This window comes from Paraburkholderia ultramafica (genome assembly GCF_902859915.1).
Classification (GTDB): domain Bacteria; phylum Pseudomonadota; class Gammaproteobacteria; order Burkholderiales; family Burkholderiaceae; genus Paraburkholderia; species Paraburkholderia ultramafica.
The window spans coordinates 57,047-106,586 of the sequence record NZ_CADIKK010000028.1 but is presented as its reverse complement, the minus strand read 5'-3'; the positions used below and the strand labels follow the sequence as shown (position 1 = coordinate 106,586).

45 protein-coding genes and 4 pseudogenes (1 of these 49 only partly in view) are annotated in these 49,540 nt (G+C 60.7%); 26 read left to right on the top strand and 23 right to left on the bottom strand.

Annotated elements, in window-relative coordinates:
• Positions 1-110: 110 nt before the first annotated feature.
• The 5 genes and pseudogenes from HV744_RS26185 to HV744_RS26165 all read right to left on the bottom strand — a co-directional run.
• Positions 111-341, bottom strand: a pseudogene (locus HV744_RS26185) (DUF4158 domain-containing protein); the annotation flags it as partial.
• A gap of 198 nt (positions 342-539) precedes the next feature.
• Complete coding sequence (locus tag HV744_RS26180) at positions 540-1,412, bottom strand: DMT family transporter (protein WP_175152276.1); 873 nt, start codon at positions 1,410-1,412, stop codon at positions 540-542.
• A 19-nt stretch (positions 1,413-1,431) separates the two neighbouring features.
• Positions 1,432-1,935: a methylated-DNA--[protein]-cysteine S-methyltransferase gene (locus HV744_RS26175; RefSeq protein ID WP_175152275.1), complete on the bottom strand. Its 504-nt coding sequence runs from the start codon at positions 1,933-1,935 to the stop codon at positions 1,432-1,434.
• A complete protein-coding gene (locus HV744_RS26170) occupies positions 1,932-3,374 on the bottom strand; it encodes a DNA-3-methyladenine glycosylase 2 family protein (RefSeq protein ID WP_175152274.1) in 1,443 nt (480 codons plus the stop codon). The genes HV744_RS26175 and HV744_RS26170 overlap by 4 nt, the downstream gene beginning before the upstream one ends.
• Positions 3,375-3,635: 261 nt before the next feature.
• Positions 3,636-4,754, bottom strand: a complete 1,119-nt coding sequence (locus HV744_RS26165) for a J domain-containing protein (protein WP_175152273.1) — start codon at positions 4,752-4,754, stop codon at positions 3,636-3,638.
• A 230-nt stretch (positions 4,755-4,984) separates the two neighbouring features.
• On the opposite strand from HV744_RS26165, the gene HV744_RS26160 reads away from it, so the two are divergent.
• Positions 4,985-6,664 carry a phage integrase family protein gene (locus HV744_RS26160; RefSeq protein ID WP_175152272.1) on the top strand — a complete coding sequence of 560 codons (1,680 nt, stop codon included), beginning with the start codon at positions 4,985-4,987 and terminating at the stop codon, positions 6,662-6,664.
• Positions 6,661-9,642 (top strand): Tn3 family transposase, encoded by a 2,982-nt coding sequence (locus HV744_RS26155; RefSeq protein ID WP_175152271.1) that lies wholly within the window; start codon positions 6,661-6,663, stop codon positions 9,640-9,642. Before HV744_RS26160 ends, HV744_RS26155 begins: the two co-directional genes overlap by 4 nt.
• Positions 9,643-9,702: 60 nt before the next feature.
• On the opposite strand, the gene HV744_RS26150 is transcribed toward HV744_RS26155, so the two are convergent.
• Positions 9,703-9,996, bottom strand: coding sequence for a cupredoxin domain-containing protein (locus tag HV744_RS26150; protein WP_425497838.1), 294 nt, complete (start codon positions 9,994-9,996; stop codon positions 9,703-9,705).
• An 89-nt stretch (positions 9,997-10,085) separates the two neighbouring features.
• On the bottom strand, positions 10,086-11,030 hold the full coding sequence (locus HV744_RS26145) for a metallophosphoesterase family protein (RefSeq protein ID WP_175152269.1): 945 nt from the start codon (positions 11,028-11,030) through the stop codon (positions 10,086-10,088).
• A gap of 965 nt (positions 11,031-11,995) precedes the next feature.
• Here HV744_RS26145 and HV744_RS26140 point away from each other — a divergent pair.
• Positions 11,996-12,574 (top strand): annotated as a pseudogene (locus HV744_RS26140) (Tn3 family transposase); the annotation flags it as partial.
• A 5-nt stretch (positions 12,575-12,579) separates the two neighbouring features.
• Positions 12,580-13,224: pseudogene (locus HV744_RS26135) on the top strand (ISNCY family transposase); the annotation flags it as partial.
• Positions 13,225-13,468: 244 nt separating this feature from the next.
• On the opposite strand, the gene HV744_RS26130 reads toward HV744_RS26135, so the two are convergent.
• The 7 genes from HV744_RS26130 to HV744_RS26100 all read right to left on the bottom strand — a co-directional run bounded on the left by HV744_RS26130 (position 13,469) and on the right by HV744_RS26100 (position 19,350).
• Positions 13,469-14,278: a c-type cytochrome gene (locus tag HV744_RS26130; protein WP_175152267.1), complete on the bottom strand. Its 810-nt coding sequence runs from the start codon at positions 14,276-14,278 to the stop codon at positions 13,469-13,471.
• Positions 14,278-15,900 (bottom strand): b(o/a)3-type cytochrome-c oxidase subunit 1, encoded by a 1,623-nt coding sequence (locus tag HV744_RS26125; protein ID WP_175152266.1) that lies wholly within the window; start codon positions 15,898-15,900, stop codon positions 14,278-14,280. Before HV744_RS26125 ends, HV744_RS26130 begins: the two co-directional genes overlap by 1 nt.
• Positions 15,887-16,459 (bottom strand): cupredoxin domain-containing protein, encoded by a 573-nt coding sequence (locus tag HV744_RS26120; protein WP_175152265.1) that lies wholly within the window; start codon positions 16,457-16,459, stop codon positions 15,887-15,889. The genes HV744_RS26125 and HV744_RS26120 overlap by 14 nt, the downstream gene beginning before the upstream one ends.
• Positions 16,460-16,461: 2 nt before the next feature.
• The gene (locus tag HV744_RS26115) at positions 16,462-16,644 is read right to left on the bottom strand and encodes a hypothetical protein (RefSeq protein WP_175152264.1); all 183 of its coding nucleotides are present in this window, start codon (positions 16,642-16,644) and stop codon (positions 16,462-16,464) included.
• A gap of 42 nt (positions 16,645-16,686) precedes the next feature.
• Positions 16,687-17,964, bottom strand: a complete 1,278-nt coding sequence (locus tag HV744_RS26110) for a c-type cytochrome (protein ID WP_425497835.1) — start codon at positions 17,962-17,964, stop codon at positions 16,687-16,689.
• A gap of 47 nt (positions 17,965-18,011) precedes the next feature.
• Positions 18,012-18,734 carry a c-type cytochrome gene (locus HV744_RS26105; RefSeq protein WP_175152262.1) on the bottom strand — a complete coding sequence of 241 codons (723 nt, stop codon included), beginning with the start codon at positions 18,732-18,734 and terminating at the stop codon, positions 18,012-18,014.
• Between the two features lie 418 nt (positions 18,735-19,152).
• Complete coding sequence (locus HV744_RS26100) at positions 19,153-19,350, bottom strand: hypothetical protein (protein ID WP_175152261.1); 198 nt, start codon at positions 19,348-19,350, stop codon at positions 19,153-19,155.
• A gap of 329 nt (positions 19,351-19,679) precedes the next feature.
• Here HV744_RS26100 and HV744_RS26095 point away from each other — a divergent pair, with 329 nt between their 5' ends.
• The 10 genes from HV744_RS26095 to HV744_RS26050 all read left to right on the top strand — a co-directional run bounded on the left by HV744_RS26095 (position 19,680) and on the right by HV744_RS26050 (position 27,566).
• Positions 19,680-20,936: a hypothetical protein gene (locus HV744_RS26095; protein WP_175152260.1), complete on the top strand. Its 1,257-nt coding sequence runs from the start codon at positions 19,680-19,682 to the stop codon at positions 20,934-20,936.
• An 18-nt stretch (positions 20,937-20,954) separates the two neighbouring features.
• Complete coding sequence (locus HV744_RS26090; RefSeq protein WP_175152259.1) at positions 20,955-21,233, top strand: heme ABC exporter ATP-binding protein CcmA; 279 nt, start codon at positions 20,955-20,957, stop codon at positions 21,231-21,233.
• A gap of 14 nt (positions 21,234-21,247) precedes the next feature.
• Positions 21,248-21,916: a heme exporter protein CcmB gene (ccmB, locus tag HV744_RS26085; protein ID WP_175152258.1), complete on the top strand. Its 669-nt coding sequence runs from the start codon at positions 21,248-21,250 to the stop codon at positions 21,914-21,916.
• Between the two features lie 25 nt (positions 21,917-21,941).
• A complete protein-coding gene (gene ccmC, locus HV744_RS26080) occupies positions 21,942-22,706 on the top strand; it encodes a heme ABC transporter permease CcmC (protein WP_175152257.1) in 765 nt (254 codons plus the stop codon).
• Positions 22,703-22,879, top strand: coding sequence for a heme exporter protein CcmD (gene ccmD, locus HV744_RS26075; protein WP_175152256.1), 177 nt, complete (start codon positions 22,703-22,705; stop codon positions 22,877-22,879). Before ccmC ends, ccmD begins: the two co-directional genes overlap by 4 nt.
• Positions 22,876-23,340 carry a cytochrome c maturation protein CcmE gene (gene ccmE / locus HV744_RS26070; RefSeq protein ID WP_175152255.1) on the top strand — a complete coding sequence of 155 codons (465 nt, stop codon included), beginning with the start codon at positions 22,876-22,878 and terminating at the stop codon, positions 23,338-23,340. Before ccmD ends, ccmE begins: the two co-directional genes overlap by 4 nt.
• Complete coding sequence (locus tag HV744_RS26065; RefSeq protein WP_175152254.1) at positions 23,337-25,310, top strand: heme lyase CcmF/NrfE family subunit; 1,974 nt, start codon at positions 23,337-23,339, stop codon at positions 25,308-25,310. Before ccmE ends, HV744_RS26065 begins: the two co-directional genes overlap by 4 nt.
• Positions 25,307-25,861, top strand: coding sequence for a DsbE family thiol:disulfide interchange protein (locus HV744_RS26060; protein WP_175152253.1), 555 nt, complete (start codon positions 25,307-25,309; stop codon positions 25,859-25,861). Before HV744_RS26065 ends, HV744_RS26060 begins: the two co-directional genes overlap by 4 nt.
• Positions 25,862-25,941: 80 nt before the next feature.
• Positions 25,942-26,391: a cytochrome c-type biogenesis protein gene (locus HV744_RS26055; RefSeq protein ID WP_175152252.1), complete on the top strand. Its 450-nt coding sequence runs from the start codon at positions 25,942-25,944 to the stop codon at positions 26,389-26,391.
• Positions 26,388-27,566 (top strand): tetratricopeptide repeat protein, encoded by a 1,179-nt coding sequence (locus HV744_RS26050; RefSeq protein WP_175152251.1) that lies wholly within the window; start codon positions 26,388-26,390, stop codon positions 27,564-27,566. Before HV744_RS26055 ends, HV744_RS26050 begins: the two co-directional genes overlap by 4 nt.
• Positions 27,567-27,639: 73 nt before the next feature.
• Here the strand turns inward: HV744_RS26050 and ccmA are convergent, their stop codons facing one another.
• Both ccmA and HV744_RS37645 read right to left on the bottom strand, forming a co-directional pair.
• The gene (ccmA, locus tag HV744_RS26045; protein ID WP_175152250.1) at positions 27,640-28,338 is read right to left on the bottom strand and encodes a cytochrome c biogenesis heme-transporting ATPase CcmA; all 699 of its coding nucleotides are present in this window, start codon (positions 28,336-28,338) and stop codon (positions 27,640-27,642) included.
• 69 nt (positions 28,339-28,407) lie between these two features.
• Positions 28,408-28,501, bottom strand: a pseudogene (locus HV744_RS37645) (chromate resistance protein ChrB domain-containing protein); the annotation flags it as partial.
• A 388-nt stretch (positions 28,502-28,889) separates the two neighbouring features.
• On the opposite strand from HV744_RS37645, the gene HV744_RS26035 reads away from it, so the two are divergent.
• Together HV744_RS26035 and HV744_RS26030 are read left to right on the top strand one after the other, a co-directional pair.
• A complete protein-coding gene (locus HV744_RS26035; RefSeq protein ID WP_175152248.1) occupies positions 28,890-29,465 on the top strand; it encodes a recombinase family protein in 576 nt (191 codons plus the stop codon).
• A 154-nt stretch (positions 29,466-29,619) separates the two neighbouring features.
• Positions 29,620-30,465 carry an IclR family transcriptional regulator gene (locus HV744_RS26030; RefSeq protein WP_175152247.1) on the top strand — a complete coding sequence of 282 codons (846 nt, stop codon included), beginning with the start codon at positions 29,620-29,622 and terminating at the stop codon, positions 30,463-30,465.
• Positions 30,466-30,518: 53 nt separating this feature from the next.
• On the opposite strand, the gene HV744_RS26025 is transcribed toward HV744_RS26030, so the two are convergent.
• Positions 30,519-31,475: a LysR family transcriptional regulator gene (locus HV744_RS26025; RefSeq protein WP_175152246.1), complete on the bottom strand. Its 957-nt coding sequence runs from the start codon at positions 31,473-31,475 to the stop codon at positions 30,519-30,521.
• A gap of 160 nt (positions 31,476-31,635) precedes the next feature.
• On the opposite strand from HV744_RS26025, the gene hmgA reads away from it, so the two are divergent.
• From hmgA to maiA, 3 genes are read left to right on the top strand one after another with little or no spacing between them, the layout of a single operon-like run.
• Positions 31,636-32,952, top strand: coding sequence for a homogentisate 1,2-dioxygenase (hmgA, locus tag HV744_RS26020; RefSeq protein WP_175152245.1), 1,317 nt, complete (start codon positions 31,636-31,638; stop codon positions 32,950-32,952).
• Positions 32,949-34,217 carry a fumarylacetoacetase gene (fahA, locus tag HV744_RS26015; protein ID WP_175152244.1) on the top strand — a complete coding sequence of 423 codons (1,269 nt, stop codon included), beginning with the start codon at positions 32,949-32,951 and terminating at the stop codon, positions 34,215-34,217. Before hmgA ends, fahA begins: the two co-directional genes overlap by 4 nt.
• A 13-nt stretch (positions 34,218-34,230) precedes the next feature.
• Positions 34,231-34,917 carry a maleylacetoacetate isomerase gene (gene maiA, locus HV744_RS26010; RefSeq protein WP_175152243.1) on the top strand — a complete coding sequence of 229 codons (687 nt, stop codon included), beginning with the start codon at positions 34,231-34,233 and terminating at the stop codon, positions 34,915-34,917.
• Between the two features lie 152 nt (positions 34,918-35,069).
• On the opposite strand, the gene HV744_RS26005 is transcribed toward maiA, so the two are convergent.
• The 4 genes from HV744_RS26005 to HV744_RS25990 form a co-directional block, all read right to left on the bottom strand.
• Positions 35,070-35,948, bottom strand: coding sequence for a SphA family protein (locus HV744_RS26005; RefSeq protein ID WP_246279198.1), 879 nt, complete (start codon positions 35,946-35,948; stop codon positions 35,070-35,072).
• A 133-nt stretch (positions 35,949-36,081) separates the two neighbouring features.
• Positions 36,082-36,396 carry an alpha/beta fold hydrolase gene (locus tag HV744_RS26000; RefSeq protein ID WP_175152241.1) on the bottom strand — a complete coding sequence of 105 codons (315 nt, stop codon included), beginning with the start codon at positions 36,394-36,396 and terminating at the stop codon, positions 36,082-36,084.
• A gap of 172 nt (positions 36,397-36,568) precedes the next feature.
• Entirely contained in the window at positions 36,569-37,522 is a 954-nt protein-coding gene (locus HV744_RS25995) for a PDR/VanB family oxidoreductase (protein ID WP_175152240.1), read from the bottom strand.
• A 68-nt stretch (positions 37,523-37,590) separates the two neighbouring features.
• Positions 37,591-38,658, bottom strand: coding sequence for an aromatic ring-hydroxylating oxygenase subunit alpha (locus HV744_RS25990; protein ID WP_175152239.1), 1,068 nt, complete (start codon positions 38,656-38,658; stop codon positions 37,591-37,593).
• Positions 38,659-39,034: 376 nt separating this feature from the next.
• Here HV744_RS25990 and HV744_RS25985 point away from each other — a divergent pair, with 376 nt between their 5' ends.
• The 4 genes from HV744_RS25985 to HV744_RS25970 are packed head-to-tail and all read left to right on the top strand — an operon-like array spanning position 39,035 to position 41,875.
• Positions 39,035-39,226, top strand: coding sequence for a hypothetical protein (locus HV744_RS25985; RefSeq protein WP_175152238.1), 192 nt, complete (start codon positions 39,035-39,037; stop codon positions 39,224-39,226).
• A gap of 36 nt (positions 39,227-39,262) precedes the next feature.
• Positions 39,263-40,369 carry an S-(hydroxymethyl)glutathione dehydrogenase/class III alcohol dehydrogenase gene (locus tag HV744_RS25980; RefSeq protein ID WP_175152237.1) on the top strand — a complete coding sequence of 369 codons (1,107 nt, stop codon included), beginning with the start codon at positions 39,263-39,265 and terminating at the stop codon, positions 40,367-40,369.
• A 16-nt stretch (positions 40,370-40,385) separates the two neighbouring features.
• Positions 40,386-41,228, top strand: a complete 843-nt coding sequence (gene fghA / locus HV744_RS25975) for an S-formylglutathione hydrolase (RefSeq protein WP_175152236.1) — start codon at positions 40,386-40,388, stop codon at positions 41,226-41,228.
• A 50-nt stretch (positions 41,229-41,278) separates the two neighbouring features.
• A complete protein-coding gene (locus HV744_RS25970; protein ID WP_175152235.1) occupies positions 41,279-41,875 on the top strand; it encodes a glutathione S-transferase family protein in 597 nt (198 codons plus the stop codon).
• 17 nt (positions 41,876-41,892) lie between these two features.
• Here the strand turns inward: HV744_RS25970 and HV744_RS25965 are convergent, their stop codons facing one another.
• Positions 41,893-42,924 carry a GlxA family transcriptional regulator gene (locus HV744_RS25965; RefSeq protein WP_175152234.1) on the bottom strand — a complete coding sequence of 344 codons (1,032 nt, stop codon included), beginning with the start codon at positions 42,922-42,924 and terminating at the stop codon, positions 41,893-41,895.
• A 1,035-nt stretch (positions 42,925-43,959) separates the two neighbouring features.
• Between HV744_RS25965 and HV744_RS25960 the strand changes: the two genes are divergently transcribed.
• Both HV744_RS25960 and HV744_RS25955 read left to right on the top strand, forming a co-directional pair.
• Positions 43,960-46,746 (top strand): winged helix-turn-helix domain-containing protein, encoded by a 2,787-nt coding sequence (locus tag HV744_RS25960; protein WP_175152233.1) that lies wholly within the window; start codon positions 43,960-43,962, stop codon positions 46,744-46,746.
• Between the two features lie 77 nt (positions 46,747-46,823).
• Positions 46,824-47,609: an IclR family transcriptional regulator gene (locus HV744_RS25955; RefSeq protein WP_246279196.1), complete on the top strand. Its 786-nt coding sequence runs from the start codon at positions 46,824-46,826 to the stop codon at positions 47,607-47,609.
• 46 nt (positions 47,610-47,655) lie between these two features.
• On the opposite strand, the gene HV744_RS25950 is transcribed toward HV744_RS25955, so the two are convergent.
• The gene (locus HV744_RS25950) at positions 47,656-48,549 is read right to left on the bottom strand and encodes a LysR family transcriptional regulator (protein ID WP_175152231.1); all 894 of its coding nucleotides are present in this window, start codon (positions 48,547-48,549) and stop codon (positions 47,656-47,658) included.
• A 112-nt stretch (positions 48,550-48,661) separates the two neighbouring features.
• On the opposite strand from HV744_RS25950, the gene mdlC reads away from it, so the two are divergent.
• A protein-coding gene (mdlC, locus tag HV744_RS25945) for a benzoylformate decarboxylase (protein WP_175152230.1) crosses the window boundary here: on the top strand, positions 48,662-49,540 show its 5' portion. 699 nt of this gene lie beyond the right edge of the window; only the first 879 of its 1,578 coding nucleotides appear in the window; the start codon lies at positions 48,662-48,664; its stop codon lies beyond the right edge, outside the window.

The window sequence follows — 49,540 nt, the reverse complement described above, 5'->3', positions numbered from 1 at the left end:
GATATATCCGGACCCGTTACCGGGTAACGCAAAATGCCCAAAGGAGATAGCATGTGCCGCTTCACATCGCTTAGTCCAGAAAAACCTGAACGGTCCAGGCGAGGCGCTTACTGTAATAGCGACGACGGCACGACAGCATCGGCCGCCAAGCCTTGTCCCGGGTAGCGAAGCAAGCAGAGCTGGATGGCGAAACCCAGGCGATTCAGATTGCCGCGTCGCTGCCCGATCAACGATTGATCGGAATCGCTGAAGGTGTAATACCTGATCAATCCGTCTTCGGTGTCCGGCAGGGCAAGTAAGCTATCGCGTTCCGTGACGGACAGGATAGAGCGGCGCGGCATGAGAGCCCCCCGTAAGCGAGACTGCGATGTAGCGTCACTGAGAGTCTCCGCATCTCGAAAACGACGCGACGCGTTAGAAAGTTCTCTTCACCCGCACAGGCAATGTGCTGTACACCGACAAGGAACGGGATCGGGATCCAGCAGTTCTCCACTTCATTGCGGCAGTCATGTCATGCACGGCAGCGACCGAATGTTTGCTTAAGCCCTTTGGAATAGTCGCCATGATATTTTCCCACTCGTGATCGCCGTGCCGAGCAGCACAATCGCACCTCCTGCAAACATCATCGGCGTAATCCTTTCGCCCAAGAAGGAAGCGCCCCAAATTATCCCGAACACGGGAATCAGAAAAGTTACTGACGCAGCATACGCAGCCCCTACGTTTTCCACGAGGCGGAAAAATAGTACATACGCAAAGCCAGTGCAGACAATTCCCAGTGCCGCGACACATCCCCATGTCGACACCGAGATCGAGCGCGCTGGCCACAGCCATAATGCCAGCGGCACCAGCACAATTGAGGCGAAGAACTGGCTCCCGAAAGCGACCACGAACGGTTGCACACCGGCTAAGTAACGCTTGGAGTAGTTCACAGCGAACCCGTAGAACAGCGTGGCGACGAGCGCGGCCCCTATTGCCAACGGCACGCCCGATATACCCGCAACGAGGGTATCGCGTACCAAGACGATAACGCCCAGAAAGCCGATCAGCAGGCCGAAAATCTGCTGCCTTCCCATCGACACTTGAAATCCGATGCTGGCAATCAGCGCAGCCCACAATGGGGTTGTCGCATTCAGGATCGAATCCATTCCGGCGTTCACTGATAAGGTCGAATAGGCCAAAAGGCAAAACGGAATTGCCGAATTGGTGAGGCCGACGACCAAGAGATGACCGACCTTGGCTCTGAATTGGCCGCGTGCCACAGCCGATCGCATAAACGGTAGCAGTACGAGCGCCGCAATGCCGACGCGCAGGGCGATTAGCGGAATTGGGCCGAGTTCCGGTGTGGCGACGCGCATAAATAGAAACGACGCGCCCCATACTGCGGCCAGAGTGATCAGTTCAATGACGTTCATAAGAGTCAACTTTGTTTTGTCAGTGAGATGTAACGTGGGGGAAGCCACGACGCTCCATTACGAGCAGTGCCTGTTTGCGTTCGATGCCGCCTGCATAGCCCGCTAGATCGCCGGTCGATGAGATAACGCGGTGGCAGGGCACGATGATCGATATCGGGTTTTTGCCACTGGCGCTTCCGATAGCGCGAGCCGCACCGCTCGCTAGACCTATCCGCTGCGCTATAGCCCCATAGGAAGCGATCGTCCCATAGGGAATCGCCGATAATTCTTGCCAGACGAGCCGCTGGAAAGCCGTTCCTCGGAGATAGAATGGCACCGTGAATACCCGGCGTTCACCAGAAAAAAACTCGGCCAACTGCTCTCTAGCCTGTTGAATGACTGTGGGCAAACGTTGGTGAACAGTGACAATGGAAAGGGTTGGAAAATGCTTCTGACCAACGAAGAACAAGCCAGTTAGAAAATCATCTTCAGCACGCAAAACGATTTCGCCGAGTGGACTTGAAACGCGATAGCAGGGGATCATTTGCGACTCCCTTCAGATTGCCTCCAGACGTGGAGCGTCGCGTATGCGCGCCAAGGTTCCCAACGGGCAACGTGCTGTTTGAGCTTGGATGAATCGGGTTGGGCGAGTTGCCGTTTCAAAACTGCATCACCATCCGGAAAAGCGTTGGGCCATGCAAGCGCCCGCATCGCGATGTATTGAACGGTCCATTCCCCGACGCCGCGAATCTTATGCAACATCGAAAGCGTCTCCTCAAGCGGCGCCATAGGCTCTAGAACGATGCGCCCTGCTGCTACTTCCTGGGCGATGGAAATGATTGCTTCCGCTCGAATGCCCGTCATTCCAACGCTGACTAGCGCCGACGCCGGCAATTGGGCCAACGTAGCTGCGGACGGAAATGTTGTGGCAAGGCCATCAGGTGCTTCGGCGATCGCAGTTCCATAACGAGCTGCGATTCGCGACAGAATCGCCCGCGCGTGCACAACCGAAATCTGCTGTCCGACGACCGCCCGCACGGCAATTTCGAACCCGTCGAATGTGCCGGGAACGCGCATGCCCGGCAGTTCAGCGGCAAGCTCACCGAGTTGCGCATCAATAAGGTCCGGCCTGGCACCTAGATCAAACAGCCGGCTTATCCTGCCGAGGACCTGTCCAATGACAGGCGCAAGGGTCATCGGAACAGTCACCTCAACCGAATGTCGCTCCGGGACGTTCCTCACGCTGACCCAGGCGGCGATCCGGCCTTTGCTGTGTTCAATCTCTACCGTGCGGTTGTACACCTCATCGGCCAGATGTTCGACACCGGAAATTCGGCGCTGCGATAGGAAATCCAGCACCCCAGACCACGAGAATGGTGGGCGATATCCCAGTAAGAATGACAAGTTTTCACTGACCGAGACACTAGCTCCTTTCCTCAATCGAAGGGGGCTAAATCCATACCGCTTTAAAAATAGATCGTTAAACCGTCTGACGCTTCCGAATCCGGCGGTGAATGCAACGGTAGCGAGAGGAAGCGCTGTATCGGTTAACAACCGCTTTGCCAAAAGGAGGCGTTGCGTTTGGGCGAACTCAACCATGGATACGCCATATTCGGCGGCGAAGATGCGTCGTAGATGCCGTTCAGTGACGCCGACTCGGTTCGCCAGGTCTTCGAGGGTCGCTTCGTTTAAAAACCCGTCGCTAATGAGCGATGCGGTTGCCTTTGCCAGTCGGCTGGAAACATCCAGCAAGCCGTTTCCCGGAGCCAGTTCAGGTCGGCATCGCATACAGGGGCGAAAGCCCGCTTTTTCGGCCGCCGCGGTCGTTGGGAAGAACGAACAGTTCTGCGGCTTAGGCGGTCGCACAGGACAGACAACCCGACAGTAAATACCCGTGGACGATACCGCCACGAAAAACCAGCCGTCGAAGCGGCGATCCCGCGAAAGCAAAGTCTGATAGCACGTGTCGGGATCGAGGTTCATGCCTCGAACTTTAAACGAACTGCCGTCTGGATTCTGGCCAAATTCGGACATGAGTATTGGGCATCTGCTGTTCGCAGTGTCGTTCGCGAGCACCGTCGTCTCCGGCTTGCGTGTCGCATAACTTGTAAAACCTGCGACACTCGGCCGCAGCATTACTGAGGTGCGGCCGGGATTCGGCAAAAATCCGCCACATCTCGGATTAAGCTATTGATCGTAATAAGAAAAACGGATTATCAGATTGGGCTGGCAGGACCTATCTAGCTAGAATGGCATGGAGTCAAAGTCGGTTCGAGCCGACACGAGCTTGACGTTTTTTAACGCGCGCTTCAGATTCTTGATGTCTTCGAACGCGACAAGATCTTGTTCAAGGGTTCGAATGTGGAGTCGCAGCTCTTTGAGATCAACGGCGAGATTTCGCAGGACGGTGTCTGGAGAGACAGGTTCGAAAGGATCGATTCCATATGCGTAGCGAAAGGCTGACTCGACGTGGACGATTTCCTGATCCAGTTCGCGCACCTGTTCCTTCAGGATCCTGTTGTAGTGCTTGAGCCGGTCTTCGCTGATGCTGTTGATCGAATGCTGATCGATATGTTCCAGTTCGAGTTGCAACTCCAGCAGTTGCAGTAGGTTGTGCTTGTTATAGGCCTCATTGACGCGTTGCATCAGTCTGGTTTTCCGGTCGCGTTCCTGCGGGTCAGCTTCGCGATCGGGGTGCAGAGCACTGGCCAGTTTGCGGTAGACCTCGCGGATAGAAAGGCTGATCTGCGCCTGCTCTTCATGCGCACGAGCTTCTGCGGCACGCTGTTTGGGTGACTTTTTCCGGGTAGCTCGCGCTTCTCGCGCCGCAGCTTCGGTTGCCGCTTCCGCCTGCTTTTGTTCGATGTGCGCCTGGGTACGTTGCAGCAAGTCTTCGGGAGAGCTCATGTCCAGGTCATCGCCGAGATCAACACCGAGCATGGCCTCCAGCACCGATTTCATGCCGTCGAGTTCTGCAGCGGTTTCGCTGTCGTAGTCGGTCGGGCTGTACTTGTTGTAAATGGCCTTCAAGTCCTCGTCGTCATTGATCAGATCGCCCGCCAGAGCGGTGATCATGGCGGCCATCTTGCGACGCTCTGTTTTGGTCAGGTCCTTCTGTCCGTAGGCCCGATCCAGGCAATGCACCATCCGGATCTGCAGCGCGGTCGAGGTTTGCTCAAGCGGCAAGAGATCGTTGACATACCGCTGCTGGAAGGTGGGCGTAACGGCTTCCCAGGCGCGAAGCTGCTTGCGGCGCTTTTCGATCTGCCCGATCAGCGAATTGAACGTCTTTTGCCCTTTCGACAAGGCGGGTTTGTCGTGATCGGGTGCAATGCTGACGGACCGCAAGTTTGTCCTGGCCATGGGTCGAGTTTCTGCTGAAGGTGTGGGAAGGTAACGGCTGCCCGCATTTTACCCGATGGGTTCGACATGTGGATCGAGCTGACGGTCGGCACACCAACGAATTTTCACGCGTCTATATCGCTAACCCTTATTATCGATAGGGCTACATTTCTGGATAAAACTCCCATGTCGGGAAACGCGCCACACCTGACCTGCAGCTCCATTGCCATCACGTTGCCTATAATCTCCGGATGCCGAACGTTCCGTCGCCACCATCTTTTCCTGACACCGCGTCCCTGTCTGCGCTGCGAGCGTGGTACGCGGGCGTTGGCTCGCGGGAGGCCGTTGAGCGCTATTGTCCGCAGGCGCTCGAAGGCGGCCAGTCGGCGCGCGGCGTGATCGGACGAATTCGTCGACAGCTCGCCGGTTTCGCCCTCAGCCGGCATCGCGCCGATCTGGCCCGGCTGTTCCAGTGCGCGGTGGGCGAACGGTCCCGTCACCGCAAGGCCGCGACCCGGGCGCTGGATATCCTGCCAACGCTTGCGATCCCGCAACCGCAGGTGAGCGATGCGGTCGATGTCTGGCTGCCGGCCCGTGTTGTCCCCGTGCTGCAACAGCATGGCATCCGGACACTGGCTGATCTGACTGTGCGCATCCCTCGTCGCCGGCGCTGGTGGCGCACGATTCCCGGGCTCGGCGTGCGCAGCGCACGGCACATCGAAACCTTCTTTGCCGCCCACCCAGTGCTCACCGAACGCGCCCGCGCGCTGATCGTGGTGGCGACGCCGGGGCCCGTGGTGCCGTGGGAAAACATCCACGTGCCACATGACGTCGACGGCTCGCGTGGCGCCTTCCGCGCACCGAAGCCGATGTGCGCGCTCGAGGCCGATAACGACTATCAGGCGATCAGCGCCTGGCTCGACCGGCACGAAGCCGCCGAAACTCAGCGTGCCTATCGCCGGGAAGCCGAGCGCCTGCTGCTGTGGGCGATTGCCGAGCGCGGCCGCGCGCTGTCTTCGCTCACGAGCGAGGATGCGACCGCTTATCGTGCCTTCCTGCGCCATCCCACACCCCGCGCCCGGTGGGTCGCGCCGGCGCGTCCGCGATCGTCGTCCGAATGGCGGCCGTTCACGGGCGCGCTGTCGCCAGACTCCATCGCCTATGCGCTGTCAGTTCTGAGTGCAATGTTTCGCTGGCTGATCGAGCAGCGCTACGTGCTCGCAAATCCGTTTGGCGGCCTCAGGGTGCGCGGCGCGCAGCGCAATGGGGAGCTGGACATCTCGCGCGCCTTTACGGCGGGAGAGTGGGAGCTGATCCGCACGATTGCCGATGGCCTGGAATGGTCGCATGGCTGGGCGGTTCCCGCCGCACAGCGTCTGCGCTTTCTGCTCGATTTCGGTTACGCGACCGGCCTGCGCGCAGGCGAACTGGTCAGCGTTACACTCGGCGGTATCATGACCGGCACGCGCGGTGAGCGGTGGCTTCACCTCACCGGTAAGGGGGCGAAGGCTGGCAAGGTGGTCCTGCCGCCGCTCGCACGATTTGCGTTGGACCAGTACCTGATGCAGCGCGGCCTGCCCGTGAGCCGCGCCCGCTGGGCACCGGATACGCCGCTGCTCGGCCATCTCGACGAACCCGGCGGCATCACCACGCCGCGTCTGAGGGAGGTGCTGCGCCGGTTCTTCCAGACCGCCGCCGACGCAATTCGGGCCGACCATCCGGCACTCGCCGACAAGCTGCAGCGCGCGACGCCACACTGGCTGCGCCACACGCACGCAACAAATGCTCTCGCACAGGGCGCCACGCTGACGACTGTGCGCGACAACCTGCGTCACGCGTCGATCACGACGACCTCGATCTATCTGGACGACGACGAAGTTCAGCGTACCCGGCAGATCGAGCAGATCTTTGCGCGGCGGCAGCCAACGTGACGACTGTCCACGAGACCATCTATCCGGTGCTGCCGGCTGAGCCGGGCGCGGCGGAGCTGAAAGCGGCATTCACGCCGAGCGCCGCGGAAATCCGCTTCGTGCGCCGGCAATCCCGGCAGGAAGCCTCCGCCGTATTGATCATGGTGCAGTTGAAGCTGCTGCAGCGTCTCGGTTACTTCCCGATGCTCGTGGAGGTACCGCCCGCCATTGTCGATCACATCCGGACGTCGATGCGCGCCCGCGCCCTGTCCCGGACGGCGATCGCACGGTATGACGTGTCGGGCACCCGCATCCGTCACCAGAAACTGCTGCCCGGCTGGCTTGACATCCGGGCGTTCGAAGCGAGTGAGGCGGCGTCGCTTGCTGAACTGGCGTCGGCGGAAGCCCGGACAAAGATCGAACTGCCCGATATTATCAACGTGCTGATCGAGGAACTGGTCCGGCGCCGGTACGAGTTGCCGCCGCTGGCGACGCTGCAGCGCATCGCCACGCAGGCGCGCAACGATCACAACGAGGCGATCTATGGGGCCATCACCGGCGCACTCGATGCAGCACTCGTCGAACGCATCGACGCGCTTCTCGTCGTCAAGGCCGGCAAGTCCGGTTGGGATGATCTGAAACAGGAGCCGAAGCGACCCGCCGCGCGGGCGATCGCCAGCTTCCTCAAACATATCAACGGGATCAGGAAACTGGCGGAAGGCTTGCCGGCGCCACCCTCTATCCTGTCTGTTAGCAAGCGGGCCCAACTGGTCACCGAAGCGCGGGCGCTCGACGTCGCGGAACTGCGTTCGCTCAAGACCGCGAAGCGTCATACGCTCGCGGTGCTGTTCATCCAGGCGCAGTTGCAGAAGGCGCTTGATGATGTTGCCGAGATCTTCATCAAGGTGGTGCGCAAGTTGGAGTCCTACGCAAAGGTCCGGCTGCAAAAATACCAGCTTGAACACGCCGGTATGCTGGAGGGACTGGTCGGGCAGTTCCGGGACGTCCTGCAGATTCTCCAGGATGAGGGTGTACCGGAGCCTAAGCGGTTACCGAAAATCCGCGAGTCGCTCGGCGACCCAGCCGAAGCGCTCGCGCAATGCAACGAGCACATCGCTTATGCCGGGCAGTTCGATCTGCCGTTTATGCTCGTGCCGTACCGCACCCAGCGCTCGCTGCTGCTCCAGTGTCTGGACGTGCTGCCGCTGCAATCGAGCTCGCAGGACCGCGCGGTGCTGGTTGCGCTCGCGTGGCTGCAAGGTTTCCGCAACGCGCACCGCGAATACCTGCTGCTGACCGACAACGACTTCGCGAACCTGCCGCTGGACTGGTTGCCGGAGAAGTGGGAGCGCGCGGTGTTCCCGCACGGACGGGACAGCCGGATGCTGCACCGCCGGTTCTTCGAACTGGGTGTCTTCAGCCAGATCATGCGGGAACTCAATTCCGGCGACCTCTATGTGGAGGGCAGCGACCGCTTCGACGATTATCGGGTGCATCAGGTCACCGACGAGGAATTCCGGCGTGAACTGCCGCGCTACTGCGAGATCGTGGGCTTGCCCACCGACGGCAAGAGCTTCGCGAAGGATCTGCGAGACAGGCTGAACGCGGCGCTCGACGAGGCCGATGCGAACTTCCCGGCAAACGACAGCATCGAGTTCGTCAATGAGGAACTCGTCATCCACAAGCCGGGCAAGGAGCCCGAGCCGCCGAACCGCACGCTGATCGATCAGGCCATCACGGCATCGATGCCACAGCTCAGCATCCTGGATCTCCTCACCGAAACCGAGCAGTGGCTCGACCTGCATAAACTGTTTGGACCGCTATCCGGGTTTGACGCGAAGATCGACGATCCGCGCAAGCGTTTCATCACGACGCTGTTCTGCTACGGTTGCAACCTGGGGCCGAGCCAGACGGCGCGCTCGGTGAAAGGGCTCACTCGCAAACAGGTCGCCTGGCTGAACCTGAAACACGTCACGGAGGAGCGGCTCGACAAGGCGAACGTGACGGTGATCAACGCGTACAACCAGTTCGCGTTGCCGAAATACTGGGGCAGCGGCAAGCGCGCGTCGGCCGACGGCACCAAGTGGAGCCTGTACGAGCAGAACCTGCTGTCCGAGTATCACGTTCGCTATGGGGGATACGGCGGGATCGGCTACTATCACGTATCCGACATGTACATCGCGCTGTTCAGTCACTTCATCCCGTGCGGTGTCCACGAAGCCGTCTACATCCTCGATGGGCTGATCCTGAACGGCGCAGACGTCAAGCCCGATACGATCCATGGCGATACGCAGGCGCAAAGCGGTCCGGTCTTCGGTCTGTCGTACGTGGTGGGCATCAACCTGATGCCGCGCATGCGCAACATCAAGGATCTCGTGCTGTACAAGGCTGACCGGCGGCGCAAATACAAGCACATCGACAGCTTGTGCCGTCAGGCGATTGACTGGGCGATGATCGAACGTCACTATGCCGACATGATGCGCGTTGCGGTGTCGATCAAAGCGGGCAGGATGACGCCGTCGACAATCCTGCGCCGCCTCGGCTCGGAGAGCACGAAAAACAAGCTCTACTTCGCGTTTCGGGAACTGGGCCGCGTGATCCGTACGCTGTTCCTGCTGAATTATCTCAATGAGCCGGAGCTGCGTCGCACGATTCACGCGGCAACCAACAAGAGCGAGCAGTTCAACGACTTCGCGCAGTGGCTGATGTTTGGTGGCGAAGGCGTGATTGCCGAAAACGTCCGGCACGAGCAGCGCAAGGTGATCAAGTACAACCACCTCGTCGCAAACATGGTGATCCTGTACAACGTCCAGTGGATGTCGCGCAAACTGAAGGAACTGCAGGCGAAAGGGCATCCGGTTGACGCCGAAGTACTCAAGGTGCTGTCGCCGTACCGACGGGAACACATCAACCGGTTTGGGGACTATCTGCTGGATCTCCTACGCCCCGTTCCGCCGCTCGATCCGACCATCGATTTTGCATTCAAATCAGCTGCTTAGACTGAGATGTGGCGGATTTTTAACGAATCCCGGTCAAGCCTCTTACTCACCTGAACGCGCTTACTGGACCGTGATGGTCGCCTTCATATATGGATGGATGCCGCAGAACACCTTGTACACCCCCGGCTTGTCGAACCTGAACTGATACGTATCGTTCTGGTCGAGCGCGGCGGAGTGGAATATGCCGGCATCGTTGACGACGATGTGCGGCTCGCCGTCCATATTCTTCCAGGTTACGGTCGTGCCCGCCTTGACCGTGAGGGCCATCGGCGAAAACATGAAATTCTTGATGATGACAACCTCGTTGGGCGCCTGCGCCTGCGCGGCAGGTAACCCGCCGACCATTGCCGCCATGAGCATCCCGCCCCCGGAGAGGACAAACGCGCGACGAAAGAGACTGCATGCCATGGTTTGGCTCCTTGTGCAGTGAGCGAAAGTCGAAGTCAGGCGAGGGTCGTGTCGGAGAGCTTCGCCGCGAGGGGGTGGCGCAAGATCCTGATGCTGGTGACGCCCAGCATCTTCGGCAACTGATCTCTCGGCACCGTCAGCGGCATGGGTCCAGGGCCATTGCCGGCCGTCGGTATCGGATAGGCGGTCGAGCGCGCGCTATGGAACGTGATATTGCCTTCCACCTTGGATACGATCTGATGAATATGACCATTGATGACGGTGACCGAGCCGAACCGCTTCAGATAGTCCATGGCCTGGCCCGCATCGCCGGTGCCCCAACCCCACGGTGCGTAAAGCGTCCACATCGGCATGTGGGTAAACACGACGATAGGCGTGCTGGCCGAGCGCCCTTTCAAATCTTTTTCCAGCCACGCAAGCTGGTCTTCGCCCAGGCTGCCCAGCGCGTTTGGTGTGAAATGCAGCACATTGACGAGCGCGATGAAGTGCACGCCGCTATGGTCGAAGCTGTAATAGCCCCGGTTGTCGGACTGCTGGCCGAAGCGTTTGAAGTACTCGCCCTGCGGCCCGTCCGTCACGTCATGCTCGCCGGGCACGGTGTGTAACTCGGTGATGCTCAGCCCGGACAGCAACTGGCTTGCGAGATCGAACTCCTCCGGCCTGGAAAGATGGGTGATATCGCCAGTGTGAATTGCGAGCGCCGGCTTCACCGGCATGGCATTGACGTAGTCAATCGTCTGCTTGAGCGTACCCGCGACGTCGGGGTTGGCTTCCTTGTTGAAGCCAATATGCGAGTCGCTGATTTGCAGGAACAGCGGCACGCCTGATATCGCGGACTTGTCCTCGGTGCTGGCAGCAAGGGCCAGGTCCATGGGCGTGAAGACGCCTCCGGCCAGGACATACAGGGTGCCCGCACCACCGAAGGCGAGGCATTTCAGGGCGCTGCGGCGCGACGGCTGGGAAGGAAGATCTGACGACATGGTGCCTCCTCGTCTGGGATCAGGATGAAAACCGCCGGTTTGCCCGGTGCGCCTCCAGCGCTGGTTTCAAGAGCAATACCACTGAAGCGTCCGTTTTATTCCCAATCGGAAATCGCCCGGCTGGGCGGTCGCGATCGCAGACTGCAACGCCATCGCTTGATGGTTCGCGAAAATTCAGCCGCAGCGCCCCTGGCGGCGACGATCCTCGTCGCATGGTCTGGCGCGAAATACGTGTCGTTGACCGGGATCGACTCGCCGGCATTTCAGGAGCGCCGTCCGTGGGCATTATGCGCGCCGGTGCGCGAACCGCAAATCTTCGGTGAGTCACCGTATCCAGCCGGCCATACGACGGCTCGAGGCTGCCTGTTTCATACGCTACGCACTGTGCTCCGCAACCGACCAGCTACTATCGATGCTCGGCGACTGGGTCCGCAAGGCGATCCGGACGGCAAATGATCGGGTGGCGGCCTCGCGCCCAGACCTGAAGGCGCAGTTGCGGGATTTCGCTACGGCAGTCAAGACGCTCGCAGGCAACAAGGACCTGACGCGCGATGCGCTCGTCAAACAAGTGTGCGAACTGGCGGATGCCGCGCTCGAACAGGATGTACCCAGCCGCACGAGCCTCATGCGCACACAACTCGTCTCGAAGCGCCGCGTGGTGCCGGGCATTGCTCGCAAAGCTGCTGGACCTGCCTTTCCAAGCGCAAGCAGCGCATCCGGTCATGGATGCGCTCGTATTGCTGCACAAACTCTACGAGGACAAGGCAGTCGAGCTGCCGCCGGACCCAGAGATCCCGCTTGGCCGTGCCTGGCAACGCATGATCGCCAGCGAGAACCGCAGCGATGCGCTGATCGCTTTCGAATGGGCAACGCTCTTTGCGTTGCGCGTGGCATTGCGCAATGGATCGGTCTATGTCGAACACAGCTTCTCGTTCTGCAGCCTCGGCATGCTGCTGATACCCGTTGAGGATTGGCAACGCCAGCGCAATCATTTCTACGGCCAACTGGGTTTGCCGCAGGATCCGAAGGTTTTCCTCGAGCCCGTCATCAGGCATCTCGATGAAGGCCTTGAGCGTTTGCGTGAAGCCGTCGAACGCGGTGAGGTCCGCGTCGACAGCGCCGTTCATCTCGATTTCCTGAAAGCGGAGCCAGAACACAAGGCCGTCGAGGACCTGCGTCGGGCCCCGTTCGCGTCACGCCCCGACGGACAGTTGCCCGAGATCATCCTGCAGGTCGACAGTGAGGTTCGCTTCAGTTGGCTCCTGCTCGAACGCGAGCCGCGCTCGCGCAGTGAATTGCTGATGGTCTACGCCGCCATCCTTGCGCATGGCACTTCGATGTCTGCCGCCGACATCGCACGCATGGTGCCCGAGCTGGCGGCCGAGGCGATCCGACCGATGATGCGCCGCATTGCCGATGAACGGCTGCTGCGCCAGGCAGCCGATACCGTGCTGCAGTTCATGCACCGGCATCCGACCACCCAGTACTGGGGACGGGCCGATCTCCCCTCCTCGGACATGATGTTGCTTGAGACAGCGATCACGGCAAGCTGATCACGGCAAGCGTGCGCGAACTCGAACGGGTCAAGGTCATCGAGGCGGTGGTTGAAGGCCGCCTGCGGTGTTTTCAGGCGACTGAGCGGCTGCAGCTCAGCGAGCGGCAGATCAGCCGGCTGTGCCGGCGCTATGAGGCCGCAGGCCCGGCAGGCCTCGTATCGGGCCGGCGTGGGCTGCCGAGCAACCGGGAACTGCCAGTCGATCTGTGGGCACGGGCCATGGCACTGGTGCGCGAACGCTACGCCGATTTCGGGCCGACGCTGGCGTGCGAGAAGCTCGCTGAATGCCACGGCATCTGGCTGGCAAAAGAGACAGTACGACGATGGATGCGCGATGCGGGCCTGTGGATTCCGCGCGCCCAGCGCCCGCCGAAGGTGTACCAGCCGCGTGCGCGGCGTGCGTGCCTGGATGAGCTGATCCAGATCGAAGGCAGCGACCACCGCCGGTTCGAGGACCGTGCGCCGGCCTGCACACTGCTGGTGTACGTCGATGACGCGACGAGCTGGCTGATGCATCTGCACTTCACGGCAACCGAATCGACCTTCAGCTACTTTGAGGCCATACGCGCGTACCTGGAGCGTTACGGCAAGCGGGTGGCGCTGTACAGCGACCGCGCCAGCGTGTTCCGCAGCGTCAGGGCAAAAGGCCAGCGCTACAAAAGCACAGTTAGCGTTCTTTGCCAGCCCGCGATAGCGTACCTTGGTGAATCCCCACAGGTGCTGGGGACGCAGTCTCGCGTCAGGCGCTGGCCGGCTTCCAGCACAATGCCGTGATTTTTCCAGTTGACGCACTGTTCACATCATTGCCCGGACAACCGCTGGAATACGGCACCTATTGTCGGTCTTGAGGAATCAGCATCGCCAGTTATCCTATGGACCGCTTCTACGGCCGCACCGCGTAGTACTTTGCCACGCCGCTAATCTCTTCCGGTGTCATGTTGCGCGCGACATTGCGCATCTGCTCGTTGATATCGTTGTGACGATCGCCATTGGCGAACGCGCGCAGTTGCGCCGCCATGTACACCGACGACTGGCCGCCGAGCCACGGCGCGGAACCCTTGCGGTCGCGCTCGCCGTGACATGCCGCGCACGGCGCGATATTACGCATCGGCGAGCCCTCGTTGACGAGCTTGCGGATACTCGCGTCTTTGACCGTGCCTCGTTCGACGGCAGGCGGGCGCGGCAGCGTCGAGAAGTAGTTCGCGAGATCGTGCAGATCGCGGTCATTCAGATTGTGGATGATCGGCGGCATGATCGAGTTCGCGCGCTGGCCGCTCTGGTAGTCGCGCAACTGCTTGTAGATCACGTCCGCGTACTGCCCGGCGAGCACGGGCGCCGTGACCTGAATCAGGCTTTCGACGCCGTGGCACATCGAGCAGTTCTGCGCGAGCGTCGCGCCGCGTCCGACCGAAAGGGCGTCGGGACGCTCGCGTCCCAATGGCGGCGGAGGTGGTATAACGATCACATCGCTGGGCGCGGGCCCCGCGATGTTCTCGCTTTGCGTGTACCACGACGACGGCACGCCCGCCGCGCTGCAGATGGTTGCCCACAGTCCGCGTTGCGTGAAGTCGGGATGCCTCGACGGCAGCCAGACGAAGCCGATCAGAATCGACACGATCGCCATCACGATAACGCCGCCGACGCTCGACGTGAACCACCGGTTCCTCAAGCTGAATACGCGTTCGTCGCTCATCACCTTGCTCCCACTGCGACGGCCGGCACCGATGTCTGCTGCAAGCCGAGCAGTTGTGCGATCGGCACGCCGTAGTTCACGACCGTCAGGCCGATCATCAGCGCGACCCACAGGCCGAAGCCGTTCAGCGCGACAGGCACGCGGTCGACGGGATGCACGGGCGCGCTGAAGCGGAACGGCTTCGGCTGCTCGATCACGCCGAACTGCGCTTTCGCGAGGATGTAGAGAAAGAGCAGCCCGGAGATCACCAAAATCAGCCCGCCGACTGCCGATACGGCTACCCAGAACGCTTGCGGCGCAATCGCGGGATCGCTATAGTCGTAGTAGGCCATCCGGCGCGGCGCGCCGAGCAGGCCGACGTAATGCCACGGCAGCGTGACGACCATCATGCCGAGGAACCACAGCCACAGTTGCCAGCGGATCAGCCTCAGCGAGCCGATCGCACGGCCCGTCAGTTGCGGCCACAGTTCATACGCAATCGCGAAGTACATGATGACGATCGCGCCGCCGAAGATCAGGTGAAAGTGCCCGGTGATCCACTGCGTGTTGTGGATGGTCTCGTTCAGCTGATAGCTCATGTTGATGAGCCCTCCCGCACCGCCCAGGCCGAGCATGATGAACGAGAACGCGATCACGAGCATCATCGGGTTGTCCCACGGCAGCGCCTTCAGCCAGCCGAATGCGCCCTCCCCGCCGCGCAGCCTGCCGGCGATTTCGACCGACGCGCAGATCGTGAACACGGTGAGCAGTGTCGGCACCGACACCATGCCGGTGAAGACGGCTTGCACGAACTTGAAGCCCGAGCCGACCTGCGGATCGACGAACAGATGATGAATGCCGATCGGCATCGCGAACACGAGGAACAGGATGAACGCGACGCGCGCCATCGAATCGCTGTAGAGCCTGCCGCCGATCGCGCGCGGCACCAGCGTGTAGTACGCGATATACGACGGAATCAGCCAGAAGTAGACGATCGCGTGCAGCGTCCACGAGAACAGCACGCGCGCGAGGCCGGCGTCGATCGTGGATTTCAGGCCGAGCGCGACGGGCAGGATCTGAAGGAGGATTTCGAGCGCCGCGCCCACGGCCGTCCATGCCCACAGATACGCGCCCGCCACGTTTGCATACATTGCGAGTGGCACCGGCTTGCCGGGATTCGCGCGCTTCCAGATATGCAGATTGATGCCCATCAGCGCGACCCAGATCCACGAGCCGACCACCACCAGCACGACGCCGAGGTAATAGAACGGGCTGCCGATCATCGGCGGATAGAACGTGAACAGCACCGACGCCTGGCCCGCCGCGACGGGCACCATCGCCATCACCGCGCCGATCGCCAGCATGATGAACCCGGCCCACGCCCACTTCAGGCCGACCAGTGCCTGTTGCAGCGCGAGTTCGACGATCGCGTAGCCGAAGCCCATCGCGACCAGGGTGGGCAGCACGTAGGCCATCACCGTGCCGTGCGCCGTCACTGAGCGGTAGTACAGCTCAGGATCGCCGATCCACGGATGCAGCGGACTGCGCACGAGCATTTGCCATGCGCCCAGCAGCAGCGCAATTCCGAACGCGATGAACGCGAGCCAGAAGTGCGCGAGAACGAGTCGCTTAGCGTGAAACACAGCTGAGCCTCCGGTTTTGTTTCACCTGTTCGAAGAAAGCAGCCTTGTCGATGACCTTCACGTGCGCCCACATCGTTTGATGGCCGAACCCGCAGAACTCGTGGCAGGGCATCAGGTGCTCAGTGGGCCTGTCGAAGGAGGATGAGAACGTCGCGACGTAGCCGGGCACCACCATCGTGTTGATGTTCGTATCGGTGATGAGCAGGCCGTGCACGACATCGGCGCTCGTCGTACGGAAGGTGATCGGAGTGTCGGCGGGCACGAGCAGGCATTGCGGCGTGAACGAGTACTGCTGCGCGATGAAGCGCACGACGACGGACCCGTCGGGCTCGACGGCGCTGCCCAGATTGTTTTCGACGAATTCACCCGACATCTGCAGGCGTGTCGGGTCGATGGTCTCGACGCGCGACGGCGGCATCATCGCCCAGTGCAGGCCCGAGTACACAATGACCACGAGCATAAACAGGATGATCGCGCTGACGAAGTAGGCCCAGTGCTTTTCGGATCGCACGGAGACGGCGTGACCGCCGTCCGGGGAGTAGGGAGGTTGGCTCGACATGATCAGTGAATGACGCCGCGCGGCAGAAACACGAGAAAGTAGAAGCCGATCCAGATCGCCAGCACGACCACGGCGGCGACGCCCGCGACCGCGATCGCACCATCCGGTCCTTGGGCGACGATGCGTTCGACTTCTTCGTCGGAAGCGTTGCCGTCGTGGTCGACGGAGTGAACGTTAGGGTCCATCTGACATATCTCCGAGGACAGGGTCTGCGCGAGCGATGTCCGCTAGTGCAGCGGGGCCTTGCGCAGTTCGTTGACCTGCCGGGCCGTCACAGGCTGGCCGTGGTTGCCCCACGCCGTGCGGATATACGTGACGACAGCGGCCGCGTCGGCGTCGTTCAGGTTCTGCGCGAACGGAGGCATGCCATAGGGCTCCGTGTTGCGCCGCGTGCAGGGCGGGAAGCCGCCATTCAGCACGATGCGGATCGCGTTGACCGCCGAGTCCATTTCGATCGACTGGTTGCCGGCGAGCGGCGGATAGTGCTGCAACTTTCCTTCGCCACGCTCGCCGTGGCACGTCGCGCAGCGCGTCACATAGATATGCTGACCATTCTCGAAGATCGCCGGTTCGACCGTCGCCGGCGGGCCGCTCTTGCGGCCGGGGTCGTTGTCGGGCAGCGTCTTCAGGTAGACCGCCATCGCCTTCACGTCGTCGTCGGTCATGTATTGCAGGCTGTGATACGTGACTTCAGCCATCGGGCCGTACACCGCGCCGCGATCGGAATTGCCCGCCTGCAGCAGATCGACGATGTCCTTGATGCTCCAGTCGCCGAGGCCGCCGTCCTTGTCTGACGTGAGCGACGGTGCGTACCAGTTCTGCACCGGAATCAGGCCGCCAGCGAACTGGTCACTCTTCCACGAACCGCCGATCAGGTTGATCTTTGTATGGCACAGCGTGCAGTGGCCGAGCCCTTCGACCAGATACGCGCCGCGGTTCCATTCGACCGAGCGCGCCGGGTTCGGCTGGAACTCGCCTTCGCGGAAGTATAGCGAGCGCCAGCCGAGCAGCAGTTGCCGCTGGTTGAACGGAAAGCGGAGTTCATGCTTGCGGTTGGGCCGATGGACAGGCGGCAGCGACTTCAGATACGCGAAGATCGCGTCCGAGTCTTCGCGCGTGACCTTCGTGTATTGCGCGATCGGCATGGCGGGGTAGATCAGCTTGCCGTCGGGGTTCTTGCCCGTGCGCATCATCTTGAAGAAGTCGTCGGCCGTCCATTTGCCGATGCCGTACTCGTTGTCGGGGCTGATGTTCGGCGTATAGAGCGTGCCGAACGGCGTTTCCATCGCGAGGCCGCCGCCGAAGGTCTTGCCGCGCGGCGCGGTGTGACACGCGATGCAGTCGCCCGCGCGCGCAAGGTATTCGCCGCGCACGACGAGCGCGGGACGCGTATAGGCGCCTGTTGCCGTGGCCGTTTCGGCGGCATGCGCCGAAGCTGCGAGCGGCGCTTGCAGCACCCAGGCGGCAAGCGCGAATGACGCGCCTGCCACAACCGGTATCGTCATGCGAACGGCGCGTCGCATGTGATTCACGGAGCGAAAGGAGAGGGTCTTCATTCCGGTTGGATCCCACATGCCAATGGCAGCATGCCGGGCAGCCGCCACTCGGGACGCGTATCGGCGGGAGGCGGCTGGCGCGCGAGCCAGCTCGAAACGGCCGTGATGTCCTTGTCGTTCAGCTTGACGGCAATCGAATGCATGTAGTCCGGCGCAAGCGCGTCACGCGTGCCCGAGCGCCACGTGCCCATCTGTCGGACGATGTAGCTCGCATGCAGGCCGAGCAGTCCTGGGATGCCCGGCTCTTGTCCCGTCAGATGCGCGCCGTGACATGCGGCGCAGGCGGGGATGCCGCGCTTGGAGTCGCCGTGCATGACGAGCTGCTTGCCGTAGTCGAGCGTAGCCTGCGGCAGCGGATTGGTGTCTTGGTTGGGATACGGTGGCTGCAGGTCGGCGAAGTACTTGCTGATCTTGCACAGATACTCGTCGGACAGGAACGCGAGCAGATAGCGCATCGGCGGATACGTGCGGCCGCCGTCGCGGAATGCCGTCAGCTGGTTGAACAGATAGTCAGCGGGCTTGCCGGCGATACGCGGGAAGTAATCGTTGTCGCGCCCCTGGCCCTGCGTGCCATGACAGCCCGTGCATGCATGCATTTTCTCGTCCATCGCGGAAGGCGCAGGCGTATCGTTCGAAGCCGCGCAGGTCGGCCGCGCACACAGGGTGCATAGGGCGCAAATCAGCAACAGGATCGAAGATCCGACGGTTCTGCGATGCACGACTGGCCTCGTAGGGATAGGGTTTCTAAATGTCGTTTGTCACACCCTTGGAAGAGTCGTGTGGCGCTCTTCTTTCGATACTGCCTATCTGCTGCGGCCGACTCAGCGGCCGGGGACCTGCTGATTGCTGCTGCTTCTGGACATGCGATGCGTGCGGCCCGGTTTGGTCAAGTTAGCGAAAGCATGCAGTATAGGGGCGGGTTTTACCTGGTTTTACCGGACTGCCATGCTCGCGGCAGCGAACGCGCGCGCCTCGCCCTGCCAAGGCCTCGATAAACATAGGACATGGATGACGTTGGCGTTGCACTTATCATAGGAGGCAAATTGCGTGCTTTCAACGTAGGGCAGAATCAGATGCAGCAATTACCCTGTCAACGAAGTACCTAAGCGGATGCTGCAACCCGCTTCACGTCAGAAGTCAAACGCTGTAGTACGCGCCGTCAGCGATCACCCGAGCTAGCGGCACATCGCCGGGCACGACGACATTCATGCCCTCGCTATCGGACACCCCGAAGTCGGTTACTGTGATGCCGTGCACATTCATGTCGGCATCGACAGGTGCACCTTGCGCCAGGGCGTGAGGGCTGCTTTTTTGCCGTATTTCTTCTCGTGCCATTCACTGGCCCGATCGAAGCTCATGCCGGTACTGTCGTACTATGATTGTCACCGTCTCACCCCGGGCCAGGCGCCCCGCCAGCCTCTGGCAGCGCTGCCGGATGCATCGGGCAACCGAAGCGCTCGCAGGCCGGCACCACGCCAGTTATTCCGCCTCCGTCCTTAGCTGCGTCTGCGATAAGGAAACTCACACCCATCTGAACAAAGCTGCGCTGCGCAGGTGGTGATAGGGGAACCGACATTGACGCCGGTCATCCGTAGATGTAGCTTGATATAGGTGAATGTCTGTCTGTCGTAACCGTGGTCGGAAAACGCAAGTCGAGGGCCATCATGTTTGGCAGAACTGTTCGCGTAGTCGCCGTGGCCACCGCGTTGGTGATCGGCGCAGGCGTAGTGTCGAGTGCCGACACGACGCAGGGACGCGCCATGTCCGGCAGCAACAAGCTGGGGTTCCCCGAAGGCACGGCCACCCCCTCCGAGACGTGCGGGGCGTGCCACAAAGCGATATACCGTGAGTCTTCCGAAGGCGCTGGATCGGATTTGTCCTGGCCAGCAATGAAGTTGCTGCCGACCTCGCAGGCGCTCCTGAATCTTCCTGCGAATGCCTCGCAGTCCGCCACGGCGCATGCCGTCGCAGGCATTGATCCGTGGCCGATCGAAGCGAGGCGTCATGAAGAAAACGGGAAGATTTGCAACGTCTGCCACTATCCGGCAGCGTTCAATTATCCGGACAAGATGAGCGCGACAATCGAGAAGCCTGTACCGCGCCAGGCTAATCAGGACCGCGGTCTCACCTGCGCTTCATGCCACCTTACCCCGGACGGCAAGATTCGCGGGCCGTACGGGATGGTCGCGCCGCATGAGACCGTCGCCGATCCGGACATCCGGACCTCGGTTGCGTGCGCCTACTGCCACTCCGAAGGCAAGCGCATTCCGGGCAAACAGACACAGACGTTCCTCGAATGGCGCGAGGACTTCATCAAGGCTGGTCTCGGCACGCAGCAATGCCAGGACTGCCACATGCCGCGGACTGTGCGTAAGCTCGCCGAAGATTTCGACCTGCCCCCGCGGATCGTCGCGCGGCACATCTGGACCGGCGGTCATTCCTTTCAGCGCGTTTCGAGCGCTCTGAACCTGGACATAGTGCAGACGAAGGACGCCAAAGCAGAGCTTGCGTTTCACGTGACCAACGTCGGTGCGGGGCACTCGGTGCCCACGGGATCGAACCGCCGGGCCGTGTATCTGAAGGCAGAGGTGATCGACGCGCGAGGCGCGGTCGTCGCGTCCAACGAGTGGATGTTCGCGCCCTGGATGCTTGGGCGACCGGACGACCGGGCATTCCTCGAAGAGGACAGGAAGGGTCCGCATCCGGTCGCGACGATGCAGGCCGACGCGCAAGGACCGCACGAAACCATCATCCGCGCCGGAGAAGAGCGCATTCTCAACTGGAGTCCGAAGCTCGCAGGTGGCCGCTACACTGTGCGCGCCACGCTCATATACGACCTGAATCGCTACAACGATCGAGCGTTCAAGGACGATCAGCGACCGATTGCAGAGACGACCATACCGATCGAGGTAGCATCCTGAATCGCCGGTGGAGGTACGATGCGCGCGGCTGTCAAAAGAAGAAATCCTCGAATACGTCGCGGCGCGTCCCCGCGGCGCGCGCCTGGGGACCGGGAAAAATCCCACACGCCTCTACCCGATGCGTCGCTATGGATCCTCGACGAACCCTTCGATGCGATCGATGTCGACGGCCTCGAACGCGTGAACGGGCTGATCCGCGAGCACGTGCAGCGCGGCGGCGTGCTGCTGTCCAGTCACCTCGAGCCGAACATTCCGATGCTGCCGGTCCGCGAATGCGATCTCCACCGCTATTGCTGACACGGGTGACCGACATGCGTTCCCTGTTTCTCGCCCTGTACAAGCGTGACCTCAAACTGGCCATGCGGCGGCGCATCGAGGCTTTTCTGCCCATCGTGTTCTTCGCCGTCGCCGTTAGCCTCTTTCCGCTGGGCGTTGGGCCGGAACGAGAGACATTGCGGCAGATCGCTCCCGGCATCGTATGGGTATGCGCGCTGCTTGCCGCGATGCTCTCGGTGACCCATGTCTACGCGGGCGACTTTGCCGATGGCTCGCTCGAACAGATGCTGCTGTCGGGCCACGGCGCCGTCGTGATCGCCGCGGCCAAATCGGCGGCGCATTGGACCGTGACAGGCCTGCCGCTGGTCATATCGGCGCCGATCTTCGGCCTTCTGCTCGACATGGATCGCGCGTTGCTGAAAGTCTTGACCATCTCGCTGCTGCTGGGCACGCCAGTGCTGAGCCTGCTCGGCTCGGTGGGTGCGGCGCTGGCGCTCGGGTTGCGCAGCGCCGGGGTGCTGATCTTCCTGCTGGTGCTGCCCTTGTCGATTCCCGCGCTGATCTTCGGCACCGGGGCGGTCGAGGCCGTCGAAGCAGGCCAGTCGCCCGGCGGGCACTATTCGATCCTCGGCGCCCTACTGATCTTCACGGCATTGACGGCGCCGCCCGCCACGGCCGCGGCCCTGCGCATCTCCATGCAGTGAAGCCGGAATAAAGGAAACCGAAGACATGGGAGACCGCATCCGCAGGTTCACGTTCGCCGCACCGTCGCGCTTTTACTGGCTGGCGGCCGTGCTCCTTCCGTGGCTGTGGGCGGCCGCTGCGCTGCTCGGCATCGCCGGGCTGTATGTCGGCTTCTTCGTGGCGCCCACCGATGCGCAACAAGGCGAGGCCTACCGCATCATCTTCATTCACGTGCCGGCCGCGTGGATGTCAATGGTGGTCTACCTCGCCATGGCTGGTTGGGCGGCCATCGGCTGGATCTTCAATGCCCGCATGGCCGCCATGCTTGCGCACGCGCTGGCGCCCACCGGAGCGGTCTTCACGTTCATCGCCCTGTGGACCGGCGCCTTCTGGGGCAAGCCGGCGTGGGGCACGTGGTGGGTGTGGGACGCGCGCCTGACCTCCGAACTGATTCTGCTCTTCCTCTACCTCGGCTACACCGCGCTGGTCGAAGCCATCGACGACGTGCAGCGCGCCGATAAGGCCGGCGCGCTGCTAGCGATCATCGGCGCGGTTAACATCCCGATCATCTATTTCTCGGTTCGCTGGTGGAACACGCTTCACCAGGGTGCGACCGTCAGTATGACGGCCGCACCCAAGATGGCAAGCACCATGCTCACGGCCATGCTGCTAATGACCTTCGCTTTCTGGGCCTATGCTGTCGCCGTGGCGTTCATGCGCGCGCGCGCCATCGTGCTGGAACGCGAGTCGCATGCCAACTGGGTTCGGAAACTGGCAACCGAGCCGGCAGCCAAGGAGCGGCCCGCATGAACTGGCACAGCGCCGCCGAGGTCTTCGACATGGGCGGATACGGCCTCTACGTCTGGGGCTCGTACGTCGTCACCGCGATGATCATGGCCATCGAACCCTGGCTGGCCGCGCGGCGCCGGCGCCGCGCTCTCGCCCAAGCGCTGGAAACTTCAGCAGAGGAGTCGCGGCCGTGACGGTCCGTCACAAGCGCCTGGCAATCATCCTCAGCATCGTGGCCGCGGTGGGCGTGGCGACCGCGCTGGTGCTCAACGCGCTCCGCAGCAACCTCATGTTCTTCTATTCGCCCTCTCAGGTGATGGCAAAGGAAGCCCCCGTCGGACGCACCTTCCGACTGGGCGGCCTGGTGCAGGCGGGCAGCGTCCAGCGCGACGGCATGACCGTGCGCTTTCTCGTGACGGATACGGCGCAGACAATCCCGGTGCGCTACCAGGGCATCCTGCCGGACCTCTTCAAGGAAGGCAAGGGCGTCGTGGCGCAAGGCCAGATCGGCGAGGACGGCGTGTTCTTCGCTCGCGAAGTGCTGGCCAAGCATGACGAGAACTACATGCCGCCCGAAGCGGCCGAGGCGTTGAAGCGAGCCGGCAAGGTCAACGAGAAGCTCTCTGGCACGCTGCTTAAGGAACCGCGCAAATGATTCCCGAACTCGGACAGGTCGCGTTGCTCCTCGCGCTGGCTGTGGCCCTGGTGCAGGGCACGCTGCCGCTGGCCGGCGCGGCGTGCGGCCGGGCGAACTGGATGTCGCTGGCGCGGTCGGCCGCGCAGACGCATTTCATGCTTGTCGGCGTCGCATTCCTGTGCCTGGTGAGTTCGTTCGTGCGCAACGATTTCTCTGTACTCTACGTTGCGACCAACTCCAACAGCGCCCTGCCGCTGCCTTACCGTATCGCGGCCACCTGGGGCGGCCACGAAGGCTCGCTGCTGTTGTGGGTGGTGATGCTGAGCACCTGGATGCTCGCCGTGGCGCAGTTCAGCCGCCACCTTCCGCAGCCGCTGATTGCACGCATCCTCTCGGTGATGGGCCTCGTCAGCGCGGGCTTCCTGCTTTTCATGCTGATCACGTCCAACCCCTTCGAGCGGCTCTCCCCCGTCCCCCCCGACGGCAACGACCTGAACCCGCTGCTGCAGGACCCCGGCATGGTCGGGCATCCGCCGATGCTCTACATGGGCTACGTCGGCTTCTCGGTGGCCTTTTCGTTCGCCGTTGCGGCGCTGCTCGGTGGCAATCTCGACGCCACGTGGGCACGCTGGACGAGGCCATGGACCACGGCTGCGTGGACGTTCCTCACCATCGGCATCATGCTCGGCAGCATGTGGGCCTATTACGTGCTCGGCTGGGGCGGCTGGTGGTTCTGGGACCCGGTGGAAAACGCTTCCTTCATGCCCTGGCTCGCCGGCACGGCGCTGATCCATTCGCTGGCCGTCACCGAGAAGCGGGGCGCCTTCAAGTCATGGACCGTGTTGCTCGCAATCGTCGCCTTCGCACTGTCGCTGGTGGGCACCTTCCTCGTGCGGTCAGGCGTACTGTCGTCGGTCCATGCATTCGCCACCGATCCGCGTCGGGGTCTGTTCGTCCTCGCCTTGCTCACCGTCGTGATCGGTGGGTCGCTGGCACTCTATGCCTGGCGCGCGCCCAAGGTCGGCCTCGGAGCACGCTTCGATCTTTTGTCGCGCGAAACCATGCTGCTCGCCAACAACGTGCTGTTCGTAGTGGCCATGCTGTCGGTGCTGCTTGGCACGCTTTATCCGCTGCTGATCGATTCGCTGGGCATGGGCAAGATCTCCGTTGGGCCGCCTTATTTCGACACCGTCTTCGTGCCGCTGATGGTGCCCGTCGTTTTCCTGCTCGGCATCGGCCCCCTCGCACGCTGGAGGCATGCCGAAGCGCCCGAGCTCGCCAGGCGCCTTCGGTGGGCCGCCGCCGTCGCGATCGTCACGACGCTGGTCACGGAATGGTTGGCCGGCCGCATCACGCTGGGGGCGACACTCGGCTTTCTAATGAGCTTCTGGATCGTAGCCTCCATCGTCACCGACCTGTGGGAGCGTGTGCGGCCCGCCGGCATGCACGCCGGCCTGCTCAACCGGATGCAACTGTTGCCACGCGCAATGTTGGGGATGATGGTAGCTCACCTGGGCGTCGCCGCTTTCGCCTTCGGGGTCAGCATGGTCAAGACCTATCAGGTCGAGCGAGACGTGAAGATGGATGTGGGCGACACCACCGAAGTGGCCGGCTACGTCTTCACTTTCCGCGGCCTGAAGACGATGCAAGGGCCCAACTACGACGCGGTGCAAGGCCTCGTCGAAGTCACGCGCGGCAGCCGTCCCGTGGTCGTGCTGCGGCCCGAGAAGCGCGTTTACTGGGTTCAGCGTACGCCCATGACCGAGGCCGCGATCGACCCCGGTCCGACGCGCGACCTCTACGTCTCGCTTGGCGAACCGGTCGCCGGCGGAGCCTGGATCGTGCGCATCTACTGCAAGCCCTTCGTCGACTGGATCTGGGGCGGCTGCCTGCTGATGGCACTCGGCGGCGTACTGGCCGCGAGCGATCGCCGCTACCGCTCCAGGAAGGAACAGCCAGCCGCGAGCACAGCGGGAGCACCGACATGAAGAGCTTGCGATTCCTCATTCCGCTGGGCCTCTTCATCGTCCTCGTCGTCTTTCTCTGGCGCGGACTCAGGCTCGACCCGCACGAAGTGCCTTCGCCCCTCATCGGCAAGCCGGCGCCCGGCTTCACGCTCACGCGGCTGGACGATGCGGACAAGACGCTGCGCCGCGACGAGATGCTCGGCAAGGTATGGATGCTCAACGTGTGGGCTTCCTGGTGCGTGTCCTGCCGCCAGGAACACGCCACGCTGCTGGAGTTCTCCCGCACCAAGGCCATGCCCATCGTCGGCCTGAACTACAAGGACACGCGGCCGCAGGGCCTGGAGTGGCTAAACCGGCTCGGCAATCCGTACGATGCATCGGTTTTTGATCATGACGGCCGGGTCGGCATCGACTTCGGCGTCTACGGCGTGCCCGAGACTTTCATCATCGACAAGCAGGGAGTGATTCGCTTTAAGCAGACCGGACCGCTGACGCCTGAAGTCATCCAGACGCGCATTCGGCCGCTGTTGAAACAACTCAATGGGACCTCTTCTGGGGTATCACATGGCTGACGTCTCGCCCGGAGAACCGCATCTTGAAGAGATGTCTGGGATACCTTGGCTACTTGACGTCTCGAAAAAGGCAAAGCTATATGGCTAGGCTGTTCGGCTTGCTGTTGCTCTGCCTCCTACCGCTGGGTATTGAGGCGAAGGATGCGGCCCCGGCCGCTGGCGACCCGGCGATCGAAGCGCGGATGTCCCACATCGCGATCGAGTTGCGGTGCCTCGTGTGCCAGAACCAGACGATCGCCGATTCGAACGCGGATCTCGCAAAGGACCTGCGCCAGCAAATACGCACCATGCTGTACCAGGGCGAAAGCGAAGAACAGATCCTCCAGTACATGACTGACCGCTATGGCGACTTTGTACTCTACCGGCCGCCGGTAAAGGCCGCAACGCTGCTGCTGTGGTTTGGCCCTGCCGCTCTGCTGGTCGGTGGGTTGCTCACGCTGATCCTTGTGCTACTCCGTCGAGCGCGCATGAGTGACGACCGTTTCGAGCCCGATGAGTACGATGCCGCCGAGGATGGAGCGCAGCTATGACCTTTTTCACGGTGCTGGCTGCCGCGCTGGGTGCGCTTGCCACCATCTTGCTGACGCGCTCGCTATGGTGGACTTCCGGTGCGCGGGAACGTGATGCGACCGCAGCCTTCGCGGCACGGCCATCGCCCTCCGTCGGCCTGGCCGCCGCGTTGGCTGTCTTCGTGTTCGGCGTGGCGGGAGGCGGCTACTTGTGGCTGGGATCGCCGGGCCATCTCGGAGATGGCCCAGCCTCATCGGCGCTTGCTACAACTGAGGACAATGCCGGCTTGCCGCGGGGCGGCGAAGATGAAGCCTTCGATCCACAGGCCGTGGAGCAGGTTTCCGCAATGATCGACCCGCTAATCGAGCATCTGAAAACGCAACCTGAAGATGCCGACGGCTGGCAACTGCTCGCGCGAACCTACGCGGCGCTGGGCAGGCATGCGCAGGCGGTCGAAGCCTTTAGGCAGGCGGAGCGGCTGCGGCCTGACGACTCGGTGCTGCTTACTGATTTCGCCGTTTCCGTGGGCATGGTCAACCATCGCAGTCTCGGCGATGAATCGTGGAAACTCATCGAACGCGCGCTGAAACTGGATCCCCAAAACCCGAAGGCGCTCGCGCTGGCCGGCACGATCGCCTTCGATCGCAGGGACTATCAAGGTGCCGTCCAGTACTGGGAAAGGCTGGCCCAGATCGAGCCCGCTGACAGCCCTTTTGCCGGGCAGATCCAAGGCGATATCGCGCAGGCACGGCAGCTTGCCGGCATCCCCGCTGCACCTGATCTGGCCACCGGTAACGGAGCAACATCAATGCCCCCCGCCGCTTCAGCCGCGGTTTTGAGTGCGACACGGGCTCAAGTCAGCGGCACGGTCACCCTGGCACCCTCCTTGAAGGGCCGCGTGGCTCTTGAAGACACGGTATTCGTGATCGCCCGCGCGGTCGACGGCCCGCGCATGCCCTTGGCCGTCCTGCGTAAGCACGTGAGGGATTTGCCTTTGCAGTTCACGCTGGATGACAGCCTGGCGATGTCGCCGAACGCCAGGTTGTCGGGCGCGTCGAGCGTCATCGTCGGTGCGCGCATCTCCAGAAGCGGGGACGCCCTGCCGCAAATCGGAGATTTGCAAGGTGTCGCACAAGCCGTCGCCGTCGGGGCGAGCGGACTGCGGGTCGAAATCAATGAAGAAGTCGCGAGGTAGGGGCGTCGTCCTTTTCGTGCCGACTGATACGGACGATCGCCAGGCGCTTGTGCCGGAGCGTCACTGCTGCGTGTCAGCAATAGCGGCCGAGGTCGATTTCGCTGACCGGCAGCATCGGAATGCTCGGCTCCAGGTGGCTGGACAGCAGCACGCCACCGCCGCGCTGCACGTGCTCGCGCATCAGCCCGTTCACGCGTTCGACGCCGTCGGCATCGAGCGCATCGAAGGGTTCGTCGAGGATCCACAGCGACGCATCGGTTTCGATGGCCAGGCGTGCAAGCGCGACGCGCCGCCGCTGGCCTTGTGAAAGCGTGCGCACCATCGCGTTGCGCCGGCTGTGTAGCCCGAGGCGCTCCAGCGCGGCATGCACAGCTGAAAGTTCGCAGGGGCGGCCATGGATGTGCAACAGGAACCCAAGCGCCTCGCTCACGGTGAGATCTTCCTTCAGCGCATTGGCATGGCCGATGAACACGCACCGGGGGGCATCGTCAGGTACACGCCGTGCGAAGTTGCCCTCGCGCAGGATCTGCCCTTGCTCTGGCGCTGAGAGCCCCGCGGCCAGTCGGAGAAGGCTGGTCTTGCCCCTCCCGTTCTGGCCGCGCACCCATACGATCTGCCCGGCTTCCACTTCGAAATCAAGCTCTTTGAAAAGAAGCCTGCTGCCGCGCCAACAGGCGAGACCGGTTGCCGTCAGGCGAGATGCGGCGCCGTTAGATGCTGCGCGAGCCGACTGCACGGCGATCTCGGCATTTGAATGACCATCAGTTGCCATGAGAATAATCTTCGCGGGGTCAAGTAAGAACGATCATAGCGCTGTTTACCATTCTCATAAAGTTCGCTCGGCCGGCACGAAGGGGAACTCCGGGTCCTTGTCGATGAAGCGCGCAATCAGCCAGGGGCGGGTTCTTTGGACGCTCGCGGGTCACCCATTTTATCGTGAAATCGATCCTTTCGAACCTGTCTCTCCAGACACCGTCCTGCGAAATCTCGCCGTTGATCTCAAAGAGCTGCGACTCCACATTCGAACCCTTGAACAAGATCTTGTCGCGTTCGAAGACATCAAGAATCTGAAGCGCGCGTTAAAAAACGTCAAGCTCGTGTCGGCTCGAACCGACTTTGACTCCATGCCATTCTAGCTAGATAGGTCCTGCCAGCCCAATCTGATAATCCGTTTTTCTTATTACGATCAATAGCTTAATCCGAGATGTGGCGGATTTTTGCCGAATCCCGGCCGCACCTCTTACTGCATCAGGGTTTTCGGTGTCGCAAGTCTTTGTCGCGAGTGCTAATATTCTTGCGACATGATTTGCGACAGGAGAGTCCATGTCCAAGAAAGCCGATGCCGCCCCGTTGATCGGCTACGCCCGCGTGTCCACCCAAGGCCAGGATCTCGCCCAGCAGCTGACGACTTTGCGCGAGGCCGGCTGCACCCGCATTTTCGAGGAAAAGATCAGTGGCGCGAAGCGCGACCGCCCGGAACTGGGGCGCCTCCTCGATCACTTGCGGCATGGCGACGTGGTAACAGTGACGCGCCTGGATCGGTTAGCGCGTTCGACCCGCGACCTGCTGGAGATTGCCGAGCGTATCAAGGAGACCGGTGCTGGCCTGCGCTCGCTGGCCGAACCGTGGGCAGACACGACTACGCCCGCAGGCCGCATGGTGTTGACCGTGTTCGCCGGCATTGCGGATTTTGAGCGGTCGCTGATAGCCGAGCGCACCAGCGCCGGTCGGATCGCGGCCAAGGCGCGCGGGGTAAAGTTTGGCCCACGCCCGACCTTGGGGAGTGAACAGATTGCCCATGCTCGCCAACTCATCGAACAGGACGGTCGCCCGGTGACTGAGGTGGCCCGCCTCCTTGGTGTTCATCGAGCTACGCTTTACCGGGCGTTAGAACACTGATGCGACACGACTCACGGCCACTGTTATCCAGTCCTCAACGCAGCCGCTCCGCGGCAAGCGAGGAAATGAGCTGTCACCCTTAGCGTACGATTTTTTCCGAATTCTGAGGCGACCCCCATATCGGCTACCGCTGCCCGTCGGCTAAGATGACGAGATGGAAAAAAATTCTCAAAGCCAAGCGGATGCGCGCGCGGCGCGGGACCGCCGGCAACGCGTGCAGTCTGCGTCCATCGGGATGCTCGTCCTCAAAGAGCTGGCCGCCCTTGGGGGACGTGCGACGCTGACCGCCCTCGCCGCCCATCTGGGCGAGAACCCGGCGAAGGTCCATCGCTATTTGGCGAGCCTGATGGAAGAGTCTTTCGTCACTCAGGATCAGGGGACGCAGCAGTACTGCCTGGGACCCCAGTGCATTTCCATCGGTCTGGCAGCCATGCGCATCGCGGACCCCATTCGCTTGTCCGAACCGTCCTTGGTGCGCTTGCGCGAGAGCCTGGAAGTGACGTGCTTCATTGCGGTAATGGGCAATCGCGGACCAACGATCATGCGCTTCGAGGAGCCGGGGTTGCCCGTCACGGTGAACGTCCGCGCCGGCTCGGTCATGTCGATGCTCTGGTCCGCCACGGGGCGACTCTTTCTTGCCTTGCTCGACGAGTCGCGCGTGCGAAAACTTGCGGAAGAAGAACTCTCTCACGCTCCGGCCAACTTACGTACACAACTCGATGCGACTGATCCGATAGGCCGATTGCAGCGCGACGTACGCGCGGCGGGCTTTGCCACAGTCAAAGATACGAACCTGAAGGGAATAAGCGCTGTCGCAGCCCCTCTTTTCGATGCCAGCGGTCACCTTTGCGCAACGCTTACAGCGCTGGGAGCGACCGGTGGGTTCGACGCTTCCATTGACGGCCCGATTGCGAAAGCCTTGCGCAAGGAAGCTGAAGCGATCAGCGCCGCGCTCGGCTATGTGCCGAAGCAGGCCGACGCATTGTCCGGGTGCGTCTGATAGTCGAACCGAGGATGGACGGCTGAACGTGTCGACAGCGCTATCTGGCTCGATCACCGTAGTGCGACTGTCTCTTCCTTGACCTGGCCGGCCGCATGTTCCGCGAAGAGTTGGACAATAACTTTACGCAGCCAGACCAGGCCGAGATCCGCGAGCCTTCTTCGATGCCAGAAGCAATGTGTTTCCAGTTCCGGCAATCGAATCGGTGGTCGAATCAAGCGTAATGACAAGGGGCCTGCAAATTGTTCAGCCAGCTTGAACGGAACTGTGACGACGTAGTCAGTAGCCGCGACGATGAATGGCGCCGTGAGAAAACTGGACAGCTGATCGTTGGACGACAGGCGGATTCCGGCTTTTTCCATGCGTTGTTGAATCTCGACGTAGGGGCTTGCGGGATTTGACACGAATACATGCCTTGCGGCCCGGTAAGCAGCCAATGTGGTCGGCGGCTGCGATGCAAACGGGTGAGAGGCCCGAAACAGACTGACACAGTGCTGCTTGAACAGGCGAACCTGCAGCCAACTATCCGACATATCGTCGTGAGGGCCAAGCGCCAGATCGATATACCCTTCCTGCAAACCATTACGCAGTGCGGCGCCACTCGCATACGACACCTCAAGCCGCACGTGAGGGGCGTGCTGGGCACAATATGCCAACAGTCTCGGCATGAAATAGACCTCGCCCACATCCGTCATGGCAATCACAAAGCGGCGAGCGTCGCTGCCCGGGTCGAATGTCTCCCGCCGGCTCAATGCCGCCTGCAGAAGCGTCATGCCTTCCTCGACGTCTCGAGCAATGAGCGCGGCAAGCCGCGTGGGCTGCATCGTCTGCCCGGAACGCACCAGCAATTCGTCACCCACCGTCGCACGCAGCCGCGCCAAGGCATTGCTCGCCGCTGGCTGCGACATATTCAGGCGCCGCGCCGTAGCCGATATGTTTCGGGTTTCCATGATGTCTTTGAAGACTACCAGGAGGTTCAGGTCGATCTCACGAAGCTGACGAGCGTCCATTTTGTCTATTCACACGCTGAATGGTTGCTATTCATTCTAGCTCGTTGCGGTGATAGTCGTCGACGCCGACAATGTGGCTCATCCAAGACTGCGGCGGCTATTGCCGCAGATCCCGTTATCGACAGTGGTAACTGTTATCACCAGCATCAGGAGACGTCGCATGGCTCATCATGAGAAGGAGCTCGCGTATTTGGCTGGATTTGCAAACGTATGGGCCAGTGAGGCGCTATCGGGTGCATTGCCGATCGGCCAGAATTCGCCACAGATCTGCCCTTACGGGCTGTACGCCGAACAGATTTCCGGCACGGCCTTTACCGCACCGCGTCACACCAACCGGCGTTCATGGCTCTATCGTATCCGTCCCAGTGCTGCACACACGCCATTCGAGCAACTTGATAACGGTCATATCAAACAGGACTACCTCGAAATCCCCACGACACCCAACCAGCTGCGTTGGGATCCTCTGCCCTTACCGTCCGACTCCGAAGCCGTCGATTTCATTGACGGCCTCATCAGCATGGCTGGTAATGGTGACCCGCATGCGCAGAGCGGCGCGGCCATCTACCTCTACGCCATTAATCGCTCGATGCAGGGTCGCTTCTTTTACGACGCCGACGGTGAGCTGCTGATTGTGCTGCAGCAAGGACGGCTTCGCTTTGCTACCGAGTTCGGCCTGATCGAGGCCGAGCCGCAAGAAATCGTGGTGATCCCGCGCGGTGTTCGTTTCCGCGTAGAGTTGCTCGACGAGGCCGCTCGTGGCTACATCTGCGAGAACTATGGCGCGCCGTTCCAGTTGCCCGACTTGGGCGTGATCGGCTCGAACGGCCTGGCGAATCCTCGCCACTTCCAGACCCCGGTGGCATGGTATGAAGACATCGAGGGGGAATTCGATCTTGTCGCGAAGTTCATGGGCAATCTCCATCGGGCCAAACTGGATCACTCACCGCTCGACGTTGTGGCGTGGCATGGCAACTACGCGCCATACAAGTACGACTTGCGACGATTCAACACAATCGGGTCCATCAGCTACGACCATCCCGACCCGTCGATCTTTCTGGTGCTGCAATCCGTTTCGGACACGCCGGGGGTCGACAACATAGACTTTGTCATCTTCCCGCCGCGCTGGCTGGTTGCCGAAAACACCTTCCGCCCGCCCTGGTTCCACCGCAATATCGCCAGTGAATTCATGGGCTTGATCTACGGCGAGTACGATGCCAAGGCCGATGGCTTCAAGCCGGGCGGCGCAAGTCTGCACAACTGCATGAGCGGTCACGGTCCCGACGCCGGCACATTCGAAAAGGCCAGCAAGGCTGACGTTACGAAGCCGCACAAGGTCGATGCGACGATGGCCTTCATGTTCGAAACACGTCATGTCATCCGCCCAACCAAGGCCGCGCTGGCATCCGCGCAATTGCAGGCCAGCTACCATCAATGCTGGCTTGACGTCAAAAAGCACTTCAATCCGGAAAAGAAATGAACTCGACCAACGAAACCCACGATCTCTCTTTGCGGAGCTGGATCGAGTCCGCCAATGTTCGCAACGCCGACTTCCCCATCCAGAATCTGCCGTTCGGCCGTTATCGTCCCATTGGCGCGATTGAGGACTTCAAGATCGGGGTGGCCATTGGCGACCAGATCCTGGATTTGCAAGAAACCGGCCTGATCGACACCTCCGACATGAACGTGCTGATGAGTCTCGATGCACAAGCGCGCTTGCGTTTGCGCAGCGCCATTTCCCAAGGACTGGCGCATGGCAGCCCGGAGCAGCATGCATGGTCGAAGCTGCTGAGTCCCCAATGCAAAGCCGAGATGGCGCTTCCTTGTCGAATCGGCGACTACACCGACTTCTACACGGGGATTCATCACGCAACTTCGGTCGGTAGACTCTTCCGGCCAGACCAGCCGTTAATGCCGAATTACAAATGGGTGCCCATTGGTTATCACGGCCGCGCCTCCTCCATTCGCGTGAGCGGTCATACTTTCCGACGGCCCCACGGCCAGACAAAGGCACCCGATGCCGAACAGCCCGGCGTCGGCCCGTGTCGGCGCTTGGATTATGAACTTGAACTCGGCTATTTCGTCGGCCGCGGTAACGAGCTTGGGCAGCCCGTGCCCATCGAAGTCGCCGAAGATCATCTGTTCGGGGTGACACTGCTCAACGACTGGTCGGCTCGCGATATCCAGGCCTGGGAGTACCAGCCACTCGGCCCATTTTTGTCAAAGAACTTCGTCACGACCGTCTCGCCGTGGCTGGTCACGATGGAGGCCCTGGCACCTTTCCGCGCGCCGCTCTCCCGACCGGAAGGCGACCCGCAGCCGCTGCCTTACCTTGATAGCGAGTTCAACCGCAAGAGCGGCTTGTTGGACATTACGCTTGAAGTGCGGATTCTGACGCAACGCATGGCCAAGGACGGCCTCGCACCTGAGCGCGTGACGCTGGGCAGCGCCCGCACCGCGGCATACTGGACGGCCGCACAACTGATCGCGCACCACACGGTCAACGGCTGCAACCTCCAGTCTGGCGACCTGCTCGGCTCCGGCACGTTATCCGGCCCCGCGGCAAACGAGGCCGGTTCGCTGCTCGAATTGACGGAAGGCGGCAAGAAATGCGTCACGTTGACCAACGGCGAGCAGCGTACTTTCCTGGAGGACGGCGATACATTGGTTCTGCGTGGCTGGTGCGAGCGTCCCGGGGCCGCGCACATTGGTCTGGGCGAAGTCCGCGGCACCGTGATGGCATAAAGGGTTTGAAAACATGACACCACACAGGGCACCGACTGCCCCTGCAGCGGCTCGCACGCTCTACACGTACTTCCGCAGTTCAGCTGCCTACCGGGTGCGCATTGCCCTCAATCTGAAAGGACTGGATTATCGTTCTGTGCCCGTTCATTTGCTTCGTGACGGCGGGCAGCAGCACCAACCGGAATACCGCGCGATCAACCCCTTCGGGCTCGTGCCGAGCTACAGCGAGAATGGGCGGATCGTACGACAGTCGTTGGCCATCATCGAATACCTAGACGACTGTCATCCCGAACCGCCGCTGCTCCCCTCCACCCCTTTTGCACGCGCAGAAGTAAGGCAGCTGGCACTTTCCATCGCTTGCGATATTCATCCGCTGAACAACCCGCGGATTCTCAAGTATTTGGAGCTTGGACTCTACGCTGGCGAAGCGACGCGGCTGCGGTGGATGCGCCACTGGATGCAAATTGGACTTGAGGCCCTAGAGGCCCTGCTGGCGGAAATCGGGACATCGGGGCGTTTTAGCTACGGTGATCAGCCGACATTGGCTGACTGCTGTCTGGTGCCCCAACTGTTCAACGCGCGCCGCTTCGCGGTTGACCTCGCCCGGTGCCCCCGACTGCAGGATATCGACGCGGCATGCGAGGAGCTGGCGGCATTCCGAGAAGCACACCCGCACCGGCAGCCAGACGCAGCGACCTGACGCGATGCGCAACCGGTACGCAGGTCAATCGAGCCGCCCACCTCAACGACGCCGGTTACATACCGGAACCCCTGACCGAACCCCGGTCGCGCCCCTGCCTGCGCACCGGAAGCCTTCCGGCGCGGAATAGGCCCCGAATTTCGGGGGGCCTGTCAAATCGGAAAACAGAGTTCCACCCATAGTCTTTCACCTTGTGGGCGATTACGTACCGCAATTTCGTGCTGATACTTGAGGACAATTCCGGCGGCCGGCGCCCACATGTAGCGCAACTGCGGCCCTATCGCCACGGCTTGCCCGCGAAAACCGCCGCCGGGAACCGGGCTGCCGTTTACCGTGTCGTCAGTGAACTGCTTGAGCAGATAGCCTTGAAGGCCAAGCTGAAACGCATGGTTCAGCGAATAGCCGAGAAGGTAATCGACGGCCGCAACCGCGCCGGAGTGGTAGTGAGTCGCATTGTTTGGCGAACTGAACTCGAACCAGGCAGTCATGGATATCTCCCAGGCGGACGCAGGAAACCACGTCATGTTAAGGGATGGCGCGAGGGCGTATCTGTTCAACCCGGTGTTGGCCACCCGATTGACGGAATACGCCCCGGTCGGCACTACGACATCCGGTGCGAGATACGCAAAGAACGTATGCGATGGATTCGAATAATTGAGGAGCCACGGTTGGAGGATGACGTCGCCGAGTGCCGTGCGGTTCCCCGTTCCTGCCGGCGTACTCGCATGCAAATGAAAGAGCGGGACGATCGCACCGCTAGAAAGCGTGAACGGACCGAGCTTCATATCCCATGTATGAACCACGCGCGGCGCGTCGACGAAGGCTTCGGTATGGAAGCCCGGCATGAGGCTCTGCCCATTCTGGCCCGCAAACTTGTTCGCGACGTAGTAAAGCGCGTAGTTGTAGAACTGCGTGGCGCCGGGCGGAGGGAGCACACCATTGAGCACCGTATTGACGCCTGCCGCGTAGCTGGTCAGGCCATTCTCCGTTGCATTCGCGTTCTGATGCAGAATGATCGCGAGTGCGATCACTGCAAAGATTTTTTTTAAAGACCGAAACACGTCCCCTCCGAATATTATTTCGTCATCCTATATGTCTGGATGGCGCGGCGATACGAACACCCTCACCAAGATTTCCACCTGTCTACCGCGTGCTACGTGATGCCTATTCGAGTTGAAGAAAATTGCTCACGGCGGCCATGGTTTCCTGTGGTGTCTCGAACTGCGGAATATGGCGGCAGTTGTCGACGACAGTGGCTCTGCGATCGCTCAGTTGGGCACGCCATTCGTCGACGTGCGCGGCCGGAGCGAGCTTGTCGTTTCGGCCCCAAACCAGCAGGAGGGGTGCCGTGAGGCGATGCAGCCTCGTAGCCAGATCGCGCTCGGAAATGGGCCAAGCGAACTTTCCGGCGCAGCCCAACGCCCCGACGGGCGCCGTGATGGCGGCGGCTATGTTCGGATCTTCTGGAAGCGCGAGCATCGACTGTGCTGCCGGACTTCCGGGCTCGTGAAACAGCAACGCCGGGGTTCTGCACTATTCCGGACCGCGAGAGCACTCACTTCCTGTGCTGGTTATCGTCACTTCCGGTGACGTCGCAACGTACACATGGGCGTCCGCCATTTACAGTCAGCCCAATTGAGGACTACCCTCGTTAAAGATCGAGCACGAGCTCATCCGATTTCGCTCGCGACACGCAGATCAAGATCTGATCATTTCGAGCCTTCTCGCTCTCGGACATCACCTGATCTCGATGGTCCGGCACGCCGGATACAACACACGTCTTGCACGTCGCGCACAATCCTTCCCTACATGAGAATGGAATCAGATGATCGTGCCGCTCGAGCACATCCAGGATGCTCTCGCCGATGGGTATCTCGTAGCGCTCGCCGGAACTTTTGAGCGTAACGAAGAACGGCCGGTCGTCTGTCCGGAGCGTTTCGGTCGATGTGAACCACTCGAAGTGCACCTGATCATCATCCAGCTTCGCCGTCACGGATTTCACCGCCTCCATGAGCGCGGTCGGTCCGCAGCAGTAGATATGCGAATTCGGGCCGACTCGCTCCGTCACGCGCCCCGCATCGAAAAACCGCCCCTGTTCCTCATCGTCGAAGTGAAATTTGCATCGCTCCGTCCCAAATGTCGTGAGTTCTTCGTAAAATGCAGTCCTCTGCCGACTGCGCGTGCAGTAGTACAGTTGCCACGGTTTCCCGATGGATTCACAGCGCCTGATCATCGACATGATTGGTGTAATGCCGATGCCACCTGCCACGAAGACCGACGCATCACCGGAATCAACAAAGGCAAAGTTGTTGCGCGGTGTACTGACCTCAAGCCGCGAACCCACCCGTACGTGTTCGTGGATGAACTTCGATCCACCGCGACTTTCCTTCGCCAATCCGACTCCAATGCAATAGCGACCGCGCTCATCCGGATCATTGCATAGCGAGTAATGCCGCCGCATCAAGGTCGAGAGCTTCAGCTCGAGGTGGGATCCAGCCGTAAATGGCGGGAGTTCCCTCCTCGTGAGGTCTCTCAATTCCAGCACCATGACGTCCCTCGCCTCGCAGCGAACGTTCGTCACCTCCAGGGTGATCGTCCTATCCATTTCCACACCTTGTGTATGTCGCAGGATATGTGCCCTGTGTGTGCACCCTTGCAGGTCAATTTGATGCGTTACGAAGCGGCCAGTTCGGGAGCTTGAGCCGCTTCCGACGCCTCGTCCTTCAGAAGCTTGTCCAGCACCCACAGCAGCTTGCCAGGAGCCGCGTCGTGAACGATCTCGATCATCTTCTTGTTCGGCCGCTCCTTCATTCGCTGGTGCTGCGCCTCAAGCATCTCCTTATCCTCAATGAATGCCGTAGTGATCGTCTCGTGCAGCATGTCGCTCATACCCGGCCCATCCGTCGCGACGCTCGATCCCCACGCGTAGTAGTAGTCGACCGAATCCTCGTCGCGCGGCGTAATAGCCTGGCTTGCATAACTGTCGAGAATCATTTGACCAGTCGGCTCCCCATCATCCGTCGCCGAGCCAGGCGTCCAGACCTGGAAATGCAGGACGAAGTTGCAGGGGATCGTCATCTCGACATCAAATCGAAGATCGAACAGCGCGCCTTGTGGAAACAGATGTTGTGCAAAGACCGGCGCCGGGACGCCTCGCAACCAGAATTTCGAATTTACCCCGCGTTTGGTCAGCGTATGTTTCGCATCGGCATAGGTGTAGGCATCTGTCCCGCCGAACGTGTGCTCGTGCACCCAAGTCACATGGCTTAGATCCATCAGGTTTGCAATTTCAAGCCGGTAGTTTGCATTGACGCGCACTTTCGACGTCTTGATGTTCCAGTTCCTGTCGCCTGGGCCGACTGAGAAGCAGATCAGGTCTGGATCTGCCTTTTCCGGATCCCCCATCCACACCCAAATCCAGTTGTTTTTCTCGACGACCGGAAAGGTACGAACACAGGCCTGTGGCGGAATGTTCTCCTGCCCAGGAATCTCGACACATTTTCCATCCGGGCCGAACTTCAATCCGTGGTACATGCATCGGAGCGCGTCGCCTTCCTTCTTGCCGAGACTAAGTGGCGCTTGACGGTGGCAGCAGCGATCCTCCATTGCCACGACGCTGCCATCCGGCTTTCTATAAAGAACCAGCTCCTCACCGGCAATCCGCCGTGTCAGCAAGGCTTCCTTGCCTTGGCTCAGTTCGTAGTCCCATCCAGCGCAGTACCAGCTGTTCTTGACAAACATGACGTCTCCTTGAAGATAATCTGCCGTCGCGGGTTCAGTGGCGCGAACGACTTTGCTTATACGTATTCAGTCTACTGAGCGACGACGGAACCGCCGCCCTCCGCAAAGGCGGGTGGCGTATCAGAAGAAATACCTGGAAAACCAATCCTGCAATGAATCATAAAACGAGCTGGCTGACTTGCACTTGCCCCAACGGATCCCCAAGACGCCGACGCAACTGGAGTTGACCCGCGAAAACGGACACCGTCGTCGAACTCACCGACGATCTGCGAGAGCGAATCTGCGTGCACTATCAGCTCGCGCTGCATAATCTGCTGCGCTTGCAACGCGCACCTCCCGACAATCCTCACGTCCACGGCACCGACGATCCATTCTGATGACGATCACTCAACCGGCAAGGGGCCGGCAACGGCGCCTTGTTGTTGACGGCGCTTACTCAACCTTGCGCCGCCATGTGATGTCGGATTTGCCCCCCGCCAACAGATACAGGATTCTTGCCAATGAACCGTCGATTACTGCCATTCAGCAGGTCGGTTTGGCAGAGCAGAGAAATCTGCGCTTAACGTGACGGTCGTTCAATCAGCATTGCGATGGAAATCCAATCATGAAGACGAAAGCTGCAGTTGCATGGAAAGCCGGCGCCCCGCTGACGATCGAAGAAGTCGATCTGGAAGGGCCGCGCGCCGGTGAAGTCCTGATCGAAGTGAAGGCGACGGGCATCTGCCACACCGACTGCTACACGCTGTCCGGCGCCGATCCGGAAGGCCTCTTCCCGGCGATTCTCGGCCACGAAGGCGCGGGCGTGATCGTCGATGTCGGTCCCGGCGTCGGCACGCTGAAGAAGGGCGATCACGTGATTCCGCTCTACACGCCGGAATGCCGCCAGTGCAAGTTCTGCCTGTCGCGCAAGACCAACCTGTGTCAGGCGATCCGTGCGACCCAAGGCAACGGGCTGATGCCGGACGCCACCTCGCGTTTCTCGCTCGACGGCAAGCCGCTGTTTCACTACATGGGCACGTCCACGTTCTCGAACTACATCGTCGTGCCGGAAATCGCGGTCGCGAAGGTGCGTGAAGACGCGCCGTTCGACAAGATCTGCTACATCGGCTGCGGCGTGACGACGGGCGTCGGCGCCGTGGTGTATTCGGCGAAGGTCGAGGCAGGCGCGAACGTGGCGGTGTTCGGCCTGGGCGGTATCGGTTTGAACGTGATCCAAGGCGCCAAAATGGTCGGTGCCGACAGGATAATCGGCGTCGACATCAATCCGGACCGCGTCGAGCTGGCCACGAAATTCGGCATGACGCACTTCATCAACCCGAACGAAGTCGACAACGTGGTCGATCATATCGTGCAGCTCACCGACGGCGGCGCCGACTATTCGTTCGAATGCATCGGCAACACCAGGGTGATGCGTCAGGCGCTCGAATGCACGCACAAGGGCTGGGGCCAGTCATTCATCATCGGCGTGGCGGCAGCGGGCGAAGAGATCAGCACGCGGCCGTTCCAGCTGGTGACGGGGCGCGAGTGGAAGGGCTCGGCGTTCGGCGGCGCGCGCGGCCGCACCGACGTGCCGAAGATCGTCGACTGGTACATGGAAGGCAAGATCAACATCGACGATCTGATCACACACCATCTTAAGCTCGAGCAGATCAACGAAGGCTTCGATCTGATGAAAAAGGGTGAGTCGATCCGCTCGGTCGTTCTCTTCTGACCAAGGGTCAACGGCTATGTTGGAGCTTTTATCCGAACAGCCCTGCTTCAGGGGCGTACAGCGGTTCTACCGTCATGAGTCGTCTTCGGTGAAAGGGTTCATGCGCTTCGGCGCTTATCTCCCACCGCAGGCTTCGCTCCGGAAGGTACCAGTTTTATTCTTTCTCGCGGGATTGACCTGCAACGAGGAGACGTTTGCGATCAAGGCTGGTGCCCAACGGTACGCCGCGGAACACGGCATAGCCATCATTACGCCGGACACGAGTCCACGCGGAGACAGCGTGGCAGACGAACCCGGTGCCTGGGATGTCGGTATCGGGGCCGGTTTTTACATAGATGCCACCCTGGAACCTTGGTCTCGCCATTACCGCATGTATTCGTACGTTCTGCACGAACTGCCGGATGTAATCGCAACTCATCTTCCCGTGAACACGAGCCGGATGGGCGTTTCTGGCCATTCAATGGGAGGTCACGGTGCTCTGGTGCTGGGCTTGCGTAACCGCCATGTGTTCAGGTCAATGTCCGCGCTCGCTCCGATCGCGGCTCCTTCGCAGTGTCAATGGGGGAAAAAGGCCTTTGGCCACTACCTTGGACCCAGTCAGGAGACCTGGTCCCAGTATGACGCTTCCGAGTTGCTGCTGAACCTCAACCGGCGTCTTGACTTTCCACTACTGGTCGACCAGGGACTCAACGACCCGTTTCTCCTGGAGCAATTGAACCCGGATGCCCTCGCGATGGCCTGTGCGATTTCGGGACAGCCACTGGAGCTGCGACGCCGGACGGGCTATGACCACGGCTATTACTTTGTTTCAACGTTCATCGGTGATCACATCGCCTTCCACAGTCGATGCCTGCGTTAGTTCGCAGCAGCTCGACCCATTTGAAACAGGTTTCTGAAAGGAGCGTTCCAATGATCCATCTGTATGACTTCGAGCTGTCTGGCAGCTGCTACAAAATCCGCCTGTTTCTAAACATCCTCGGCAAGGAGTATGAAAAGACAAACGTCGATTTTGTGAACAAGGAACACAAGAACGACAAGTATCTTGCGCTGAACCCGTTCGGCGAAATTCCGATCCTCGAAGACGGCGATCTTCGTCTGCGCGATGCTCAGGCGATCCTTGTCTATCTTGCGCGAAAGTACGACTCCAGCGGCAATTGGTTTCCGGCGGACGCCGAAGGTGCTGGCCGCGTGGCTCAGTGGCTTGCCACGGGCGGCGGTGAAATCATGAGCTCGGCGGGGGCTCGACTTGTCAAGATTCTCGACTATCCGCTGGACCTCGAGAATCTCCAGGCCGGTGCCAATCGCGTCTTTGGCATCCTGAACGCCCACCTCGCAGACCGGGAATGGCTGGAGCTGGGCCGTTCGACCGTAGCCGATATCGCGTGCTTCCCCTATACGGCCCTTGCAGGCGAAGGCGGAATCGATCTGTCACCCTACCCCAACATCCTCGCCTGGATCGAGCGGATGAAGGCGCTTCCTGGCTATATTCCGATGCCGGGTATCTAAGCAAATCGCGGCGAGAATTACAGGTCAGGAGTAACGGAAGTCAGTTGATCCGCTACTCCTGTACCAGCGAATCGCTCACGATATTCCCTTGGTGCCACGCCACAACGTCGCTGGAACGCTCGACGCATAAGATCGTCGGAGCGGAAACCACTTCTGGCAGCCACCGTCTTGATAGGCAGATTCTGTTCTTCAAGCAACCTGCGAGCGAGCTCCACACGCGCGATCTCAATGAATTCGGCTGGGCCATGCCCGGTTTCTTTCGCAAAAACACGCGCAAAGTTACGCTCACTCATAGCCGCACGCCTCGCGAGGTCGGCAATGGTGAACTCGCTGTATAGCGTAGTCAGGATCCATTCCTGTACGGAGCGTATCGTGGGATGGTCGGTCATCTGGCTATTCAGATGAACGCTGAACTGCGACTGGCCGCCCGGGCGCTTTAAATACACGACCAGATCCCGTGCAACAGCGAGCGCGATATCGCGACCGAGATCTTCCTCAATCATCGCCAGCGCGAGGTCCATCCCGGACGATACGCCGGCCGAAGTCCACAGTTCATCGTCACGAACGAAGATCGAATCAGGCTGTACACGCACGTCCGGATACCGCTTCCTCAGCAAGGCTGCAACACTCCAGTGCGTCGTTGCCCGCCTACCGCTCAAAATACCAGCTTCAGCGAGAAAGAAGCTGCCCGAGCAAAGGCCGACCATTCTCCCGATCCGGGGTGCCGCGCTCCGGCACCAGTCGACGATCGATGGCGTGTCGACAAGCGCCCGCTCGATGTCTGGGGCACCCACAACGACGGCTATATCAGGCAATGCCAGCGTGCTGAGTGCCTTATGCGCTTCAAGAGAGACCAGGGTATGGGACTTGACCGAACCGGCGTTCGGCGCGGTGATCCGCATGTCGTACACGGGTGGATGCCCTGCTGCGGCAAGACGCGCGTTCGCGTCATCGAAGACGTGTATGGTGGCCACGGCCTCGATGGCCTTGAAACCGGGATAGATAACGACGTCAAGCGTTCGCGGCCTGTAGCGCAATGACAGATCCATTCCTCTACCTCTTGATACTTCCTTCCATCAGTGCAACGGGACAGGTGACCGCCCTTCCGTCGATGTCTGCCGTCACGCAGCCATCGGGTACGCCTGCATTGAGGGTTCTCCTGGAGCTGGTGGAAAGACGTTCCATGAACCATCGCCGTGCCGGAAAAACACGATCGCCAATGTGCGATTTGGGCGGGCCACGCCAACGCGTACGTATCGAGCTCCGCCCGGTGTCACGCGACCAAAGTCAAACACACGAACGGGCATGAGTGGCGTCGACCCGAACCACTTTCCAACTAACAGACGCAATGATCCTTCGCAAGTGTTCATGTTCGGACTCCAATCCTGCTCGCCGTTCCCAACAGCTCATCCGGGGTTTGCTCATCGAGCATGAACACACCTCATCGTCGAAGTGAACTGTGCATCGCTCCGTCCCAAAGGCCAGGAGTTCTTCGTAAAACGCAGTCCTCTGCCGATTGCCCGTGCAGTAGTACAGTTGCCACGGTTTCCCGATGGATTCACAGCGCCTGATCATCGATATGATTGGCGTGATTCAGCGCAGTACCAGCTGCTCTTGACAAACATGACGTCTCCTTGGGGATAATCCGCCGTCGCGGGCTCAGTGGCGCGAACGACTTTGCTTATACGTATTCAGTCTACTGAGCGACGACGGAACAGCCGCCCTCCGCAAAGGCGGGTGGCGTATCAGAAGAAATACCTGGAAAATCCATGCTGCAATGCAGCATAAAACCGAGCTGGCTGACTTGCACTTGCCCCAAAGGATCCCCAAGACGCCGCAACAACGACCCATAAGTTAAGTACACTGAGGCTGCTGAGACGCGGTGTTTTCATACCATCGCGGCCCCGCACCCAACGACGTATGTTCGGCTCACCGCTCACGCTTGGGGCTCGCTCGCGTAGGCAGAATCGGAATTTTGAATAGGTCATTGAACTAACGTCGCATGGGGTAAGCCGGCGTGCGCGCATATTGATCGCCGAGACGAGGACTTCGCAAGAAAGTCTGGAAGTTCGATTGGAGAGGACATGACAGGAGCAATCCAAAACATCGCCTCGATAACCACCACCAAGCTTCGCCCTCCACGCCAGCGCCGGCAACTCCTTAAACGGGAACGGCTCATGCGCGACTTCGTGCGCAACGGCGACCGGCGCCTGGTACTAGTTACTGCGCCCGCTGGTTACGGCAAGAGCAGCTTACTTAGCCAGATCTATGAAAGCCTACTCACGCAACGGCACCGGGTCGCGTGGATCAACATCGATCGGGACGACAACGACCTCGTCCGGTTCTATCGTCATCTTTGGCAAGCGATGCACCTGTCTGGAGCGATGTCTGAGACACTCGAATCATCGATCGTCGGTCAGATTAATGGGATCACCTACCTGCCTTCCGTGACCGCGCTCAAGGAAGAGTTGTTGAACAAGCTGTCCGCGCTGCACGAGCGCCTCTTCATTTTCTTCGACGACTTCCACCTGATCGAGGAACCTGACGTACTTTCTCTTCTTGGTTCGATCTTGACGGCTTCGCTCGATAAGGTCCATATCGTCATCGCGTGTCGGCACATGTCGGCACAGCCGAATCTCCCTTTGGCGCGATTACGCGTGATTGGGGAGGTTTTCGAATTGTCGTCGAATGATCTCGCTTTCTCGGATGACGAAACCAAGGCATTTATCGACGCTACAGGAGGCCCAATCATATCGCCCGCCCAAGCCGAGCGTCTGCGGAAAAAAACGGAAGGCTGGGTAGCCAGCCTGCAAATGGCCGCGATTGCGATGCGCACGTCTGGCGACGTACAGTCCTTTCTTGACGAGTTCAGTGGCGCTGATCGAAATATCGAAGACTTCCTGATGGAAGAGGTCGTTCTACATCTTCCTCAAGAACTCCGTGAGTTTCTTCTTGCGACATCGATTCTTGAAAAATTCAACGCGGACTTGGCGGACTTCGTACTAAACAGACATGGAAGCCGCTTGATAATTGATTGTCTTGAATCCTTAAACCTTTTTCTGCTGTCACTCGATCGAGACAGAATTTGGTATCGATACCATCACCTGTTTGCCGAATTGCTTCAGAAACGACTCAACGAACGTCAACCAGAAAGCGCGATCGAATACCATCGAAGAGCTGCGAACTGGTTGGAGGCGCACGGCTATACGACCGACGCCATAGGGCACGCCTTCTCAATCGGCGATAACTTGCGCGCAGGACAGCTTCTCGACGCTGGCTGTACCGGATTGTTTGCAAGTGGCCAAACTGCAATACTGAAAACGTACGCTTCGAAATTGCCTGCTGAGATTGCCAATGCGCTACCGACACTTCAGCTGGAACTTGCATTTGAAAACAGCATCCTTTGGAATTTTGCCGAGGCTAAGCAGAGCCTCGAGCGTGTTCGCCAGCTGCTATACAGCGGCCCCCAGTGCGCAGCAGAAGAAGATGGACGTGACGACATACTGAACGAACATAGTCTGCTCATCAAACTTGAGCACCGAGAGGTGATGCTCAAGGTTATCACCGACGATCTAGTGGGTGCCCTTCGTGCCGGCTCCGTATGGAACGAAAGGTTCGGTGAATGCGATCTGTTCATGAATGGTTCCGTGGCGATAGCAATGATCATCTGCAGGCGGGAAAGCTACGATTGTGAACTTACGCTCGCAGAAGCTGAAACGATTCGACAACAGTTGATAGCGGCAGGTGCAAGGTATGGCAATGTTTTTCTGGACACCGTCATGGGTGGAACCTCGTTCATGTGCGGTGATTTATCGGCCGCCGAACGTTCGCTACGCGAAGCCAAGCGGCTCGCTGATAAGATTCTGGGCGAGCGTTCGACGCTATCGTCCATGCCAGGCGTTCAGCTAGCACAAGTTCTCTACGAGGAGGATCGCCTTGAAGAGGCTCAGCAGCTTATTGACGAGTGCAACGAGACTTCCCCCGCATTCGGTGTCGTTGACTCCGTCATCGCCCGACACTTGACGACGGCGAGCCTTGCTCGCACCCGGAGAAACTTCTCCGATGCTCATGCAGCTCTGGACGTCGCGACGCACATCGCCGACCGATATACGTTGCCTCGGGTACACGCACACGTTCTCGCGGAGCGAATTAGACTGCTCATTTCAGACGGCCAATATCGCGAGGCCGAGCGCATAAGCTTAAGCAGAAGATATGCCGAAGGACTACGAACCGTCTCTCCTAGTGGTCAAGTAGACACGACAAAGGAGCAGTTTGCTATCGCCCACATCCGACTCGCCTGCGAACGTGGCGAACTTGCAGACAGCATCAATCTATTGCGCCGTTGGATTGCGTGGACACGCGATCGTCGCTGCTACCGTTCAAGTATCCGCCTGCTGCCCCTGCTAACTCGCCTTTACGTTCGCGCCGGCGAGTCGAACGCGGCGCGACGCTCGCTGACAGAAGCACTGTATCTTGGAAGCTCCGGGCCCTTCATTCGCAGCATCATCGACGAAGGAATAGTCGTCTCCGAACTGCTAGAGGAACTGCTAAGTAACACGGCCTCTACAGAGTCGCTGCCCGCGGACTACACGAACGTCATTGCGCGCGCAGCCGGGATCGATCCACGGTCCTCGCGTGTTTCAGATACCCCCTCTCCGCCAACTACTGAACAGAGCGGCGCCCTTTCTGAAAGGGAAATTGAGATCCTGCGCCTGACGGCGCGTAGCCTTGACACCGGGGAAATAGCGGAAACGCTTGGGCTGGCGGATAGCACCGTCAAATGGTACTGGAGGAAGCTTTTCGAAAAGTTCGGCGTTCATCGCCGCGCGGCTGTCGTGCGACTTGCTCGTCAGCGTGGGTTAATACCGTAGAGCGCTAGCGCTGCTTTCGTTAGGCTGATGCTCAAACCAAGGCTGACGCCCGCGCCGCGCGGGACCGCCGGCAACGCGTGCAGTCGGCGTCCATCGGGATGCTGGTACTCAAGGAACTGGCCGCCCTTGGGGGACGTGCGACGCTGACCGCCCTCGCCGCCCATCTGCGCGAGAACCCGGCGAAAGTTCATCGCTATCTGGCGAGCCTGATGGAAGACTCTTTCGTCACTCAGGGCCAGGGGACGCAGCAGTACTGCCTGGGACCCCAGTGCATTTCCATCGGTCTGGCAGCCATGCGCATCGCCGACCCCATTCGCTCGTCCGAACCGTCGTTGGTGCGCTTACGCGAGAACCTGGAAGTGACGTGCTTTGTTGCGGTAATGGGCAATCGCGGACCGACGATCATGCGCTTCGAGGAGCCGGGGTTGCCCGTCACGGTGAACGTTCGCGCAGGCCCGGTCATGTCGATGCTCTGGTCCGCGACAGGACGGCTCTTTCTTGCCTTGCTCGATGAGTCGCGAGTTCGAAAACTTGCAGAAGAGGAACTCGCGCATGCCCCCGCCGAGTTACGTGCACAGCTCGATTCGGGCGATCCGATAGGACACTTGCAGCGCGCGGTAGGCGCAAAAGGCTGTGCAACGGTCAAAGACACGAATCTGAGGGGAATCAGCGCAGTCGCCGCGCCCCTTTTCGATGCCAGCGGTCACCTTTGCGCGTCGCTCACTGCGCTGGGGACGACAGGTGGGTTCGACTCCTCGCTTGACGGTCCGATTGCGACCGCCTTGCGCAAGGAAGCCGAAACCATCAGCACCGCACTCGGGTTTGTGCCGAATCACGAAAGCGCATTTTCGGGTTGCGTCTGATATTGGGTTACTACGATCGTGAATAACGCGGGCATGCCGAGCCCGCTCAGACACCGCTCAACGTACGCGCGATCGTGTCGCAAAACCATTGCTGGGCGGCCGAGTCTTCCGTGTGCGGATACCAATACAAATTGACCTCGAAGGTCGGCGTCGGAAACGGTAGTGGCAAGACGCGCATCCTGCCGTCGCTTGCGAACGCGCGCGCGATGCGGGTTGGCAGCGTCAGCAGCAGATCGGTCGACTCGATCACCGCCACCAGGCTCGTGAAGTGCGGCACCCGCAGAGAAATCCGCCGCGTCAGCCCCATCTCCGACAGCACGTCCTCGACGAGGTGGTGACCGGTAAACGGCGCCACGACCACATGATTGGCCGACACGTAGTCATCGAGCAGCAGGGCGTCGCGGATTGACGGGTGCGACGCGCTGAGCAGGCACGAATAGCTTTCGGTGAACAGCGTCCTCTTGCGCGTCTGGCCCCCGACGGACCGCAGGTTTCCGACTGCCGCATCGACGCTGCCGGTTTGCAGCCATCCGGCGATACGCTCACTGTCGAGTTGCGCGATCTCCAAACCGACCGACGGCGCACTCGCCTGCAATTCGCGCACGAGCGGAGGCAAGAACTGCAGTTCACCCACGTCGGATAACGCGAGACGGAAACTGCGGCTCGATTGCCGCGGGTCGAACTGCCGCGTCGCCACAATGGCCGCATCTATATCGTCGAGAGCCCGCTTGAATGCATCGAACAGTTGAGTCGCGTTGAATGTCGGCACCATGCCGCCACGCGTGCGCGCAAACAACGGATCCTGCAGCAGATCGCGCAGCCGGTTCAACGAGTAACTCACCGACGGCTGCGTAATGTTCAGCCGCTTCGCCGCAGCACTCACGCTGCGCGTCTCGTAGATGGCGACAAATGTTCGGATCAGGTTCAAGTCGGTTGTCATGGCCGGCGTCAAAATATAGATAACATCTATTTTCTCAACAAAAAAACGATGATTGGATTTATTTTGCACCAACTCCTAGGATGAGCGCATTGCATTAACTCAAGGATTTGCAATGACGACTGTTCACCAGGCATGCCACGACATTCTTCGCGAGCAAGGCTTGACCACCATCTTCGGCAATCCGGGTTCGAACGAACTGCCGTTCCTAAAGAACTTTCCGGCCGATTTCCGTTACATCCTCGGCCTTCATGAGGGAGCGGTCGTCGGCATGGCCGACGGCTTCGCGCAGGCGACGGGGCGGCCCGTGCTCGTGAACCTGCACTCGGCCGCCGGCACCGGCAACGCCATGGGCGCACTCGCGAACGCATGGAACTCGCATACGCCGCTCGTCGTCACTGCCGGCCAGCAGGTGCGTGCGATGGTCGGCGTCGAAGCGTTGTTGACCAACACCGAAGCGGCCAGTCTCCCGCGTCCGCTCGTCAAGTGGAGCAGCGAGCCGGCCAGCGCGCAGGATGTGCCGCTCGCACTCTCCCGCGCGATTCACACGGCGGCGACGCCCGCCGCCGGGCCCGTCTACCTGTCCGTACCGTACGACGACTGGCAGCGGGAAGCCGGGCCGGGCGTCGAGCATCTCGCGCGCCGCCGCGTCGAGCTCGCGGGGCAGCCCTCCGCCCAGATGCTGGCAGCGCTCGCGAACGCGCTCGAGCAGGCAAAGGATCCGGTGCTGGTCGTCGGGCCCGACGTCGATGCCGTCAATGCAAACCGCTTTGCCGTCGAGTTCGCCGAGAAGCTCGCGATGCCGGTGTGGATGGCACCTTCGGCACCGCGCTGCGCGTTCCCGACCACCCATCCGTGCTTTCGCGGGCTGCTCCCCGCAAGCATCGCGGGTATCAGCAGGCTGCTCGACGGCCATGACCTGATTCTGGTCGTCGGTGCACCGGTGTTCCGCTATCACCAGTACGAGCCAGGCGACTATCTTCCCAAAGGTGCC

Coding starts and splice junctions, on each gene's coding strand:
- HV744_RS26180 (WP_175152276.1), bottom strand. CDS start 1,412: ATGAACGTCATTGAACTGATCACTCTGGCCGCAGTATGGGGCGCGTCG.
- HV744_RS26175 (WP_175152275.1), bottom strand. CDS start 1,935: ATGATCCCCTGCTATCGCGTTTCAAGTCCACTCGGCGAAATCGTTTTG.
- HV744_RS26170 (WP_175152274.1), bottom strand. CDS start 3,374: ATGAACCTCGATCCCGACACGTGCTATCAGACTTTGCTTTCGCGGGAT.
- HV744_RS26165 (WP_175152273.1), bottom strand. CDS start 4,754: ATGGCCAGGACAAACTTGCGGTCCGTCAGCATTGCACCCGATCACGAC.
- HV744_RS26160 (WP_175152272.1), top strand. CDS start 4,985: ATGCCGAACGTTCCGTCGCCACCATCTTTTCCTGACACCGCGTCCCTG.
- HV744_RS26150 (WP_425497838.1), bottom strand. CDS start 9,996: ATGGCGGCAATGGTCGGCGGGTTACCTGCCGCGCAGGCGCAGGCGCCC.
- HV744_RS26145 (WP_175152269.1), bottom strand. CDS start 11,030: ATGTCGTCAGATCTTCCTTCCCAGCCGTCGCGCCGCAGCGCCCTGAAA.
- HV744_RS26130 (WP_175152267.1), bottom strand. CDS start 14,278: ATGAGCGACGAACGCGTATTCAGCTTGAGGAACCGGTGGTTCACGTCG.
- HV744_RS26120 (WP_175152265.1), bottom strand. CDS start 16,459: ATGTCGAGCCAACCTCCCTACTCCCCGGACGGCGGTCACGCCGTCTCC.
- HV744_RS26115 (WP_175152264.1), bottom strand. CDS start 16,644: ATGGACCCTAACGTTCACTCCGTCGACCACGACGGCAACGCTTCCGAC.
- HV744_RS26110 (WP_425497835.1), bottom strand. CDS start 17,964: ATGACGATACCGGTTGTGGCAGGCGCGTCATTCGCGCTTGCCGCCTGG.
- HV744_RS26100 (WP_175152261.1), bottom strand. CDS start 19,350: ATGGCACGAGAAGAAATACGGCAAAAAAGCAGCCCTCACGCCCTGGCG.
- HV744_RS26095 (WP_175152260.1), top strand. CDS start 19,680: ATGTTTGGCAGAACTGTTCGCGTAGTCGCCGTGGCCACCGCGTTGGTG.
- HV744_RS26090 (WP_175152259.1), top strand. CDS start 20,955: ATGCGCGCGGCTGTCAAAAGAAGAAATCCTCGAATACGTCGCGGCGCG.
- ccmB (WP_175152258.1), top strand. CDS start 21,248: ATGCGTTCCCTGTTTCTCGCCCTGTACAAGCGTGACCTCAAACTGGCC.
- ccmC (WP_175152257.1), top strand. CDS start 21,942: ATGGGAGACCGCATCCGCAGGTTCACGTTCGCCGCACCGTCGCGCTTT.
- ccmD (WP_175152256.1), top strand. CDS start 22,703: ATGAACTGGCACAGCGCCGCCGAGGTCTTCGACATGGGCGGATACGGC.
- HV744_RS26065 (WP_175152254.1), top strand. CDS start 23,337: ATGATTCCCGAACTCGGACAGGTCGCGTTGCTCCTCGCGCTGGCTGTG.
- HV744_RS26060 (WP_175152253.1), top strand. CDS start 25,307: ATGAAGAGCTTGCGATTCCTCATTCCGCTGGGCCTCTTCATCGTCCTC.
- HV744_RS26055 (WP_175152252.1), top strand. CDS start 25,942: ATGGCTAGGCTGTTCGGCTTGCTGTTGCTCTGCCTCCTACCGCTGGGT.
- HV744_RS26050 (WP_175152251.1), top strand. CDS start 26,388: ATGACCTTTTTCACGGTGCTGGCTGCCGCGCTGGGTGCGCTTGCCACC.
- ccmA (WP_175152250.1), bottom strand. CDS start 28,338: ATGGCAACTGATGGTCATTCAAATGCCGAGATCGCCGTGCAGTCGGCT.
- HV744_RS26035 (WP_175152248.1), top strand. CDS start 28,890: ATGTCCAAGAAAGCCGATGCCGCCCCGTTGATCGGCTACGCCCGCGTG.
- HV744_RS26030 (WP_175152247.1), top strand. CDS start 29,620: ATGGAAAAAAATTCTCAAAGCCAAGCGGATGCGCGCGCGGCGCGGGAC.
- HV744_RS26025 (WP_175152246.1), bottom strand. CDS start 31,475: ATGGACGCTCGTCAGCTTCGTGAGATCGACCTGAACCTCCTGGTAGTC.
- hmgA (WP_175152245.1), top strand. CDS start 31,636: ATGGCTCATCATGAGAAGGAGCTCGCGTATTTGGCTGGATTTGCAAAC.
- fahA (WP_175152244.1), top strand. CDS start 32,949: ATGAACTCGACCAACGAAACCCACGATCTCTCTTTGCGGAGCTGGATC.
- maiA (WP_175152243.1), top strand. CDS start 34,231: ATGACACCACACAGGGCACCGACTGCCCCTGCAGCGGCTCGCACGCTC.
- HV744_RS26000 (WP_175152241.1), bottom strand. CDS start 36,396: ATGCTCGCGCTTCCAGAAGATCCGAACATAGCCGCCGCCATCACGGCG.
- HV744_RS25995 (WP_175152240.1), bottom strand. CDS start 37,522: ATGGATAGGACGATCACCCTGGAGGTGACGAACGTTCGCTGCGAGGCG.
- HV744_RS25990 (WP_175152239.1), bottom strand. CDS start 38,658: ATGTTTGTCAAGAACAGCTGGTACTGCGCTGGATGGGACTACGAACTG.
- HV744_RS25985 (WP_175152238.1), top strand. CDS start 39,035: ATGACGATCACTCAACCGGCAAGGGGCCGGCAACGGCGCCTTGTTGTT.
- HV744_RS25980 (WP_175152237.1), top strand. CDS start 39,263: ATGAAGACGAAAGCTGCAGTTGCATGGAAAGCCGGCGCCCCGCTGACG.
- fghA (WP_175152236.1), top strand. CDS start 40,386: ATGTTGGAGCTTTTATCCGAACAGCCCTGCTTCAGGGGCGTACAGCGG.
- HV744_RS25970 (WP_175152235.1), top strand. CDS start 41,279: ATGATCCATCTGTATGACTTCGAGCTGTCTGGCAGCTGCTACAAAATC.
- HV744_RS25965 (WP_175152234.1), bottom strand. CDS start 42,924: ATGGATCTGTCATTGCGCTACAGGCCGCGAACGCTTGACGTCGTTATC.
- HV744_RS25960 (WP_175152233.1), top strand. CDS start 43,960: ATGACAGGAGCAATCCAAAACATCGCCTCGATAACCACCACCAAGCTT.
- HV744_RS25950 (WP_175152231.1), bottom strand. CDS start 48,549: ATGACAACCGACTTGAACCTGATCCGAACATTTGTCGCCATCTACGAG.